Annotated in this window: 49 protein-coding genes and 1 tRNA gene (2 of these 50 cut by a window edge); 18 read left to right on the top strand and 32 right to left on the bottom strand. The window is 60.9% G+C overall.

What is annotated here, in order from left to right; genetic code table 11:
• Positions 1 to 182, bottom strand: the 5' portion of a protein-coding gene (locus H6866_05850) for a 30S ribosomal protein S12 (GenBank protein USO06962.1). 190 nt of this gene lie to the left of the window's left edge; only the first 182 of its 372 coding nucleotides appear in the window; it begins with the start codon at positions 180 to 182; its stop codon lies beyond the left edge, outside the window.
• Between the two features lie 394 nt (positions 183 to 576).
• On the opposite strand from H6866_05850, the gene H6866_05845 reads away from it, so the two are divergent.
• Positions 577 to 1,206 (top strand): hypothetical protein, encoded by a 630-nt coding sequence (locus H6866_05845; protein USO06961.1) that lies wholly within the window; start codon positions 577 to 579, stop codon positions 1,204 to 1,206.
• A 64-nt stretch (positions 1,207 to 1,270) separates the two neighbouring features.
• On the opposite strand, the gene rpoC is transcribed toward H6866_05845, so the two are convergent.
• The 11 genes from rpoC to tsaD form a co-directional block, all read right to left on the bottom strand.
• Positions 1,271 to 5,461 (bottom strand): DNA-directed RNA polymerase subunit beta', encoded by a 4,191-nt coding sequence (gene rpoC, locus H6866_05840; GenBank protein USO06960.1) that lies wholly within the window; start codon positions 5,459 to 5,461, stop codon positions 1,271 to 1,273.
• Between the two features lie 110 nt (positions 5,462 to 5,571).
• On the bottom strand, positions 5,572 to 9,804 hold the full coding sequence (gene rpoB / locus H6866_05835) for a DNA-directed RNA polymerase subunit beta (GenBank protein USO08612.1): 4,233 nt from the start codon (positions 9,802 to 9,804) through the stop codon (positions 5,572 to 5,574).
• Positions 9,805 to 10,191: 387 nt separating this feature from the next.
• Positions 10,192 to 10,566 (bottom strand): 50S ribosomal protein L7/L12, encoded by a 375-nt coding sequence (rplL, locus tag H6866_05830; protein USO06959.1) that lies wholly within the window; start codon positions 10,564 to 10,566, stop codon positions 10,192 to 10,194.
• 70 nt (positions 10,567 to 10,636) lie between these two features.
• On the bottom strand, positions 10,637 to 11,146 hold the full coding sequence (rplJ, locus tag H6866_05825) for a 50S ribosomal protein L10 (protein ID USO08611.1): 510 nt from the start codon (positions 11,144 to 11,146) through the stop codon (positions 10,637 to 10,639).
• Between the two features lie 346 nt (positions 11,147 to 11,492).
• A complete protein-coding gene (locus tag H6866_05820; protein ID USO06958.1) occupies positions 11,493 to 11,726 on the bottom strand; it encodes a hypothetical protein in 234 nt (77 codons plus the stop codon).
• Positions 11,727 to 11,845: 119 nt separating this feature from the next.
• Positions 11,846 to 12,586, bottom strand: a complete 741-nt coding sequence (gene rplA / locus H6866_05815; protein ID USO06957.1) for a 50S ribosomal protein L1 — start codon at positions 12,584 to 12,586, stop codon at positions 11,846 to 11,848.
• A gap of 1 nt (position 12,587) precedes the next feature.
• Positions 12,588 to 13,031 carry a 50S ribosomal protein L11 gene (gene rplK / locus H6866_05810; protein ID USO06956.1) on the bottom strand — a complete coding sequence of 148 codons (444 nt, stop codon included), beginning with the start codon at positions 13,029 to 13,031 and terminating at the stop codon, positions 12,588 to 12,590.
• 112 nt (positions 13,032 to 13,143) lie between these two features.
• Positions 13,144 to 13,722, bottom strand: coding sequence for a hypothetical protein (locus tag H6866_05805; GenBank protein ID USO06955.1), 579 nt, complete (start codon positions 13,720 to 13,722; stop codon positions 13,144 to 13,146).
• Positions 13,715 to 14,293 carry a hypothetical protein gene (locus H6866_05800; GenBank protein USO06954.1) on the bottom strand — a complete coding sequence of 193 codons (579 nt, stop codon included), beginning with the start codon at positions 14,291 to 14,293 and terminating at the stop codon, positions 13,715 to 13,717. Before H6866_05800 ends, H6866_05805 begins: the two co-directional genes overlap by 8 nt.
• Positions 14,294 to 14,295: 2 nt before the next feature.
• Entirely contained in the window at positions 14,296 to 15,288 is a 993-nt protein-coding gene (locus tag H6866_05795) for an NAD(P)-dependent glycerol-3-phosphate dehydrogenase (GenBank protein USO06953.1), read from the bottom strand.
• Entirely contained in the window at positions 15,285 to 16,337 is a 1,053-nt protein-coding gene (gene tsaD / locus H6866_05790) for a tRNA (adenosine(37)-N6)-threonylcarbamoyltransferase complex transferase subunit TsaD (protein ID USO08610.1), read from the bottom strand. Before tsaD ends, H6866_05795 begins: the two co-directional genes overlap by 4 nt.
• Before the next feature lie 241 nt (positions 16,338 to 16,578).
• Here tsaD and hemC point away from each other — a divergent pair, with 241 nt between their 5' ends.
• From hemC to H6866_05770, 4 genes are read left to right on the top strand one after another with little or no spacing between them, the layout of a single operon-like run.
• Positions 16,579 to 17,514: a hydroxymethylbilane synthase gene (gene hemC, locus H6866_05785; GenBank protein ID USO08609.1), complete on the top strand. Its 936-nt coding sequence runs from the start codon at positions 16,579 to 16,581 to the stop codon at positions 17,512 to 17,514.
• A 58-nt stretch (positions 17,515 to 17,572) separates the two neighbouring features.
• On the top strand, positions 17,573 to 18,325 hold the full coding sequence (locus H6866_05780) for a uroporphyrinogen-III synthase (protein ID USO06952.1): 753 nt from the start codon (positions 17,573 to 17,575) through the stop codon (positions 18,323 to 18,325).
• An 11-nt stretch (positions 18,326 to 18,336) separates the two neighbouring features.
• Positions 18,337 to 20,070, top strand: coding sequence for a hypothetical protein (locus H6866_05775; protein USO06951.1), 1,734 nt, complete (start codon positions 18,337 to 18,339; stop codon positions 20,068 to 20,070).
• A gap of 15 nt (positions 20,071 to 20,085) precedes the next feature.
• Positions 20,086 to 21,459: a heme biosynthesis protein HemY gene (locus H6866_05770; protein USO06950.1), complete on the top strand. Its 1,374-nt coding sequence runs from the start codon at positions 20,086 to 20,088 to the stop codon at positions 21,457 to 21,459.
• Positions 21,460 to 21,462: 3 nt separating this feature from the next.
• Here H6866_05770 and H6866_05765 read toward each other — a convergent pair whose 3' ends face one another.
• From H6866_05765 to guaA, 7 genes are all read right to left on the bottom strand, one after another.
• Positions 21,463 to 22,005 carry a hypothetical protein gene (locus tag H6866_05765; GenBank protein USO06949.1) on the bottom strand — a complete coding sequence of 181 codons (543 nt, stop codon included), beginning with the start codon at positions 22,003 to 22,005 and terminating at the stop codon, positions 21,463 to 21,465.
• A 151-nt stretch (positions 22,006 to 22,156) separates the two neighbouring features.
• Positions 22,157 to 22,921 carry an ATP-binding cassette domain-containing protein gene (locus H6866_05760; GenBank protein USO06948.1) on the bottom strand — a complete coding sequence of 255 codons (765 nt, stop codon included), beginning with the start codon at positions 22,919 to 22,921 and terminating at the stop codon, positions 22,157 to 22,159.
• Positions 22,918 to 23,742 carry an ABC transporter permease gene (locus tag H6866_05755; protein USO08608.1) on the bottom strand — a complete coding sequence of 275 codons (825 nt, stop codon included), beginning with the start codon at positions 23,740 to 23,742 and terminating at the stop codon, positions 22,918 to 22,920. Before H6866_05755 ends, H6866_05760 begins: the two co-directional genes overlap by 4 nt.
• 71 nt (positions 23,743 to 23,813) lie before the next feature.
• Positions 23,814 to 24,419, bottom strand: coding sequence for a YqgE/AlgH family protein (locus H6866_05750; GenBank protein ID USO06947.1), 606 nt, complete (start codon positions 24,417 to 24,419; stop codon positions 23,814 to 23,816).
• A gap of 32 nt (positions 24,420 to 24,451) precedes the next feature.
• A complete protein-coding gene (locus H6866_05745) occupies positions 24,452 to 25,840 on the bottom strand; it encodes a threonine synthase (GenBank protein ID USO08607.1) in 1,389 nt (462 codons plus the stop codon).
• Positions 25,841 to 26,035: 195 nt separating this feature from the next.
• Complete coding sequence (gene ahpC, locus H6866_05740) at positions 26,036 to 26,617, bottom strand: peroxiredoxin (GenBank protein USO08606.1); 582 nt, start codon at positions 26,615 to 26,617, stop codon at positions 26,036 to 26,038.
• Positions 26,618 to 26,718: 101 nt separating this feature from the next.
• Complete coding sequence (gene guaA, locus H6866_05735; protein USO08605.1) at positions 26,719 to 28,278, bottom strand: glutamine-hydrolyzing GMP synthase; 1,560 nt, start codon at positions 28,276 to 28,278, stop codon at positions 26,719 to 26,721.
• Positions 28,279 to 28,382: 104 nt separating this feature from the next.
• Here guaA and H6866_05730 point away from each other — a divergent pair, with 104 nt between their 5' ends.
• Positions 28,383 to 29,831 (top strand): hypothetical protein, encoded by a 1,449-nt coding sequence (locus tag H6866_05730; protein USO06946.1) that lies wholly within the window; start codon positions 28,383 to 28,385, stop codon positions 29,829 to 29,831.
• Here H6866_05730 and H6866_05725 read toward each other — a convergent pair.
• Positions 29,828 to 30,433: a TerD family protein gene (locus tag H6866_05725; protein USO06945.1), complete on the bottom strand. Its 606-nt coding sequence runs from the start codon at positions 30,431 to 30,433 to the stop codon at positions 29,828 to 29,830. The two genes, H6866_05730 and H6866_05725, sit on opposite strands and share 4 nt — an antisense overlap.
• A 93-nt stretch (positions 30,434 to 30,526) precedes the next feature.
• Between H6866_05725 and tldD the strand changes: the two genes are divergently transcribed.
• Both tldD and H6866_05715 read left to right on the top strand, forming a co-directional pair.
• On the top strand, positions 30,527 to 31,960 hold the full coding sequence (gene tldD, locus H6866_05720) for a metalloprotease TldD (protein ID USO06944.1): 1,434 nt from the start codon (positions 30,527 to 30,529) through the stop codon (positions 31,958 to 31,960).
• A gap of 56 nt (positions 31,961 to 32,016) precedes the next feature.
• Positions 32,017 to 32,409, top strand: coding sequence for an MAPEG family protein (locus H6866_05715; GenBank protein USO06943.1), 393 nt, complete (start codon positions 32,017 to 32,019; stop codon positions 32,407 to 32,409).
• Here the strand turns inward: H6866_05715 and H6866_05710 are convergent.
• Positions 32,390 to 33,100, bottom strand: a complete 711-nt coding sequence (locus H6866_05710; protein USO06942.1) for a 16S rRNA (uracil(1498)-N(3))-methyltransferase — start codon at positions 33,098 to 33,100, stop codon at positions 32,390 to 32,392. The genes H6866_05715 and H6866_05710 overlap by 20 nt on opposite strands.
• The gene (locus H6866_05705; GenBank protein ID USO06941.1) at positions 33,084 to 33,935 is read right to left on the bottom strand and encodes a 3'-kinase; all 852 of its coding nucleotides are present in this window, start codon (positions 33,933 to 33,935) and stop codon (positions 33,084 to 33,086) included. The genes H6866_05710 and H6866_05705 overlap by 17 nt, the downstream gene beginning before the upstream one ends.
• A 14-nt stretch (positions 33,936 to 33,949) precedes the next feature.
• Between H6866_05705 and H6866_05700 the strand changes: the two genes are divergently transcribed.
• Together H6866_05700 and H6866_05695 are read left to right on the top strand one after the other, a co-directional pair.
• The gene (locus H6866_05700) at positions 33,950 to 34,828 is read left to right on the top strand and encodes a 4-hydroxybenzoate octaprenyltransferase (GenBank protein ID USO06940.1); all 879 of its coding nucleotides are present in this window, start codon (positions 33,950 to 33,952) and stop codon (positions 34,826 to 34,828) included.
• Positions 34,829 to 34,903: 75 nt separating this feature from the next.
• Positions 34,904 to 35,650, top strand: a complete 747-nt coding sequence (locus H6866_05695) for a hypothetical protein (GenBank protein ID USO06939.1) — start codon at positions 34,904 to 34,906, stop codon at positions 35,648 to 35,650.
• Positions 35,651 to 35,683: 33 nt separating this feature from the next.
• Here H6866_05695 and H6866_05690 read toward each other — a convergent pair whose 3' ends face one another.
• Entirely contained in the window at positions 35,684 to 40,498 is a 4,815-nt protein-coding gene (locus tag H6866_05690) for an NAD-glutamate dehydrogenase (GenBank protein USO06938.1), read from the bottom strand.
• Positions 40,499 to 40,647: 149 nt separating this feature from the next.
• Between H6866_05690 and H6866_05685 the strand changes: the two genes are divergently transcribed.
• The 7 genes from H6866_05685 to H6866_05655 all read left to right on the top strand — a co-directional run bounded on the left by H6866_05685 (position 40,648) and on the right by H6866_05655 (position 49,618).
• On the top strand, positions 40,648 to 41,289 hold the full coding sequence (locus tag H6866_05685; protein ID USO06937.1) for an SOS response-associated peptidase: 642 nt from the start codon (positions 40,648 to 40,650) through the stop codon (positions 41,287 to 41,289).
• Positions 41,290 to 41,343: 54 nt separating this feature from the next.
• The gene (locus H6866_05680) at positions 41,344 to 42,069 is read left to right on the top strand and encodes a glycosyltransferase family 2 protein (protein ID USO06936.1); all 726 of its coding nucleotides are present in this window, start codon (positions 41,344 to 41,346) and stop codon (positions 42,067 to 42,069) included.
• 61 nt (positions 42,070 to 42,130) lie between these two features.
• Positions 42,131 to 42,421 carry a lipid-A-disaccharide synthase N-terminal domain-containing protein gene (locus H6866_05675; GenBank protein ID USO08604.1) on the top strand — a complete coding sequence of 97 codons (291 nt, stop codon included), beginning with the start codon at positions 42,131 to 42,133 and terminating at the stop codon, positions 42,419 to 42,421.
• Positions 42,418 to 44,007 (top strand): glycosyltransferase family 39 protein, encoded by a 1,590-nt coding sequence (locus tag H6866_05670; protein USO06935.1) that lies wholly within the window; start codon positions 42,418 to 42,420, stop codon positions 44,005 to 44,007. Before H6866_05675 ends, H6866_05670 begins: the two co-directional genes overlap by 4 nt.
• A gap of 374 nt (positions 44,008 to 44,381) precedes the next feature.
• Positions 44,382 to 46,313, top strand: a complete 1,932-nt coding sequence (locus H6866_05665) for a hypothetical protein (protein ID USO06934.1) — start codon at positions 44,382 to 44,384, stop codon at positions 46,311 to 46,313.
• A gap of 94 nt (positions 46,314 to 46,407) precedes the next feature.
• On the top strand, positions 46,408 to 48,753 hold the full coding sequence (locus tag H6866_05660) for an ATP-dependent Clp protease ATP-binding subunit (protein ID USO06933.1): 2,346 nt from the start codon (positions 46,408 to 46,410) through the stop codon (positions 48,751 to 48,753).
• A gap of 1 nt (position 48,754) precedes the next feature.
• The gene (locus tag H6866_05655) at positions 48,755 to 49,618 is read left to right on the top strand and encodes a hypothetical protein (GenBank protein ID USO06932.1); all 864 of its coding nucleotides are present in this window, start codon (positions 48,755 to 48,757) and stop codon (positions 49,616 to 49,618) included.
• Positions 49,619 to 49,650: 32 nt separating this feature from the next.
• Here the strand turns inward: H6866_05655 and H6866_05650 are convergent.
• Together H6866_05650 and mscL are read right to left on the bottom strand one after the other, a co-directional pair.
• Positions 49,651 to 49,726 (bottom strand) — tRNA-Ala (locus H6866_05650).
• 68 nt (positions 49,727 to 49,794) lie between these two features.
• On the bottom strand, positions 49,795 to 50,223 hold the full coding sequence (gene mscL / locus H6866_05645) for a large conductance mechanosensitive channel protein MscL (GenBank protein ID USO06931.1): 429 nt from the start codon (positions 50,221 to 50,223) through the stop codon (positions 49,795 to 49,797).
• Positions 50,224 to 50,289: 66 nt separating this feature from the next.
• On the opposite strand from mscL, the gene H6866_05640 reads away from it, so the two are divergent.
• Positions 50,290 to 50,928, top strand: coding sequence for a YggS family pyridoxal phosphate-dependent enzyme (locus tag H6866_05640; protein ID USO06930.1), 639 nt, complete (start codon positions 50,290 to 50,292; stop codon positions 50,926 to 50,928).
• On the opposite strand, the gene H6866_05635 is transcribed toward H6866_05640, so the two are convergent.
• The 7 genes from H6866_05635 to H6866_05605 all read right to left on the bottom strand — a co-directional run.
• On the bottom strand, positions 50,925 to 51,722 hold the full coding sequence (locus H6866_05635) for an FkbM family methyltransferase (GenBank protein ID USO06929.1): 798 nt from the start codon (positions 51,720 to 51,722) through the stop codon (positions 50,925 to 50,927). The two genes, H6866_05640 and H6866_05635, sit on opposite strands and share 4 nt — an antisense overlap.
• Before the next feature lie 36 nt (positions 51,723 to 51,758).
• Positions 51,759 to 52,805: an aldo/keto reductase gene (locus H6866_05630; GenBank protein USO06928.1), complete on the bottom strand. Its 1,047-nt coding sequence runs from the start codon at positions 52,803 to 52,805 to the stop codon at positions 51,759 to 51,761.
• 6 nt (positions 52,806 to 52,811) lie between these two features.
• Entirely contained in the window at positions 52,812 to 53,267 is a 456-nt protein-coding gene (locus H6866_05625; GenBank protein USO06927.1) for a hypothetical protein, read from the bottom strand.
• A gap of 10 nt (positions 53,268 to 53,277) precedes the next feature.
• Positions 53,278 to 56,268, bottom strand: a complete 2,991-nt coding sequence (locus H6866_05620) for a type IV secretion protein IcmB (protein USO06926.1) — start codon at positions 56,266 to 56,268, stop codon at positions 53,278 to 53,280.
• Between the two features lie 166 nt (positions 56,269 to 56,434).
• Positions 56,435 to 57,139: a type IV secretion protein DotN gene (locus H6866_05615; protein USO06925.1), complete on the bottom strand. Its 705-nt coding sequence runs from the start codon at positions 57,137 to 57,139 to the stop codon at positions 56,435 to 56,437.
• A gap of 5 nt (positions 57,140 to 57,144) precedes the next feature.
• A complete protein-coding gene (locus tag H6866_05610) occupies positions 57,145 to 57,609 on the bottom strand; it encodes a hypothetical protein (GenBank protein ID USO06924.1) in 465 nt (154 codons plus the stop codon).
• A gap of 33 nt (positions 57,610 to 57,642) precedes the next feature.
• Positions 57,643 to 57,671 carry the 3' portion of a hypothetical protein gene (locus H6866_05605; protein ID USO06923.1) on the bottom strand. The gene runs 1,297 nt beyond the window's last position, so the window shows 29 of its 1,326 coding nt (coding positions 1,298-1,326); its start codon lies off the right edge, out of view — the gene reads right to left on this strand; the stop codon is at positions 57,643 to 57,645.

The following is a 57,671-nucleotide window of genomic DNA, read 5'->3' as shown; positions in this document are numbered from 1 at the left end:
AAGCCCGTGGTCAGGCGCACCTTGGCGACCTTACGCAGGGCCGAGTTCGGCTTTTTCGGGGTGGTGGTGTACACGCGCGTGCACACGCCGCGTTTTTGCGGGTTGCTTTTAAGCGCGCGGTTTTTCTTGCGCCGGGTCACAAGCGTGCGGGGCTTGCGAATGAGTTGCGAAATTGTCGGCATGCCGTGCCTTTTCCTTCGGTTTAAAAATTTGTGGACGAAGCGATCGTGAAACCCGGTTTCCAGACAAACACAAAAAAGCCGCTACGGAGGACCGGGGCTTTTCGGCATATGGCCGGGTGAGTTTCTTGTCCTGCGTTTGGCGATTTCTGTTTCAAAAACAGCAACTTGTCGCCACGACCAGTCCATCCGAAATTCATATTTCGCGCGGACCATACAGGGAAATGGAAGTTTCCGTCAAGTGTTCGTTTAAAGATTTTTTAAGAAATTGAATCGGTTAGCCGAGAAGACACGCAATCCGCGCACATATTTTTCATATAAATGGCGGAAATTTGCGGGTTGCACGCCGTTCTGCTATGCAGGGTATAGGTAACAAAAAAGCAAGAAAGGCTTTATAATGTCTAAAGATCGTAATTCGGGCCCTGACCGCGAAAACCGCATCCTTGCCGCGATATTCCGGCGCAAGGTTCGTCGCGCGCAGCAACGCGCCGGGGATGCCGTGCAGGAAGGCGCCACATTGTTCGAGGCCGCGACCTGCAACCGCGACCATCCCCAGTTGCCGAAATCCGAGCCGCACCACATCAAGGGTCTGTTCGCGCTGGCCGCCGTAACCGGACTTGCCGGCATGGCGCTGGCCTATGCCACGGTCGGCCCGGTCACCATTATGGGCGATCTGCTGCTTTACGGTGCCAAGGCCACGATGATGCGCGCCGCGCGCGTGCGCTGGCCGTTCGATCCGAAAAACCCGGCGCGGTTCACCGACAACCCGCTGCGCGCGGCCGCCGATTTTCTGGAATCGACCAGCCAGAACATGCCGCACCCCCTGCTGCCATCGACCGGCGCGGTTGGCTACGCCAAGCTTCTGGGCGCGGTTTCGGCCATCGCCATCGGATTTGTCATCGACTATGGCACCACGGGTCCGCTGTCGGTGGTCGCGCTTGGCTTGCGCGCTGGCGGATTTTATTTCGGCTACAGATGGTTCCGGTCGAATATGCCGCACAAGCAGCCCGGATTGACCGCGTCTTGATTGAAACCTTGATATAAAAACCCCGCCTTAACGGCGGGGTTTTTCATCTTGTCTCGATGCCGGATTACGCGGCGGCGGCTTTGCTGGTGTCGCCGGACGGCAGGGCGGCCATTTCGCCTTCCTCGACCGCCGCAGCCGATTGCTGGGCCGCGAGCGCGACCTTGTCGCGTTCGGCCGCCACCTTGCGGATGCGGTTGACATAGGAGCCGGTGCCCGCCGGGATCAGGCGGCCGACGATCACGTTTTCCTTGAGGCCGTTGAGCGAGTCGACCTTGCCCTGGGTCGCTGCTTCGGTCAGCACGCGGGTCGTTTCCTGGAACGACGCCGCCGAGATGAACGAACGCGTCTGGAGCGAGGCCTTGGTGATGCCCATCAGGATCGGCTTCGCCTCTGGCGGACGCTTGCCTTCGTCGAGGTATTTCTGACGCTCGCGCGCGAAATCCTCGCGGTCGACCTGTTCGCCCATCAGGTAGGTGGTATCGCCGACTGCAGTGATCTCGACCTTCTGCATCATCTGACGCGAGATGGTTTCGATGTGCTTGTCGTTGATCTTCACACCCTGCAGGCGATAGACGTCCTGGATTTCGTTGACCAGATAATCGGCCAGCGCCTCGACGCCCATGACGTCAAGGATGTCGTGCGGCACCATCGCGCCGTCGAGCACCGAGTCGCCCTTGCGCACGAAGTCGCCTTCCTGCACCACGATGTGCTTGCCTTTCGGGATCAGGTATTCTTTCGATTCCTGTTTCTTGTCGACGGGGTTCACGATGATCCGGCGCTTGTTCTTGTAGTCCTTGCCGAATTCGATGTAGCCGTCGATTTCCGAGATGATCGCGAAATCCTTGGGACGGCGCGCCTCGAACAATTCGGCAACGCGGGGCAGACCGCCCGTAATGTCGCGCGTTTTCGAGGTTTCGCGCGGGATACGCGCGATGACGTCCCCGGCCTTCACGTCCTGTCCGTTTTCGACCGAGATGATCGCGCCCACCGACATGTAGTAATTGGCCGGCAGGTTGTTGGGCAGGGTGATGACCTGTTTTTTCTTGTCGAGCAGCGAAATGCGCGGCTTAAGATCGCCGGCCTTGGGCTGCGCGCGCCAGTCGATGACCGTCTTGGCGGCGATACCCGTCGCCTCGTCGACCTGATCGACCACCGACGCACCTTCGACCAGATCGAAATAGTGCGCGACACCGTCCTTTTCGGTGATGATCGGCATGGTGTAGGGATCCCATTCCGCGATCTTGCTGCCCGGTTTGACCTTGTCGCCGTTTTTCATCAGCAGCTTGGCGCCGTAGGGGATGCGGTAGGACGCCTTTTCCGCGCCGCGACCGTCCTTGATCACGACTTCGGTGTTGCGCGACATGACGATGTCGACGCCGTCCGAGTTCTTGACGGTGTTGGCGTTGCGGATGTCGAGCGTACCTTCCATGCCGGCTTCGACGTTCGACTGTTCGGCGCCTTTTTGCGCCGCACCGCCGATGTGGAAGGTCCGCATGGTCAACTGGGTGCCCGGTTCGCCGATCGACTGCGCGGCCATGACGCCCACGGCCTCGCCGATGTTCACGGTCGTCCCGCGCGCGAGGTCGCGGCCATAGCAATTGCCGCAGATGCCGATCTTGGTGGTGCAGGTGAGCACCGAACGCACCTTGACGGAATCAATGCCCGCCGTATCGATGGCGGCGGCGGCGCGTTCGTCGATCTCCTCGCCCGCCTTGACGATGGTCTTGCCATCGAGCGGGTTGAGGATCTCAACCGCCGCATGGCGGCCAAGCACGCGTTCGGACAACGGCACGATGACGTCGCCGCCGTCGATGACCGCGCGCAGGGTCAGGCCCTCGGTCGTGCCGCAGTCGCGTTCGGTGACGATCACGTCCTGCGCCACGTCGACCAGACGGCGGGTCAGGTAACCGGAGTTCGCGGTCTTGAGCGCCGTGTCGGCCAAACCTTTACGGGCGCCGTGGGTCGAGTTGAAGTATTCGAGAACCGTCAGTCCCTCTTTAAAGTTCGAGGTGATCGGCGTTTCGATGATCTCGCCCGACGGTTTGGCCATCAGGCCGCGCATGCCGGCAAGCTGGCGAATCTGGGCCGCGGAACCCCGCGCGCCCGAATGCGCCATCATGTAGACCGAGTTCAGGCCCACATCCTTGATGTTGGAGATTTTCTTCATCATCGCGCTCGCCACCTCGTCGGTGCAGTGCGACCAGATGTCGACCACCTTGTTGTATTTTTCGCCCTTGGTGATCAGGCCGTCGAGATATTGTTGCTCGAATTCCTTGACCTGATCCTTGGCTTTCGAGATCAGCTTGTGTTTTTCGTCCGGGATGATCAGATCGTCCTTGCCGAAGGAGATGCCCGCGATGCAAGCCTGACGGAAGCCGAGCTTCATCATCCGGTCGCAGAAGATCACCGTCTCCTTCTGGCCGCAGTGGCGGTAAACCACGTCGATCAGCGACTGGATTTCCTTTTTGGTCAGCGTCTGGTTGATGACGCCGTAAGGCACCTTGTGGTGCTTGGGCAGAAGTTCGCCCAGCATCATGCGGCCCGGCGTCGTTTCGACGATGGAGGTCACCGGCTCGCCCGCCTCGTTATACGAGGTCACGCGCGCCTTGATCTTGGCGTGCAGAGTCAGAACCTTGGCTTCCATCGCATGATGGATTTCGGCCATGGTGCCGAAGGCCATGCCTTCGCCCTTTTCGCCCTCGCCCATGATGGAGAGGTAGTAAAGGCCGAGCACGATATCCTGCGAAGGCACGATGATCGGCTTGCCGTTGGCGGGCGAGAGGATGTTGTTGGTCGACATCATCAGGACGCGGGCTTCGAGCTGCGCCTCGATGGACAGCGGCACGTGAACCGCCATCTGGTCGCCGTCGAAGTCGGCGTTGAAGGCGGTGCAGACCAGCGGGTGAAGCTGGATCGCCTTGCCTTCGATCAGGGTCGGTTCAAAGGCCTGGATGCCAAGGCGGTGCAGCGTCGGCGCGCGGTTGAGCAGCACCGGGTGTTCGCGGATCACTTCCTCAAGGATGTCCCAGACTTCCGGACGCTCTTTTTCGACCATGCGCTTGGCGGCCTTGACCGTGGTGGCAAGACCATAGAGTTCCAGCTTGTGGTAGATGAAGGGCTTGAACAGCTCGAGCGCCATTTTCTTGGGCAGGCCGCACTGGTGCAGTTTGAGTTCCGGACCGACCACGATGACCGAACGGCCCGAATAGTCGACGCGTTTGCCGAGCAGGTTCTGACGGAAGCGGCCCTGTTTGCCCTTGAGCATGTCGGAGAGCGATTTGAGCGGGCGCTTGTTGGTGCCGGTAATCACGCGGCCGCGGCGGCCGTTGTCGAACAGGGCATCGACCGATTCCTGCAACATGCGTTTTTCGTTGCGCACGATGATGTCGGGCGCGCGCAGTTCGATGAGGCGTTTCAGGCGGTTGTTGCGGTTGATGACGCGGCGGTAAAGATCGTTGAGATCGGAGGTCGCGAAGCGGCCGCCATCCAGCGGGACCAGCGGGCGCAGTTCCGGCGGCAAGACCGGGATGACGTCCATCACCATCCATTCCGGGCGGGTGCCGGATTCGATGAAATTGGCGGCAAGCTGCAATTGTTTGACGATTTTCTTGCGGCGGGCCTCGGAATTCGTTTCCTTGAGCTCCTCCTCCAGCTTCACCTTCATTTCGTCGAGATTGATCGCGGAAAGCATTTCCTTGATCGCCTCGGCGCCGATGCCGGCGCGGAAGTTTTCCTCGCCGTATTCGTCCTGCGCGGAATAGAACTCGTCTTCCGTGAGCAGCTGGAATTGTTTAAGCGGCGTCATGCCCGGTTCGATGACGACGTAGGATTCAAAATACAGGACCTTTTCAAGATCCTTCAGGGTCATGTCCATCATCAGACCGATGCGCGACGGCAGCGATTTGAGGAACCAGATATGCGCCACGGGCGAGGCCAGCTGGATGTGGCCCATGCGTTCGCGGCGGACCTTGGTCAACGTGACCTCGACCCCGCATTTTTCGCAGATGATGCCCTTGTACTTCATGCGCTTGTACTTGCCGCACAGGCATTCGTAATCCTTGATCGGACCGAAGATGCGGGCGCAGAACAGACCGTCGCGCTCCGGCTTGAAGGTGCGGTAGTTGATGGTTTCCGGCTTTTTCACCTCGCCGAAGGACCAGCTCGACACCTGTTCCGGGCTTGCGATCGCGATGCGGATCGCGTCGAAGCTTTGCGGGCCTTGCACGTTGCCAAAAAGGTTCATCAGTTCGTTCATTTTTCTCTCCACAATTCCCGCGTGAACGGGATCAAAATCTGTCTTTATCCGTGTGGCCGCTGCGCGTTTGCAAGTTCCTCGCGCGCAGCGGCTTATTCCGACTTATTCGATCAAGAACCCGTGTTTTTCAGGTCGACGTTAAGGCCCAGTGCCTTGAGTTCTTTCGTCAACACGTTGAACGATTCCGGCACGCCGATTTCAAACGTGTCTTCGCCGCGCACGATGCTTTCGTACACTTTGGAACGGCCGGCCACGTCGTCCGACTTGACGGTAAGCAGTTCCTGCAGCGTGTAGGCGGCGCCGTAGGCCTGAAGTGCCCAGACCTCCATCTCGCCGAACCTTTGGCCGCCGAACTGGGCCTTGCCGCCCAGCGGCTGCTGGGTGACCAGCGAGTACGGACCCGTGGAACGGGCGTGGATTTTATCGTCCACAAGGTGGTGCAGTTTGAGCATGTAGATATAGCCCACGGTGACGTCGCGGTGGAACTGTTCGCCGGTGCGACCGTCGCGCAGTTTCACCTGACCCGATTTCTGCAGGCCCGCCTGTTTGAGCAGGGCGTCGATATCGGGTTCGTGCGCGCCGTCGAACACGGGCGTCGCCATCGGCACGCCGCCGCGCAGGTTCTTGGCCATTTCGACCATGGTCTTGTCGTCGAGCTTGGTCACCTTGTCGGTGTACTCTTTCTCGCCGTAGACGTCCTTCAGCTTGCCTTTGAGCGCGTCGACCTCTTTCGAGGTTGCCGCGTTCGCGTCGGCAAAGGTGTCGATCATCTGGCCGATCTGCTTGCCCAGCGTGGCCGAAGCCCAGCCGAGGTGGGTTTCGAGGATCTGGCCCACGTTCATGCGCGAAGGCACGCCGAGCGGGTTGAGCACGATGTCGACCGGGGTGCCGTCTTCCAGATAGGGCATGTCCTCGGCCTTCATGATGCGGGAAACCACACCCTTGTTGCCGTGGCGGCCGGCCATCTTGTCGCCGGGCTGGATTTTGCGCTTCACGGCGATGAAGACCTTGACCATCTTCATCACGCCGGGAGGCAGTTCGTCGCCGCGTTGCAGTTTTTCGACCTTGTTCTCGAAACGCTGCTTCAGGTTGTCGATCGCCTCGTCAAAGGTTTTGCCCATCGATTCGATCTGGGTCGAAACCTTTTCGTTTTCGATCGCGATCTGGCGCCATTGGCCGCGTTTAAGACCGTCGAGCGCCTTGGCGGTGAGTTTTTCACCCTTCTTGACGTCGACGCCCTTGGGCGCGGAAGCCACGGTCTGGCCAACCAGCAGGTCGGACAGGTGCGCGTAGAAGCCGTTTTCGAGGATCGCGCGTTCGTCGTCGCGGTCCTTGGCCATTTGTTCGATCTGTTCGCGTTCGATCTGCATCGCGCGGGCGTCCTTGTCGACGCCGCGGCGGTTGAACACGCGCACTTCGACGATGGTGCCGGTCACGCCCGGCGGCACGCGCAGGGAGCTGTCCTTCACGTCCGACGCCTTTTCGCCGAAGATGGCGCGCAGAAGTTTTTCTTCCGGCGTCATCAGGGATTCACCCTTCGGCGTCACCTTGCCGACCAGAATGTCGCCGGGGTTTACCTCGGCGCCGATATAGACGATGCCCGCCTCGTCAAGGTGGCGCAGCGCCTCCTCACCGACGTTCGGAATGTCGCGGGTGATTTCTTCCTGACCCAGCTTGGTGTCGCGGGCCATGACCTCGAACTCCTCGATGTGGATCGAGGTGTAGACGTCGTCCTTGACGATGCGTTCGCTCAGCAGGATCGAGTCCTCGAAGTTATAGCCGTTCCACGGCATGAACGCGACCAGCACGTTGCGGCCGAGCGCGAGTTCGCCGTACTGGGTCGAGGGGCCGTCGGCGATGATGTCGCCGGCCTTGAGCACGTCGCCCACCTTCACCAGCGGCACCTGATTGATGCAGGTGGATTGGTTGGAGCGCTGGAATTTCGCAAGGCGGTAGATGTCGACCGAAGGTTCGTCGGCCTTCAGTTCCTCCGTCGTCTGAATGACGATACGGGTCGCGTCGACCAGCGTCACCTTGCCCGAACGGCGGGCGGTCACGGCGGCGCCGGAGTCGCGGGCGACGATGGCCTCCATGCCCGTACCGACCAGCGGCGCGTCGGAGCGCAGCAGCGGCACGGCCTGGCGTTGCATGTTCGAGCCCATCAGCGCGCGGTTGGCGTCGTCGTTTTCAAGGAACGGGATCAGCGCCGCAGCCACCGAAACGATCTGTTTCGGGGACACGTCGATCATCTCGATCGCGTCGCGCTGGGACATGATGTTTTCACCGCCCTTGCGGCAGGACACGAATTCGTTGGCGAACTTGCCGTCCTTGGTCATTTCCGAGTTGGCCTGCGCAATGGTATAGCGCGCCTCCTCCATCGCGGAGAGATAGACGACCTCGTCCGTCACCTTGCCGTCGACGACCTTGCGGTACGGGCTTTCGATGAAGCCGTACTGGTTGACGCGGGCGAAGGTGGAAAGCGAGTTGATCAGACCGATGTTCGGACCTTCCGGCGTTTCGATCGGGCAGATGCGGCCGTAATGGGTCGGGTGCACGTCGCGCACCTCGAAGCCCGCGCGTTCGCGGGAAAGACCGCCCGGCCCAAGCGCCGAAAGGCGGCGCTTGTGGGTGATTTCGGAAAGCGGGTTGGTCTGGTCCATGAACTGCGAAAGCTGCGACGAGCCGAAGAATTCGCGCACCGCGGCCTGAACCGGTTTCGAGTTGATCAGGTCGTGCGGCATGTAGGTGTCGATTTCGACCGAGGACATGCGTTCACGGATCGCGCGTTCCATGCGCAACAGGCCGACGCGGATCTGGTTTTCCATCAATTCGCCCACCGAGCGCACGCGGCGGTTGCCGAGGTTATCGATGTCGTCGACTTCGCCGCGGCCGTCTTTCAGGCCAACCACGTATTTAATGATCGCCAGAATGTCGGCCTTGCGCAGCACGCGCATCTGGTCCGACGCGTCGAGTTCGAGGCGCATGTTCATCTTGACGCGGCCGACGGCGGAAAGGTCGTAACGTTCGGCGTCGAAGAAAAGCGAGTTGAAAAGACCTTCCGCGGATTCGACCGTCGGCGGTTCGCCGGGGCGCATGACGCGGTACATGTCGATCAGCGCTTCCTCGCGCGTGGTGCATTTGTCCGCGACCAGCGTGTTGCGGATATACGGGCCAACATTGACATGATCGATGCCGAGCAACTGGATCGAGGTGACCTGACCTTTTTCAAAGGCCTTCATCGTGTCCTTGGTGATCTCCTCGCCGGCTTCGTTCAGCACTTCGCCTGTCTTGGCGTCGAACATGTCGAGGGCGAGATAGCCGCCGATGATTTCTTCGTCCGAAACCAGGATTTCCTTCAGGCCGTCTTCCTCAAGCTTGCGGAGCTGGCGGGCGACGAGCTTGTCGCCAGCATGGGCGACGGGTTTGCCGGTCTTGGCGTTGACCAGGTCGTGCGCGAGTTTGACGCCACGGAAACGCGCCGGCACGAAGGACGTACGCCAACCGTTCTTGTCTTTTTCGTAGTTCACGATGTCGTAGAAGGTGCCGAGGATTTCCTCGTTCGACATGCCCTGAACCATCAACGGGTCGATCGCGTCGCCTGCCTCCATCGCGCGGGCGCGATAATCTTCCGTATTCTTGGAATCGAGAGCGCGCAGGAAGGTGGTGACCGGCAGCTTGCGGCGGCGGTCGATGCGGACGTTGACGATGTCCTTGGCGTCGAATTCAAAATCGAGCCAGGAACCGCGATACGGAATGACGCGCGCGGCGAACAGGTATTTGCCCGAAGCATGGGTCTTGCCGCCGTCGTGGTCGAAGAAGACACCGGGCGAACGGTGCATCTGGCTTACGATCACGCGCTCGGTGCCGTTGATGCAGAACGTGCCGTTCGCAGTCATCAGCGGCATGTCGACCAGATAAACATCCTGTTCCTTGATGTCACGGATGGAGCGCAGGCCGGTGGTTTCATCGACGTCGAACACCGACAGGCGCAGGGTGACGCGCAGCGGCGCGGCGAAGGTCATGTCGCGCTGGATGCATTCCTCGACATCGTATTTCGGGGCTTCGAGTTCATATTTCACGAAGTCGATTTCGGCCTTGTCGGAAAAATCCTTGATCGGGAAGACGGTGGACAGCACTTCCTGAAGACCTTGCATCCGGCGCTCATCGGCCGGGGTGTCCATCTGCAGGAACTGTTCATAGGAATTGCGCTGGACCTCGATCAGGTTCGGCATCTCGCAGACTTCGCGGATCTTGCCGAAGGAGCGGCGCACGCGCTTTCTGCCGGTGAAGGACGTGACGTCCACCGTGCCGAGAATGCGCGAGGCGTTGGTCAGGCCCGCCATGCGGGTCGGCGTCTGGGCGCGGCCCTGAACCGGCGCCTCGGCAGCCAGGGTTCCGGTCTTGCGCGATTTCGTCGTGGCTTTTTTGGCTTTGGATGCGGTCGCCGCTTTTTTCGTCGTCATTATAAGTCCCTTTGGTCCCTTATGTTGGGCCGGCGTTGCCTGCCAACACCGCCCGCGTCCTGAATTTTGACCGGATTTGCCTGCAAAATTTGCCCGCCAAACCCCGCCCGCTTCAGGCGCCGTATTCAAAAAACGCCATTCGGCGGGAAGCGCATGGCCCCCGCCGGATGGTCAAAACTTAAAAACTGCAATCAAAAAAACTGGTCACGAAAACCCGTTGTTCAAAAAAGAGTCAGCGGAAAAAATCCGTAAAAGACCGAAACTCGATTACTTGAGTTCGACCTTGCCGCCGGCGGCCTCGATGGTCGCCTTGATTTTTTCGGCTTCGTCCTTTTTGACGCCCGTTTTCAAGGGCTTCGGCGCACCTTCAACCAGGTCTTTGGCTTCTTTCAGGCCCAGACCGGTGATCGCGCGGACTTCCTTGATGACGTTGATTTTGTTGTCGCCGCTGGCCGTCAGGACGACATCGAATTCGTCCTTGGCTTCGGCAGCGGGCGCGCCGGCAGCGCCGCCAACGGCGGCCACGGCCACCGGAGCGGCAGCGGTCACGCCCCATTTTTCCTCGAGCATTTTCGAGAGTTCGGCGGCTTCCAGAACGCTGAGTTCCGAGAGTTGGTCCACCAGTTTCGCAAGATCAGCCATTGTATACTCCTTATTCGTTCGTGTTCGTTAAAACCAATATGCTTTCGTCAATAAAACCGTACGCCGCAATCTAACCCTTGCGGCCTTGCGCCGCGGTAACGCCGATGAGCTGCTGGGCCGGAGCCTGCAGGATACGGGCGATTTTCGCGGCGGGCGCCTGAAGAACACCCACGATCTGGCCACGCAGCTGATCGAGCGAGGGGAGTTTCGCCAGCGCCTCGATCCCCGCGCGGTCGAGCACTTTCGCGCCCATCGCCCCGCCGACGATCGAGATTTTGTCGTTGCCCTTCGCGTAATCGAACGTGACTTTCGCGGCAGCAACCGGATCCTTGGAAACAATGATCGCGGTCGTGCCCTTGAACAGGGGTTCAAGCGCCTCGAAACGCGAGCCTTTAAGGGCGCGCGTCATCAGACGGTTTTTAGTGACTTTGGCCAACCCGCCCTGCGCCCGTGACTTCACGCGCAGATCCGTGAATTCGGCGACGGTCAATCCCTTGTGCTGGAAGACCACGACGGTTTCACTGGATGCGAGCATGTCGCTGAGGGCTTGGACAGTGTCGGCCTTTTGTGCACGGCTAATGGGCATTTTTACCTCTTTGCCTTATACGTTGTTGCACAAACCCATGGCCGTTTTCCGTCGCCGGACCCCGGCCGGGGGTCACCGTTACTGCTTTATGCAAGCCCTGCCCCGGATTGGTTTTAAGATTCGAAAATCCTAAGCCTTCATCCGTCTCTTACAGGAGATTAAGATACGACCCGAAAACGCGCCGCATCGCCTGTAGTCTTGGACAGGTACAAATGGTTAAAAACCATTCGCAAGCGGGCCCTTATAGGTGTGGATAACAGCTGAGTCAACCTTTTTTTAACCTTTACGGGAACCACCAGCGCGTCCGCCACACATCTTGGTTTATGAAAATAAAAACAGGTCAGCGTACGGCATGCCAGCCCAAAAGGGTAAAAAGGCCAAAACGCCGGGCCAGACCCATCAGCAGGACCAGCGCCAACAACGCCACGAAATACCATGGTTTTTTTCCGCGTCCGCCGCGATAGCGCGTCTGCCAGTCCGGGTCCTCGACAAAAGAATCCGGGTCATAGCCGCCAAGATGCGCGCGCCGGTCCTTGAGCGTGACCTGATTTTTTACGTTTCTGGCCGGTTTCATGCGCGCATAAATGGCCTATCACACATGGATTGTCAAAACCTGGTTCTGGCCAAAAAGACGTCCGTAAAAATAAAAAAGCCCGGCGGTGCGCCGGGCTTTTTCGTAGCGGATGAATTTTATCAGGCCACGGCAAGCAGCGCCACGAGGTCGAGCTTGACGCCCGGACCCATGGTCGAGGACACCGACGCCTTTTTCATGTAGGTGCCCTTGATGCCCGATGGTTTGGCCTTGTTCAGGGCGTCGATGAACGCCTTGATGTTTTCGGCCAGTTGCTGTTCCGAGAAGGAAGCGCGCCCCACCCCGGCCTGCACGATGCCCGCTTTTTCGACGCGGAATTCGATCGAGCCGGCCTTGGCCGATTCCACCGCTTTTTTCACGTCCATGGTCACGGTGCCGAGTTTCGGGTTCGGCATCAGGCCCTTGGGACCCAGCACCTTGCCCAGACGGCCGACCAGCGGCATCAGGTCCGGCGTCGCGATCACGCGGTCGTAATCGACGTTGCCGGCGTTCATGCTTTCAAGCAGGTCGTCGGCGCCGACCATATCGGCCCCGGCCTTTTTCGCCTCTTCCGCCTTGGGCCCTCTGGCGAAGACCGCGACGCGCAGCGATTTGCCCGTGCCGTGCGGCAGTTCCGTCATGCCGCGGACCTGCTGGTCGGCGTATTTCGGATCGGCGTTGAGGTTGACCGCGATGTCGATCGATTCATCGAACTTGGTGTTGGCGTTCGCCTTGACCAGTTTCACCGCGTCGGCCAGCGTATAAAGCTTTTCGCGCCCAACGGCGGAAAATTTCTGCTGGCGTTTGGTGCGTTTGTCGCCGGGCTGGCGTTTCGCGCCCTTGGTTTCTTTTTTGGCAGTCATCTTAACCCTCCGCCACTTCGATGCCGGCGGAACGCGCCGAACCTTCGACCATGCGCATCGCGCCTTCGATGTCCTTGGCGTTGAGGTCCTTCATCTTGAGCTCGGCGATTTCGCGGACCTGTTTTTTCGTGACCTTGCCCGCGATCTCGCGCGAGGGGGTCTTGGCGCCCTTCTGGATCTTCGCCGCTTTTTGCAGCAGGTAACCCGTGGGCGGGGTTTTGATCACAAAGGTGAAGGAACGGTCGGCGTAGACCGAAATCACGACCGGGCAGGGCATCCCTTTTTCAAGGTCCTTAGTCTGGTCGTTGAATCCTTTGCAGAAATCCATGATGTTAAGACCGCGTTGACCGAGCGCAGGGCCGATCGGCGGCGAGGGGTTGGCCGCACCAGCCGGAACTTCCAGCTTGATGAAGCCCACGGGCTGTTTGCCCTTGGGTGCTGCCATAGTTTTTCTCCTTTACAGCAGTGTTGAACGTTTTCGTGGTCCGGACCGGAGCGGCCCTCCCACGTAAAACGGGGGTTTTTAATCATTTCAGGAACAAAAAGGCAAGGATTTTCTACACCCGGGCGCGACGGCGCGATGTCAGCATCACGAACATCACCATATTCATGGCCAGCAGCATCGCCGGATAAAGGGTGGTTACAAGGGAATACTGCGCGATGGCGGCAATGGCCAGACAATGCCGGACCAGGTTGACCGCGTACATGGTGATGTTTTCCTGATCCGGTCTGCGCCATGATTTGCGAATCGTGGGGCCGAAGGCCAGCGCGTCGATGACCGTCACGATCACGACCGCCCAGAGCGGATCGCTGGTCAGCATCCAGACCGGCAGCGCCGCGGTGCCCGCCGCGAACATCAGCCAGTCGGCGCGGGTAATGTCCCGTTCGCCCTTTTTCACAGTGGCCGCCGTGATCGCCACGCACATGAAGGCCGTGACCACGGTCGACCACGCGCCGGGACCTGCGGCGCCCACGATCTGCGCCGACGCCGCGATCACGGTCAACAGCGTCCATATGATCCAGGTAAAAATATGCGGGCGGTTGGTGCCGCGCAGGATGGCGATGAAATAAGGAACATGCGCGAGAACCGCAAGCAGGGCCGCCAACGCGCCGAACCACGATTTAAGGTCACCCATCGGTGAAACGCCTCCGGATCAGAAGATACGGCACGAAAAGGCAGTTTATACACAAAAGACTGGCGGGCGAGAGAACGTTCACAAGGGTAAAACGCTCCATGGCCAGCAGCGAAAAGGCCTGCCATGTCCCTGCCGTCATATACATGAAGGCGACCTCGTCACGCGGCTTCGTCCATGATTTACGGATCGTGGGGCCATAGGCGACAAGGTCGACCAGAGAAACGATAACGACAGAAAGCAAAGGGTTTTTCGTGATCATCCATGCAGGAACGGCCGCAAGGCCGATTGAGAACATGACCCAGTCGGCGCGCGTGATGTTCTTTTCGCCAACCCAGAAACACAAGATAAAGACGGACGTACAGACAAGCGCCGCCGTCAGCATCGCCCAACTGCCGGCACCCGCATGGTCCCATGTTTGCGCCGCCATCACGATCCAGCTCGTGAATCCCCATAAAAACCAGGAAAACATGTGCGGCTTGGTATGGCCGCGCAACATGCCCGCTATGTAAGGAGCAATGCCGATCAACGTGACTGCAACGGAAACGAGGCCATAGACGCTTTTCGCATCCACGCTCAGGCCTCGTCACCAAAAGGCCGCGAGAGCAAGCCGTCGATCACGGTTTCGACATCGGCGTCGCCGTGCAGCAAGTCGTGAATCGCATCGAGAACCGGCAACGAGATGCCGCGCGCGTGGGTCAGGCGGCGGATGGCCACGGCGGTGTGCACCCCTTCGGTCACGGCCGAACGCTCGGCCATGATGTCGGCGAGTTTCCGTCCCTCGCCCAGCGCAAAGCCAAGCGAAAAATTACGCGACTGCATCGAGGTCGCGGTCAAAACCAGATCGCCCAGACCGCACATGCCCATCAAGGTTTCGCGCCGACCGCCCATAAGCGCGCCCAAGCGCATCATTTCCGACATGCCGCGCGTAAGCAGCGCCGCGCGTGCCGAGTCGCCGTATTTACGGCCCGCGACCACGCCGCAGGCGATGGCCAGCACGTTTTTGACCGCGCCGCCGATTTCGGCACCCGCCACGTCGTCGCTGGCATAAGGGCGGAAGGTGCGGGAACCCAGAAGCGCGGCAAGATCGCGCGCGCGTTCGATGGTCGGCGCGGCCAGCGTCACCGCCGCAGGCAGGTCCATCGCGATTTCGCGCGCGAAGGTGGGGCCGCTCATCACCGCGATTTCTGCGCCGGGCACGACCTCGCGCACGACGCGGGAAAGCAGTTCGCCGGTTTCGATTTCAATACCTTTGGCGCACAGGACCAGCGTCTTGCCCGCAAGACGGTCGGCACCGGCCTCGCGCAAGATCGCGCGCAGATATTGCGTGGGAACGACCAACAACAAAATATCCGCGTCGATCGCCGCGCCCAGATCCTCGGTCGCATGAATGTTGCGATGCAGCTCGACCCCGGGCAGGAAAGGCGTGTTTTCGCCCACGTTGTTGACGGCCGCCACCACCGCGTGCTCGCGCGCCCAAAGCGTGACGCCGCGCCCCGCGCGCGCCTGAACCTGCGCTAGCGCGGTACCCCAGGCGCCGCCGCCGATGATGTTGACACATTCGCTCATCCATTCACCGTTGCATGTTTTTGATCGAGTGGCCAGCGGGGGCGGGCGGGCAAATCAAGACCATCCACATCCCCGCGTTTCAGACGCTCGATCCCGGCCCAGGCAATCATTGCGCCGTTGTCGGTGCAAAAAGCGGCTGGCGGCGCAAGGAAGGGTAATCCCGCATCCTTCGCGACCGTCTGAAGCGCAGCACGTACGGCCCCGTTCGCCGCCACACCGCCGGCCGCGACCAGTGCAACGGGTTGCAACGTACAGGCGGCCAGCGCGCGGCGTACACGATCCGCCAGATGCTCCGCCACCGCCGTTTGCAGCGCGGCGGCCAGATCGGCGGCATCGGCCCGGGCGATTTCACCATCAACCGACAGGCGGTCGATGCTTTCGCGCATCGCGGTCTTGAGCCCGGAGAAGGACAGATCATTGCCCGGTTTTCCGCGCAGAGGGCGCGGCAGGGCAAAGCGGGCCGGATTTTGCGCCGTGTTCGCCAGCGCCTCCAGCGCCGGCCCGCCCGGCTGGGGCAGACCCAGAAGCTTGGCGGATTTGTCGAAGCATTCGCCCGCCGCGTCGTCGATGGTGGCACCAAGACGCGTGTATTTTCCAACGCCCTCGGCCAGCAGTATCTGGGTATGGCCGCCGGACACCAGCAAGAGCAGATAAGGGAATTCCACACCCGGGTCGAGCCGGGGGCTGAGCGCGTGCCCCTCCAGATGGTTGACACCGATAAACGGTTTACCGAGATAGGCGGCAAGCGCCTTGCCGGTCATCATGCCGACCATCACCCCGCCGATCAATCCGGGTCCGGCGGTCGCGGCCACGGCATCAAGGTCGGCGGGCGCGATACCCGCACTTGCGCCCGCCTTTGCAAAGGCCGCATCGATCACCCGGTTGAGCGCGTCAAGATGCGCGCGCGCAGCGATTTCCGGCACCACGCCGCCATAGGGCGCATGATCCGCGATCTGGGAATAAACCACGTTCGCCAGCACCGTACCGTCGTCGCGCACGATGGCGGCGGCGGTTTCATCGCAGCTGGTTTCGATTCCCAGAACGTGCAAGGGGCGCACGGACACCGAATTTTCCTTTCCCTTTGGGCAAAAGGACACTATAGCCTAAGCCACATAAATCGAATTGATTTATGTGGGCGCTCAAACGCCGCGTAGCTTCGCTCGCACAAGCTCGCGCGGCGGCGGTCGCCGCCGTACAGCGCGGTGCCTCTTGATCGTTTTTTATGTGCGTCACACTGTAATGCGGGCACGACACTAATACAGGCGCGATATGGATTTGAAGCCAAAAAAAATCAGGATCGGCACGCGCGGCAGCCGCCTTGCCCTGACCCAGACCGAAATGATCGGCGCCGCGTTGCGCGCCGCGCATCCGGGGATCGAGATTGAAACCATCGTCATCAAGACCGATGGCGACTGGCGCCCGCAACAAGGCGAGGTACGGCTTTCCGAAACCGCCGGGGGCAAGGGCCTGTATGTCCAGAACATCGAGGAATGCCTGCGCACGGGGCATGTCGATATCGGGGTGCACAGCCTGAAGGACGTGCCGACGCCGGTCACGCGCGGATTCGCGCTTGACCATTTCCTGCCGCGCGGCGATGCGCGCGACGCGTTTATTTCGCCAAAGGCCGAAACGCTTGACGCCCTGCCCGCCGGCGCGATCGTCGGCACCAGCAGCGTGCGGCGGCAATCGGTCATTCTGCACCGGCGTCCGGACCTTAAGGTCGTGACGTTCCGGGGCAATGTCGACACGCGTCTTGAGAAACTGCGCGCGGGTCAGGTGGACGCGATCATTCTGGCCGCGATCGGCCTCAAGCGGTTGGGGCATGAAAGCGCGATCACCTCTTACATCGAACCCGAAATCATGCTGCCCGCCGGCGGACAAGGCAGCGTGGTCGTGGAAACGCGGCAGGACGATGCGCAGATCCGCGCCCTGCTGGACCCGATCGGCCACCCGGAAACCCGGCTGATGACCGAGGCGGAGCGCGAATTGCTGGCCGTGCTGGAAGGGTCGTGCGCCACCCCGATCGGCAGTTATGCCGTGTTTTCGCAGCCCGGCACGATGCGTTTGCGCGGCTTTGTTGCGACACTCGACGGCACCGAGATGTATCATGTCGATGAACACGCATCCGTGGCCACCGTCGCGGAGGCACAGGCGCTGGGCCGCCATGCCGGACAGGCGTTGCGCGCGCTGGTGCCGGATGCGATATACCGGGCGCTGGTAGCGTAGCGCCGTATTGAAGGCCGGCGGTTTTACGTTTCCGCCGCGCCGGTTTATAACCAAACACATGAGCAAACCCGTCATCGTCATCACCCGTACACGGCCCGGCGCGGATGCGTTGGCGGTTCGCGTCGCGGCCATGGGGTATGAGCCGCTGGTCGAACCGATGCTGGCCGTGTATGCAACCGGCGACGTGCCACCGCCGGACGCCGCGCAATACGATGGGGTGGTCATCACGTCCGCGCATGCGCTTGCACATATGCCCGATGTCACACCCCTTCTGGACAAGCCGCTTTACGCGGTCGGGCGGCAGGCCGGGGCGGTAGCGCGACAAGCCGGGTGGAAGGACGTGCATGAAGGCGGCGGGGATGTGGCGCATCTGGCCACGTATCTGCGCCGCCGGAAGGACATCACGCGCACGACAAAATTGTTGCATGTATGCGGGCGCGAACTTGCCCGCGGCACGCGCGCGGCATTTGACCGCGTTCCAGCCATGGTCACGCCATTGGTGGTGTACGAAACACGGATGGCGACGGGATTTTCGCAGGCTTTGCGCACGGCACTGGCGGGCGGCCGAATCGCGGCCATAACCCTGCATTCCCCGCGCGGCGCCACGGCTTTTACCAGAAACGTACAAGCGTACGAAAACCTGTCGGCATGGGCTGGAATCAAACTCTTGTGTCTGGCGGAGAGCGTGCTAGAGTCCCTTGGATCGACGGGTGGATTTGAAGCGTACACCGCCGCAAGCCCTGACGAGGACGCGCTGCTTGCATTGCTGCGCGACGTGAATTCAGCCGGCCGCGTGCAAAGACCGGAGTGAGGGAGAGAAAAATGAGCGAAGCAATCCAACAGGACGACGTGATCCCGAACGGTGAAGCGATCGTCGAACGTTTTGGCGGCATCCGCCCGATGGCATCGAAGCTGAACGTGCCCGTAACCACGGTGCAGGGGTGGAAAAAGCGCGACGCCATTCCCGCGATACGACGCGACGAAATTCTTTCCGCCGCCGCGCAATTCCAGATCGACCTGAAGGGTCTGATGCCCGAAAGCGCGAACCAGAACCAGCGCGGCAACATTCCCGAAGACCCGGCGCTGCGCGCCGCGCCGCGCCCCGCAGCGGCGGACTCCGCTTCGACGCCGGCTTCTTCCGCTTCCCTTCCGCCGCGCACCGAGGCACAAGTCAAACCAACGACAGCAAAGCCATCCGCCAGCGCATCCGTTCATGCATCCGCTTCTGCCGGGTACGGGCCGGACGCGCTGCGCCAGATCCGGCGCACCGCGCGGCGCACCAGTTTTCTGACCACGCTTGGATTGATGATCGTGATCGGCGGCGCTGGATTCGTTTTGTTCGGCGGGCCGCGCCCAGCGCCCGATATGGGCGCGATCGAGGCGCGCATGGCGCAGATGGCGCAGCAAAGCAATCGGGCACCCGCCACACCTACCCAAAATTCCGGCCTTGTCCAACAGGTCGACAATCTGACCACCGTGATCGGTACAACGGCGCAAGGTCTTGCCGAAATGGCGCGCGGGGTCACCGACGGCAACAGCCCGATCCTGCAACGTCTGGCAGTGATTGAACAACGTCTGACGCAAAGCGGCAGCGCCCTGCCCCCGCAATTGTCAACGATGGCAGGCCAGATGGAATCGATGGCGCATTCGGCGCAAAATTCCGGCGACTGGCAAAATGCGATTACGGAGTTGCGCAATCTGGTCACTACGATGCAGGGCCAGACCCAGAACCTGAGCGCCGCGCTGGAGCAGGCAAAGAGTGAAAACGGCGCATTGGGTCGCCAGTTGCAAGACGTGTCGGCGCAAGACCTTGGCGCGGCAGCGATGCTTCTGGTGCTGAGCGAGCTGCGTGAATCGATCAATCGTGAAACGCCCTTCGCCGAGGACCTGAATCTGCTGCGGCAGGTGGCACAGGGCACGGACCCGGAACTGACCGCGTCGATCGACAAGCTTGCGCCCTATGCCGAAAGCGGGGTTCTGTCGTCCGCCGGGCTTAAACGCGCGCTGATGGATTCGGCGAACGACATCGTCACCGCCAAGCTGAAGGGCGAGGACGTGTCGATGAAGGAAAAAATCATGGGACGGATCGAGGGCCTGTTCACGATCCAGAAAAACGGCGAGGCGGTGGCCGGCGGTTCGGCCGAGCACGCAATCATCCAGCGCGCGAGCGCGCAGCTTGACGCCGGCGACGTCGCGGGTGCGATGGCGACCCTGCAGACGCTGGACGGCGCGGCCCGCACCGCCGCGCAGCCTTGGGAAACCAAGGCCGCCGCAACGCTGGCGGCGCAATCGCTGGACACGCAACTGGTGCAGGCGATCACCAACCGCATCCGCACAGGGCTTTCGCAACTTTCAGGCAGCGGCGCGGGGCCGATCGATTTGAACCGTAACACGATCACGCCGACAACGATGCCTGAAAGCGCAACGCAGGTTGCGCCGGAGATTGCACCATCGGTTACGCCGCCGGTTACGCCATTGGCAGCACCCGATACGGTAGAACCGCAGGCGGGCGACGCCAGTTCCGCGCCGGCACCCACCATTACCATCCAGCAATAGGAAAGGACGGCCGCAATGTTCAGGACAATTTGGACATTGGGGTGGATCGCCGCGTTAGGCGCGGGGGGCATCTGGCTTGCGTTGCAACCCGGTCGCACTTCGTTGCAATGGATGGGATACGACATCGAGATCCAGACCGGGCTTCTGATCTTCGGCGTTGTTTTGTTCGCGATCGTATTTGCGTGGATCTATCGCCTGTGGCTCGCGCTCAAGGCCACGCCGGGCATTATTTCCCGCAAGCTGGAGGCACGTTCGCAGGATCAGGCGCTGCAGGCCGTCAGCTACGGGCTTTCGGCAATCGCAGCCGGTGATGCCGCGCAGGCCGAAAAACAGGCTGGGCGCGCGCGCAAACTGATACGCAACGATCACGGCCTAGTGCCACTTCTGGCAGGCATGACCGCGCGGCTGAAAGGCGATCCGGTCGCGGCAGAAACCGCATTTCGCGAACTTTTAAATACCAGAGAAACCGCATTCATCGGCGTGCGCGGATTGCTACAGATCGCGCTCGACCGGCATCAGCCGGATCAGGCGCTGGTGCTGGCACGGCAGGCGGTGCGGATGCATCCGCGGCAGGGCTGGATCCTGCGCACGCTGTATACGCTGGAGCTGCGGCAGCGCAACTGGAACGAGGCGCAGGACATTCTGGCGCGCATGGGCAAGGTCAAGGCGGTCGACGCCGCGCAGGGTCGTGCCGACCGCGCCGCGATGATTCTGGCGCGCGCGATGGAGGCGCAGACGCGCGGACAGGCGGACCAATCCTATCTGCTGGCGCGCGAGGCATACGACGTCGCGCCGAATTTCCTGCCTGCCGCGCTGTTCTACATTCCGTTCCTGATCCGCCGCAACGAACGTAAAGGGGCCTTGCGCGTCATCGAAAAAAGCTGGAAGGCGCAGCCGCACCCCGATCTTAAAGCGGCGTGGGTCAAACTTGCACCGGAGGGTAGCGCCACGCCGGACAAAGCTTATCAGTGGCTTGAAAAACTCGCCGCTGCCAGCCCGGCGCATGAAGATTCACACCTGATGCTGGCGGAATCGGCGCTGGCGCAAAGCCTGACCGGCGAGGCGCGCAGCCATATCGACGCCGCGCAACTGGTCCGCCGTAGTGCGAAATCCTGCCGCCTGATGGCGCAACTTGAGGAAAAGACAGGCCATGCACACGCCGCCGCGCTGTGCCTGGAACAATCAACCTCCGCTGCTCCGGACCGGGTGTGGGTATGCCGTGAAACGGGCCGCATCTATCCCGCATGGATGCCGTTTGCGCCGCCGCAAAATTCGTTCAACTCCATCGTCTGGGACGACCCGGCGCAGGTGCGGCGCATGCCCACGGCGCTTTCCGCTTTGCCGGATTCGGGCGACGCACTGCAATTGATCGAAAGCCACGCAGCGTAAAATTCAGGCCGTAAAGTTTGAGGCCATGACCGGAACGCGACTTGCCATGCCAGCCATGCGGCCGGATACCTGTCGGCGTTCATAGCGCTGCGCCAATCGCTCCATTCGCGTGAACACGTCTCCGAAGGCACCCATATTGTCGCTGGTCGTCAGGTAATGGGCCAGCGAGGCCGTGGCCGTATCGATATCGGTATAATCGATTTCGGGCTGGTAATAGAAACCGTTGTCATATGCCTCGGTCCCCTTCTCGCCGTAATAGATTTTAATATTACGGCTATGGGGTGAAAACATCAGGATCAGGATGCGGTCATGCAGGCTTTTTTCGCCGCCAAAATCATTAAGCACCAGGCAATCCCATACGACCCCGCGATGATCCTTTTCCGTAGCGGTATAAAAAGAGATTTCAGCGCTGTCCGGTCCTGCCAAAGCAGGGCGCAAGATGCGTTCGCCGTTATGCAGCGGGTAGGGAGAGGGTTGAGAAAAGGCTTCGATCAGCGCGAGCATGCGCGGGCGGATATCTCGCGCAGAAATCGCGCCGGCATCCATGTCCCCGTTCCTAGACACGCCGTCACAGGATGCGGCGCGGCGAAAAAGAGCGGCAAATCTGGATACATCCCCCGGATCCGGGGGGACGGACATGGATGTCATGGAAAAAGGGTACGGGCGCGGGCGGCACGCGACAACTTTATTTTGTATTTTATGCTGCGCTGCGGCCAATCGGGCCGCTGGCGCGCCCGTGGATAAACTGATCGACGTAAGGATTGCCGGAATTGTCCAGATCGGCGACCGGCCCGGTCCAGATGATGCGGCCGTCATAAATCATTGCGACATGGTCCGCGATCTTGCGCGCCGAAGCCATGTCATGGGTGATGGTCAGCGCCGTCGCGCCCAGATCGCGTACGCACTGGACGATCAGTTCGTTGATGACGTCGGCCATGATCGGGTCGAGGCCGGTGGTCGGTTCGTCGAAAAAGATGATCTCGGGATTGGCCGCGATAGCGCGGGCGAGGCTCACGCGTTTTTGCATCCCGCCCGAAAGCTCGGCCGGGAAAAGATCGGCGACCTTGTCACCCAACCCCACGCTTTTGAGCTTTTCAAGCGCGATCGGGCGTGCCTGTTCGCGCGGCATCTTTTTCCCGTAGATCAGGCCGAAGGCCACGTTTTCCCATACAGGCAGGGAATCGAACAGCGCGCCGCCCTGAAACAGCATTCCGAATTTGCGCATGAACGCGTCGCGCTTGCGTCCGCGTGCGCGGTCGATGCGATCGCCGTCGATCAGAATTTCGCCGCCATCCGGGTGAATCAACCCCAGCACGCATTTAAGCATCACCGACTTACCAGTGCCGGAGCCGCCGATGATCACCATCGATGAGCCCTTGGGCACGTTCAGATCGATGCCTCTGAGCACCTGTTTGGGCCCGAAAGCCTTGCGGACATCGCGCAGGACGAGCTTGTCGGTCATGAGAAGAACACCTGCGTAAGCAGATAGTTGAAGATCAAAATCAGGATCGAGGCCGAAACGACCGCGTTGGTGGTCGCCGCGCCCACACCCTGCGCCCCGCGATCCGAATTATAGCCGTTGTAGCAGCCCATCAGGGTGACGATGAAACCGAAGACCGCCGCCTTGACCAGGCCGGAGCCGACGTCGATGGGTTCAAGAAACTGCGCGGTCTGGTCGATATAATGATAGGCGTTGAAGCCAAGGCGGAACACCGCGACCACGAAGCCGCCGAAAATACCGATGACATCGCCGATCAACACCAGAACCGGCATGATCAGCGTACCCGCAAGGATACGCGGCGCGACCAGATATTTGAACGGGTTGACCGAAAGCGTGGTCAGGGCGTCGATCTGTTCGGTCACGCGCATCGTGCCGATCTCGGCCGCGATCGAGGCGCCGATACGGCCCGCGACCATCAGCCCGGCCAACACCGGGGCCAGTTCGCGGGTGATGGACAGGGCGACAACGTTGGCGATCGCACCCTCGGCATTAAAACGCGCGAAGCCGGTATAGGATTGCAGCGCCAGCACCATGCCTGAAAACAACGTGGTCAACCCAACCACGGCCAGCGAGTAATAACCGATATCGACGAACTGACGGCCGATCTGGCGGCCGAACCACGGCGGCAGCAGCATGTGCAGGAATGCCTGAAGCGCAAATTCCGTCAGCCGTCCTACGGACGCAAAGAAATGCATCACCGAATGGCCCACGGTTTCGCATAAATCGAGTACCGGGCGACCAAGGCCGGAAAGGATGACGAGGTCCGTCTTGCGCAGTTCCATGGCGCGCATTACGCACGTTTAATGCAATGATGTAAAGGGGTTGGGATGGTCAGGGTCCGCGCGCCGGCGGATCAGGCGTGACCGGCGGCGCCAGACAGCAGGCCAGGGTCGATGCCCAGCTTGCGCAGCGCCTTTTCCCATTTCCGGGCGGCAGGCGTGCGGAACACCAGTTCCGGGTCGGCGTCCACCACCAGCCATGCATTGGCGGCGATTTCCTGTTCGAGCTGGCCCGCGCTCCAGCCCGCGTAGCCAAGCGCGAATAATTTGTCGGACGGACCGGCGCCGGAAACAATTTCGCGCAGCGCCTCAATCGTGCCGGTGACGGCAAAATCGCGGTCGATACGGATCGATTCACTTTTCATCACGTCAGAGGAATGGAGCAAAAGCCCCCGCGCGGTTTCCACCGGGCCGCCCTGAAGAACCGGAAAATCCTCGAACGCCTCGCCCGTGGGCAGGGAAAGCTGGGCCAGCAGCAGGGAAAGCGGGACATGCGACATTTCGTTGTTGATCACGATGCCCATCGCCCCGGCCGCGTCGTGCGCGCATACAAAAATCACCGCCCGTTCAAAGCGCGGATCGCCCATCGCGGGCATGGCCAGAAGCAGTTTTCCGGCCAGAAACGTCCGCGCCGGTTTGGCATCGGCGGGTGTGCCGGAAGACGGGAGGATGGGTTGCATCTTTCCAGTGTCGCACGTCCGCAAGACGCGATTCAAGCAAAGCCGGTGTTTTTTTCGATAAAGCCACGCACCGCGTCAGAATCTGCGGGCAGGACCGTGAATCGCTCGCGCCGGTCCAGCAAATCCGCCATTGCGTGCGGCAAAGCGGGGCGGATTCCCGTCGCGCGTTCGACCGCATCCGGAAATTTGGCCGGATGGGCGCAGGCCAGCGCGACGCACGGTCCTTCCAGTTCGTTTTTCAGCCCATTCCATGCATGAAAGGCGGTGGCGGTGTGCGGGTCGATCAGATAGTCATAATCGCGTTTCGCCGCGGTAATGGCGGCCAAGGTTTGCGCATCGTCGCAACGCATACCGGCAAAGTTTTCGCGCAGAATTTCGCAAGCGTGATCGGGCAATGCCAGCACGCCTGCGCGCGTAAAATCGCCCATCGCCAGCGCACTCGCCGCCGGGTCACGGTCGAGAAGGTCGAATATCAGGCGTTCGAAATTGCTGGAAATCTGGATGTCCATGCTGGGTGAAAGCGAGGGTTCGACCGGGCGGCGCTCCATCCGGCCCGTTTCGATCACGCGCGGCAGGATGTCGTTGCGGTTGGAGGCGACGACCAGCCGGGCAATCGGCGCGCCCATTTTTTTGGCGGCGTACGCGGCATAGATATTACCGAAATTTCCGGTCGGGACGATGACGTTGACCGGCCGGGCATGGGCGTACGCGGCATGTACGTAATAAACGATCTGGGCCGCGATGCGCGCCCAGTTGATCGAATTGACCGCCGAAAGATTCCGCCGCGCGCGAAATCCCGCATCGGCGAACAGCGTCTTGACGATGGCCTGGCAATCGTCGAAATCGCCTTCAATCGCGATCGCATGGACGTTGGGCGCGTCGACGGTCGTCATCTGTCGGCGCTGAACCTCGGAAGGGCGATTATGGGGATAGAGAATGAAAATCTCGGCGCCCGCCGCGTGGCGGCAACCTTCGATCGCGGCGGAACCGGTATCGCCGGACGTTGCACCCAGAATCGTGATTTTTTTGCCCGTGGTCGCAAGGTTGTGACCGAACAGGCGGCCAAGAAGCTGCAACGCCACGTCCTTGAAAGCGAGGGTCGGACCGTGAAAGAGTTCAAGCACCGAAAGCCGGTCGTCAAGGCGGCGCAGCGGCGCGACCAAGGGTGTCGAAAACCCGTCTGTACGTGGCGTGTATGTATCTTCCAGCAAGGTCAGAAGGGTGGGCTGGTTCAAATCGGGCGCGCAAAAAGGCGCAAGGACGCTGAAGGCGGTTTCGATGTATCCGGCGCCTTGCGCGGGCCGTGTCAGCGCGGGCCAGGTTTCCGGTACGTACAGGCCGCCATCCGGCGCGAGGCCGCGCATCAGGACATCGGAAAAGCCAATCGGCGCCGCGTCGGAGCGGGTGGAACAATAGCGCATGCCGCCCAGAATAGGACATTCGCGGCCCATGTCCATGGAAATGCCGCGCTCCGCGCCCTGATGACTCGCCATTACGCGGCGGGCCAAAGCCCAACGCGGCAATCCATGTTGAAGGAGGTATTAACCACGAAGATCACGAAGCGCATTACGGCATCGCCCGGTTTGACCGGGCGATGGATATTCGATTATGCGCGATCAGATCTTGCCGACCATCTTGAGGCTGGGTTTCAGGGTGTCGCCACCCGGCTGCCAGCTGGCGGGGCAGACCTCGCCGCCATGCTCGGCCACGAATTGCGCGGCCTGAACCTTGCGGATCAGTTCTGCGGCCGAACGGCCGATGCCAAGATCGTGCACCTCGGCGGTCTTGATCACGCCTTCGGGGTTGATCACGAAGGTGCCGCGCAGGGCAAGGCCCTCTTCCTCGATCATCACGCCGAAATTGCGGCAGATCGTACCCGTCGGGTCGCCGACCATAGGAAAGTCGATCTTCTTGATGGTGTCCGAGGTGTCGTGCCAGGCCTTGTGGCAGAAATGCGTGTCGGTGGACACGGAATAGACCTCGACCCCCAGTTGTTTGAAGGTGTCGTAATGCGCGGCGACGTCGCCCAGTTCGGTCGGGCAGACAAAGGTGAAATCGGCGGGGTAGAACATCACCACCGACCATTTGCCGCGCAGATCGGCGTCGGTCACCGTCTTGAATTCGCCGTTATGATAGGCGGTGGCCTTGAACGGCTTCACGCTCGTGTTGACGATGCTGATCGGGGCGGGCTGGGGCATATTGGCGTTTGCGGCTTGCATGGCGCGGCTTCCTTTGTTTTTCGTTGGGTTTCGGGGTCAAACTAACGGATGCCGTGGTGCGGCGCAATAGAAACGGCACCTCACTCCCACTCGATCGTGCCGGGGGGTTTGGAGGTGACGTCGTAGACGACGCGGTTGATGCCGCGGACCTCGTTGATGATGCGGGTGGCGGCGCGGGTCAGGAAATCGTGGGTGAAGGGGTAGGATTCCGCCGTCATACCGTCGGTGCTTGTCACCGCGCGCAGAGCGCAGACGTAATCATACGAGCGTTCGTCGCCCATCACGCCCACGGTCCTGACCGGCAGAAGCACCGCAAAGGCCTGCCAGATTTCGTCGTACAGGCCCGCCTTGCGGATTTCGTCAAGGTACACCACATCGGCCTTGCGCAGGATTTCCAGTTTTTCGCCCGTGATTTCACCCGGAATACGAATGGCAAGCCCGGGGCCGGGGAACGGGTGGCGGCCCACGAAATCCGGGTGCAGGCCAAGTTCGACGCCGAGCGCGCGGACCTCGTCCTTGAACAATTCGCGCAACGGTTCGACCAGTTTCAAATCCATGCGTTCGGGCAGACCGCCCACGTTGTGGTGCGACTTGATGGTTACCGACGGACCGCCGGTGAAGGACACGGATTCGATGACGTCGGGATAAAGTGTGCCTTGCGCCAAAAATTTTGCGCCGCCGACGCGTTTCGCGCAATCGTCGAACACGTCGATGAACAGTTTGCCGATGGTCTTGCGTTTGACTTCGGGATCGCTGACGCCGTCGAGGTGTCTCAAAAACAGGGCGCGCGCATCCTCGTGAATCAGGGGGATGTTGTAATGGTCGCGGAAGAGTTTCACCACCTGTTCGGATTCGCCCGCGCGCATCAGGCCGGTATCGACGTAGATGCAGGTCAGATTGTCGCCAATCGCTTCATGGATCAACACCGCCGCCACGGAAGAATCGACCCCGCCGGAAAGCCCGCATATGACTTTCGCGTCGCCCACCTGCGCGCGGATGCGGGCCACTTCCTCGGCCCTAAAGGACGCCATCGTCCAGTCGCCCGCGCAGCCGCAGATTTTATGGGTGAAATTGGAAAGGAGCTTCGCGCCGTCCGGGGTGTGCACCACTTCGGGGTGGAACTGGACCGCGTAGATTTTGCGCGATTCATTCGCGATGGCGGCGCAGGGCGCGTTTGCCGAGGTCGCGACCACACCGAACCCGTCGGGCAGCGCGGTCACCCGGTCGCCATGCGACATCCAGACCTGATATTCCCGGCCCTGTTCCCAGACCCCGTCATACAGCGCGCATTGTTTGTCGATACGCAGCATCGCCTTGCCGAATTCGCGGTGGTGGCCGGATTCGACCTTGCCGCCCAATTGTTCGCACATGGTCTGCTGGCCATAGCAGATGCCCAGCACCGGCACGCCCAGATCGAAGACGGTTTGCGGCGCGCGCGGCGACCCTTCATCCCGCACCGAGCAAGGCGAGCCGGAAAGCACCACGCCGCGCGGGGCAAAGGCGCGGATGCGCGCGTCGTCTGCATGGTTGAAGGGCCAGATTTCGCAATAAACCCCGGATTCGCGGATGCGCCTTGCGATCAGTTGGGTGACCTGAGAGCCGAAATCGAGAATAAGGATATGATCGTGGGAAGCCATGATCAGGACTTAAAGCGTTACAAGAGGGCTGTAAAGCACGCGGCTTTGGGCAAAATTGACACGGGCGCGCAGCCCGGTTATTTTTTCATAAAATAGACAGGGGTATTATGCACAGCGATCTGGAATGGCTTAAGACTTTTTGCGTCGATGTATTCGTGCGCGGCGATGTCGCGCGCCTGAGCGAGGATGCGCGCGCGGAATTCGACCAAAGACTGGCGCGGATCGTGGGCAGCCCCGTTTCGGGTTGGCAACGCCGGGTCGTGTTCGAGCTGCCGCTGCGGCCCAAAAGGCGCATGCAGAACTTAAAGCGTTTCGTGGCCAGCCAGAGCAGCGCGCAAAAAAGCCTGACCCAGCATATGCGCATACAAATCAAACTGGCGCGCGCCGCGTTGATGCGGTCCTCGGATGACACAACGCGTCTGCGCAAGCGGCTGTATGGACGTCTGCAGGTGATGCGGATGCACGGCAAGAATATGTCGGCCACGGTTTTTTCCGACACCGCGGACGCCATGCATGGCGATTTCGCAGCGTTGCGCAGGCTGTCGCCCTATGCGGCGTTTCGGCTTGTCCGCGCCGGTCTTTTTACGAACTATTTTTCCTTATCCCGGTCCGAGCGTGAAGCCTTGCAGGCCGAAAGCCTTGCGGATCCCGCAATGGACCTTCACCAGCGCGCCGGGTTGCGATTGTCCCTCCTCAAGGATGGCAGCGTACGAGAGGCGGAAATGCAAGGATTTTTGGACGCATTCGTTGACGATGTGCATGTGCTGGCTGCCGATAAATCGCCCGATCAAAAAACGCAGGATTTCTTTGTTTCTTTTTTCAAATACACGCTTATGGGCGGCGTCCAGACCCGCGAACTGGCCTCGGTATTGCTGCCGGTCACACTGACGATCTGGGACAAACTTGATCCCAACGCCGCGGAGAACGCCGTCGCACACATGACCGACCGGAGCGCCTTTCAGGTGACGGCGGCGCTCCCGGTTCTCGACAGGCTGATCGGCATGATCGCGCCCGATGCACGGGCCCACCATATCGCAAGCCAGACCATTTCGCGACTGATATCGCCCAAGAGCGCATTTCGTCCGGGTGAAGCTTCGTCGCTCTCGGATACAGCCAACAAAGCCGCCAGCCCATATGACGGCCTTTTGCAAAAATGCGTCGATCTGTTTGCCGCCAGCGTCGCGGTATTGTCGAAAGACCCGGAACGGGCCGAAGTTTTTCTGTGTGCCATCGGCGACCCCGCGTGCTGGGTACAGGAATACCCGCCGATCAAGGCGATGCTGCCGGTTGGCGATCTGGCCGCTCTTCTGGATGAGGATTTCATCAAGCGCACCGCATCCACGGTCACGGACGATTACAGCGCCATCAAGGGGATTGCCGAAATTTACGGGATCGATTTGTACGCTCAAAACCCCGGGGAACCGGATTTATATGACGGCAAAAATGCCGAACCCGTAATTCGGGCCGTAACCGGAAAGATCAGGGCACAACTGGCCGATTTGCCGACCGAACCGGACCAACCCTTAGGCGTGGGCATGCATCCGGTTTTCCGTTAGGTCGTCGAGGAAATCTGAAGCCCGTAGGCGCGGGCGATTTCGGCAAGGCCGCCAAGCGCAGGCTCACAAAGCGGGTGGATGTGCCATTGCACGCCCTCACGGTAAAGTTCGGCGATTTTGACCGCCGTCGCATCGGGCACGCGCGTGCCGGGAATGACGATGCGGTGCAGTTCCGCCCCGGAATCTGCGTTTTCGACGCGTGCGGTCAGGGCCTTGATCTGGCTGAAACTTTGGTCGCGGTCATTGCCCTGATAGATCGCGGCGACGAAGACGATGCGCCAGACGTCGAAGGACAGGTTGGTCAGGTCGACCATCACCGCCTCGTTATCCCCGCCGCCATCCACCGGCCCCTCGATGTCGGGCCGGTTGTCGCCCAAATGCTTCACCGCCAGCTCCGCGCCTTGCATGTTGTTGTAGAAGATAAAATCCTCGTCCTCGCGGGTGATGCCGTCGCGGCCAAGCAGAAAGCAGCATAGATCGACATCCGGCTTTTCGGTGTCGATGGCCGGAAATTCCCAGCCGCAGCCGAAAATCAGCTTTTTAAGACCGGCATCCATGGCCGAGAGGTTGATATCGTCGAGGTTGTCTTTTCTGTCGGTCATTATCGTCTTGTCTTCCCGCCGCGAGGGCTTAGAATCAGGTCGTTTTCACGACTTTAGCACAGGGATTCGGGGCACAACAATGAGCGATATGGCATGAGCGACCTTAGCCTTTCCGACACGTTGTTCTTTACCCGCACCGGCCTTGATCCGGAGTTGGCCGCACGCACGGTGCGCAGTGCTCTTGAAGGGTGCGAGGACGGCGAGCTTTTTTTGGAATACGACGCCTCGGAATTCCTGAGCCGGGACGACGGCGTTTTGAAATCCGCGTCGTTCGACGTACATGCGGGGTTTGGTTTGCGCGCGGTCGTGGGCGAGCTGACCGCGTACGCCCATGCGGGCGAGATCAGCGAAGGCGCGCTTAAACGCGCGGCGGAAACCGTGCGCGCGGTCGCGGGCGGCCATGCGGGGACCATGGCGCTGGCTCCGGCATCGACCAACCGGCATTTGTACGCCGATGCAAACCCGCTTGAATCCCTGCCATTCGAGCGCAAGGTCGCGCTGCTTTCCGAGGTCGAGGATTACGCGCGTCGGGCCGACCCGCGCGTCAAGCAGGTGAGCGTCACGTTATCGGGGCAGTGGCAGGTGGTGCAGATTTTGCGCGCGGACGGTACGCGCATCGCCGACACCCGTCCGCTGGTGCGCATGGATGTCAGTGTCACGCTGGATGACGGCGGGCGGATCGAAAGCGGGCACGAAGGATGGGGCGGGCGCGCGGATTACGCGCTGTTCACCGACCCGAAACGCTGGCAAGGCGCTGTGGACGAGGCGGTGCGGCTGGCGCGCGTAGCGCTGGAGGCGCGGCCCGCGCCCGCCGGTGAAATGGACGTGGTGCTGGGGCCAGGATGGCCGGGGATCATGCTGCACGAGGCGGTGGGCCACGGGCTGGAAGGCGATTTCCACCGCAAGGGCACTTCGGTGTTCGGCGGCATGATCGGCCAGCGCGTCGCCAGCGAACACGTCACCGTGGTTGACGACGGCACCATCGAGGGGCGGCGCGGATCGATCACCATCGACGACGAAGGCACGCCCAGCCAGCGCAACGTATTGATCGAAAACGGCGTGCTGACAGGCCTGATGCAGGACCGGCTGAACGCGCGGCTGACGGGCATGAAACCCACCGGCAACGGACGGCGGGAATCATACGCGCACAAACCGATGCCGCGCATGACCAACACGTTCATGTTGGCCGGACCGCACGACCCACAGGCAATTATCGCCTCGGTCAAGCGCGGCATATACGCACCGCATTTCGGCGGCGGACAGGTGGACATCACTTCGGGGCAGTTCGTGTTCGCGGCCAGCGAGGCGTATCTGATCGAGGACGGGCGAATTACCGCGCCTGTCAAGGGCGCGACGCTGATCGGCAAGGGGGCGGACGCGCTCAAGCGCGTGCGGATGGTGGGCAACGACATGGCGCTCGACCATGGCATCGGTACCTGCGGCAAGGACGGTCAGGGCGTGCCGGTCGGCGTAGGCCAGCCAACGGTCTTGATGGACGGGCTTACGGTGGGCGGCACCGACGCGTGATCTCACAGTCATCCAGGCCGGAATGAAACAAGGATAGACAAAAAAGGGGAGAAAAAATGGTTACAGGTTTGTATGCGGGGATACTGGCGCTGGTTTACGCGGTGTTGAGCTTTCAGGTGGTGCGGGCGCGCATCCGTCTGGGCGTGTCATTCGGCGATAATGGCGACACGGCATTGATACGTACGGTACGTACGCATGGGAATTTCGCGGAATACGCGCCGTTTACCCTGTTGCTGATGGGGTTATATGAATTACAGGCGGGCAGCCTGTATGTGCTGCATGGCGTCGGGGTCATCCTGCTGGCCGGACGGTTTTTGCACATACTCGGCCTCAAGCGCGACATCATGCCCGCGCGCGCCATCGGCACTGTATTGACGCTGGGGCTGATGGCGGGTCTGGGTATCGCGTTGATCCTTGATGGCACGACATTCATGACGCCAGCCGGGTAAGCATCGCCGCGACCGCCGTTTCCGCGCGCAGCACGTTGGGGCCGAGCGTGACCGGCACGATGCCCGGGCGTTCCAGCAACATCGCGCGTTCGCCCTGCGTCCAGCCGCCGACCGGCCCCACCAGCGCGGCCGCGTCCCCTGCGGGCACCAGCATGTCGCGCAGGGGTTTGAGGTCGCAACGCTCCACCCCGGCAAAAAGCGGGCAGTCAAGCCCCGCCAACGCGCGGTCCAGCGGGGCAAGCGCGTGCAGCACCGGCAGGTCCATGCGCTCGCATTGCTGGGCAGCGTCACGGATATGGGCGGCTAGTTTGTCGGATTTCAGTTCCCGCACTTCGGTCCGTTCGGTCAGCACGGGGTGAAGATCGGTGGCGTCGAGCTGCACCGCGCAATCGATCAATGCGTCCATACGGTCCTTTTTCAACGGCGCGAAAAACAGGCGCAGGCGGCGGGTGCGCGGTACGAAGGACCGCAAGCCGGTTTCGATGCGCGCGACCACGTCGCGTTTGCCGGCGCAGACAAGCGCGGCCAGAAATTCGCCATTCCGTCCGTTGAACAGGCGAATGCGGTCGCCGTCACCCCGGCGCAGCACCACGCGCAGGTGGTGCGCATGATCGGCATCGAGCGTCAGATCCGCACCTGCCGCCAGCGGCGCATCCACATAAACGCGCGGGTATTTATAAAGATCGTCCATAGTTTCTGCCTGCCTTGTGCGCCGCGGGCGCATCGATCAAACCGAAAAGAACCCGACCCAAGGCAAAGTCATGCGCCGGGTCCAACCCATCCATCAAATTCCATGCCGCAGAAAGCGCGGATTGCGCCGCCGCAAACGCCAGAATCCGGCCTGAATCCAGCCCCAGCGCCTGCGCGCATTGTGCCACCATTGCACACGCCCGCGCAGGATCATCGGTCAGATGCGGCATACCGTGCGGATTGCCGAACAGGGCTGCCAGTTCGTAATGCGGGTCGCCCAGAATCCCCTTTGGGTCGATCGCGCACCAACCGCGCGGACCATGCAGGATATTGAGGTGATGCAAGTCGCCGTGCAGCGAACGTATTTCGGACTGAGAATTCAAAAGCGTTTCCGCAAGCTGTGCGCCACGGCTGAAAAACGATGTGTCGTCACGACGATCAAACAGGGCGCGAAAGCGTTCGCGCAGGGTTGGAAGACCCACAGGCACGGATTTGTTTTTCGGTCCGTGCAGTTTTTTCACGACATCGACGACAATGGCGGTGGCCCCCGCATCGTCACCCGCCGCAACCATCGGCACCAGCGTGGCGCCGCCGAGATATTCCAGCAGATGCGCGCCGTCATCATGGGCCAGAAGATTCACAGCCCCATCGCCATCAATGTAATCGAGCCACGGGGCGCCCGCCGCCTCGTCCGCGCGGCCCAGTTCGGTCAGAATCTTGAGGACCGCCGCGCCGCCGTCCGCGCGGCGCACGCGGTACAGCGCGCTGGTCGGCGTTTCGGCCAGTTGCACCGGATTGGTCAAGGACCAGCGCGATTGGTAAGCCTCCAGTTCCATGCTAGGGGTATAGCATGGGGCATACGGACATCACCAATCCGAAATGGTTCGCGCCGCTGTCGGCAAGGCTACGGGTTTATGCGCATTTGATGCGGCTGGATCGGCCGATCGGGACGTGGCTTCTGCTTTTGCCCGGATGGTGGGCGATCGCGCTGGCCCATCCGCGGCGCTGGGATCTGTTTTTTTTATTCGGTGCGGGCGCTGTCATCATGCGCGGGGCGGGGTGCGTCATCAACGATCTGTGGGACCGGGACCTCGATGCCAGCGTCGAGCGTACGCGCGGGCGGCCGCTGGTCACCGGCGCGGCCAGCCGGCGGGAGGCGTTCGCTCTGGTCGGCGTATTGTTCGCGCTGGGCGCGGCGATTCTTTTGAGTCTGAGCACGCAGGCGATCGCGCTGGGTATACTTTCACTCGCCTTCGTCGTCACCTATCCGCTGATGAAGCGGTTTACGTGGTGGCCGCAGCTTTTTCTTGGGTTTACGTTCAATTTCGGCGCACTGATCGGATGGGCGGCGGCGGCCGGGCGGCTGGAGGCTCCGGCGCTGTGGCTGTATGCCGGCGGAATCTTCTGGACGCTGGGATACGATACGATTTACGCGCATCAGGACCGCGAGGACGATGCGCTGGCCGGGATCAAATCGACCGCGCGGCTGTTCGGGAATCGCAGCAAAATATGGGTGGCGGGGTTTTACGCGGCGGCGATCGCGCTGTGGTCCATGGCCATGCCAACCCCTGTTTTCGCGCCGCTTCTGACCTTGCCCGCGCTGCATTTCGCGTGGCAGGTCTGGCGCTGGGACATGGACGACCCGGCCAGTTCCCTGCGCTTTTTCAAATCCAACCGCGATGCGGGGCTGATCTTGCTGGCAGTGTTTTGGTTGCAGGTTTTTTCTTGACAGAAAAAGCTCTTTTTTGGCTTGCTTGAGACTTAACAATAAAACAATAACAAGCAACAGGGAGTCTCACCGGAAATGAATCCGATACGCAAAATCGGCGGGCCACGCGCCATGATAGGCACAGGTGCGCAAAGTGCCGCAACCAGCGCCTTCAACCTGAAGGGTGCCAATGCACAAGAAAACAAAGCTGTGACTCTGGACATCGTGTATTTCACCCCCGCACCGGACGTGGACAGACCGCTGAAGCTGAGCGATATCTTTGCCAGCCACGGCAAACTCTTTGACCAGATGGCGGAAATCATAGAGGCCGGAGGTACGCGGATTGATGCGTCGACACTAGAGCAGGAAATGCTCAGCGTGCTGGGGGCCGTAACGCGCGAGCAGAGTGGCTGGATGACGGGGGTGCAGCGCTTTATTTTCAATACGGACGATATCGCGGAAGTACCCGACACGGAAGTAGACGACGCCAATACAAGACTCAAGAGCATGGAAAATGAATTTCTTTCCACCGAGCGGACTGGACGGCGTACAAATCTTTACGCGCACATGCTCAATCGGGTCGTACGCTTGGCCTATGGCGTACCACGGCGCGATCCAGGCATGCTGCAGGTCAATTTTATCGCAGCCCAGGCACTGGAGCGCGACCCGATGCAAATGATTAAAGTGCTGCCATTTCCGGGAACGCGGCTGTTTTTAATGAACTGGTTTCTTGAAAACCACGGCCCCATGGCGACCGCACGTGTATACCACGCGCCGAAGCTCTTCGACGAAGGGTATGCTCCTCAAAAGCGCGGTGGCTCCACTAGTTTTACGATGCAATAAGAAGCGCTTAATCCAAATCGACCTTACGCCGGTTTATCCCGCGATCTGGCGCAGGCGCTGTTCGGCCAGCGTGAGCATGGCAAGATCGAGCTGTGAAAGGCGACGCATATCGGCCAGAATGGCGTCGAAGCCGTGGAGCGCCTCGACATTCTTTTCCTTCCATGCGCGCAACCGGGAAAGCGGATCTTTTTTCGCGTCGGTTTCGGCCAGCACGCGGCGGGATATCGCGGCCTGGGTCGCGTAAAGCTGGCCCAGAACACCGTCGATCGCCTCGGCCTGCCAGAAGGAGGCGCCGGAAAGCGCCCTTCCCTGTTCGCGCAGCCAATCGAAATGCAGATCCTCGCCCAGATGGTAAAACACCGTCGCGGCGGTCGGTATCTGTTTTTTGTCGCAACCGGCGATGCGGCAGACGTCGAGGCTGGAGCGCAACGGCCCCAGATGCGCCATCATGCGCGCGAGTTCGGCGGGCAGGCCGGCCTCCTGCCATGCCAGAACCTGATCCTCGATCCGGCGGCGGCGCTTGGGCGGCAGCGCCCCCGCCAGCGCGTCTACGATCGTATCGATACACGCGCCAAGCTTGCGCGAGGAATCCGCCAGCGTGCCGCTTCGCAAAGCAGCGACATCAAAGCGCAGGAACCACAAGGTCAGAGATTCCACCAGTTTCGCGATCTGCTTCATCGCCTTGAGCTGCGAACGCGCGGGCGCCAGACCGTCCAGCGCCTCGATCGCATACCACAAAGGCCGCAGTTTCAGGGATTCGCGCACCAAAAACGCGGCGCGGGCGATGTCCTCGATCTCGGCGCCGGTCTTGTCCATCACCGTCATCATGAAGGTGGGACCAAGGCGGTTGACGATCGACGCGGTCATCTGGGCCGCGATGATTTCGCGACGCAGGCGGTGGCGGCGAATGGCCGGGACATATTTCGCACGAATGGGATCGGGGAAATAATGCATCAGCCAGTCTTCGGCCAGCGGATCGTCAGGCAGCGCGGTCGCCAGCAGATCCTTGGTCACACGGATCTTGGCAAGGCAGATCACCGTCGCGAGTTCGGAGCGGGTCAGGCCCTTGTGCGCGGCGGCACGGTTTTCGATTTCGGTTGCGGCGGGAAGATTTTCGACCGAGCGTTTGACCTTGTGTTTTTGTTCAAGCACGTCGATGAAACGGGCATGGGTCGACAGTTGCTCCGGCGCATCCAGTTCGGCCATCGAAATGGCCTGCGACTGGTGATAGTTGTCGCGCAGGACCAGCGCCGCGACCTCGCCAGTCATGGCTTCGAGCAGCGTGTTGCGCTGTTTCATCGTCATCACGGGCTTTGCGCCGGATGTCAGATCCTGAAGCAGAATCTTGATGTTGACCTCGTGGTCCGAGCAATCAACACCGCCCGAATTGTCGATGAAATCGGCGTTGAGCTTGATGCCTTTCAGCCCCATTTCGACGCGGGCCTTGCGGGTGACGGCCAGATTCGCGCCCTCGCCCACCACACGGGCGTTGATTTCCGCCCCATCGACGCGCAGGGTATCGTTGGCACGGTCGCCGACGTCGATGTTGGTTTGTCCAGCCGCCTTGATGTAAGTGCCAATTCCGCCGAAATAAAGCAGGTCGCATTTGGCGCGCAGCATGGCGTGGATCAGTTCGGGCGGGCTGAGTTTTTCAGCCGATATGCCGAAACGTTCACGGATTTCCTTGGTCAGGGTCAGCGATTTTTCGGAACGCGAGAAGATGCGCCCGCCTTTGGAAAGAAGCTTCTGATCGTAATCGCCCCAGGCCTTGATCCCATGGAACAGGCGTTCCCGCTCCTTCCACGTCCGGTCGGGATCCGGGTTCGGATCGCAGAAAATATGCTGGTGGTTAAAGGCGCCGACCAGTCGGATTTTCTTGGACAGCAGCATGCCGTTGCCGAAGACGTCGCCCGCCATGTCGCCGACGCCGACGACGTCGAACGGTTCTTCCTGAATGTCGGTACCAAGTTCGCGGAAATGGCGCTTGATGCATTCCCACGCGCCGCGCGCGGTGATGCCGATTTCCTTGTGGTCGTAGCCCGCCGAACCGCCGGAGGCGAAGGCGTCGCCCAGCCAGAAGCCGTATTCACCCGAAAGCGCATTGGCGATGTCGGAAAACGTGGCCGTGCCCTTGTCGGCGGCGACAACCAGATAGGGGTCGTCCCCGTCGTGGCGAACCGTATCGACGGGCGGGATGACCTGATCGCCCGTCAGGTTGTCGGTGACATCCAGCATCCCGCGCACCAAAAGGCGGTAACATTCGATACCTTCGTTCATCACGACTTCGCGCGGACTGCCTTCGGGCAGGCGTTTGAGGATGAAGCCGCCCTTGGCGCCTTCAGGCACGATCACCGCGTTCTTGACCATCTGCGCCTGCATCAGGCCCAGAATCTCGGTGCGGAAATCTTCGGCCCGGTCGGACCAGCGTATGCCGCCGCGCGCAATGCGCCCGCCGCGCAGGTGGATGCCTTCCATGCGCGGGGAATAGACCCAGATTTCACGCCACGGGCGCGGTTCTGGCAGATAGGCGACGACGCTGCTGTCGAGTTTCATGGACAGGCAGGGTTTGTGTCCGCCTTCGGAATCGCGCTGGTAGAAATTGGTGCGCAAAGTCGCATCAACCAGCGTCTTGATATAACGCACGATGCGGTCCTGATCGAGCAGGGCAACCGATTCCAGACCGTCGGATATGGCCTTTTCCCAATCCGCGACCTTGCGGCGCGAGGCTGGCAACGCAGGGTCGTTGCGCGCATGGAACAGCCCGACCAGCGCCGCCGAAAGCATCGGATGGTCGACCAGCGCCTTCATGATATAGGCCGGGGTGTATGACACGCGGGCCTGCTGCATGTATTTGGTATAGGCGCGCAGGATGACGACGTCGCGCCAGTCCAGCCCCGCCGAAAGCACCAGCGCGTTGAGCGGATCGGATTCGGCCTGGCCGTACCAAACGGCCATCAACGCATCCTCGGCCGTCGCGCGCATCGATTCCAGATCGACGGCGGACAGGTTCGCGCAATGCAGACTAAGGTAAAATTCGTGCATCCAAATCGCGTGTACGCCTTCGTACGGACGCAGTTCAAAGGGGTACTCCGCTTCGACCCGGAAGCCCATATTCTCCAGAATCGGCAATACGTCGGAAAGCACGGCCGCGCGGCCCGGGTGGTAAAGCTTCAAGCGCATATGCCCCGGTTCGCCCGATTGTACCGCGTGCAGGTCCAGCGCGATGCGGTGATGGGCGTAGGCCTCCTCGATCTTGTCGATATCGGCGACCGCAGTGGCCGGCGGGTAATGGTCGCGGTAGGAGAGCGGAAATGCGGTGTCGTACCCTATCGCCAGTTCAATCGCGCGATGTTCGTCGGGAATTCTTTCCATCAAGGTATGGCGCAGACGCTCGGTCCATGTCCGTGAGGCATCGACCAGCTTGTGTTCGATCGCGTCGAAATCGTATTTCCGGCGCGATTGCTGGTCGGTCGCGATGATGTACATCACGCGCGCAAGCGGCGAGTCGTCGAGCGTGGTATAAAAATTCTCGCACACGCCTTCCAGTTCCTGCTCCAGAATCGTCTGGATCGCCACGCGCAGGTTGGTTTCATACCGGTCGCGCGGGACATAGACAAGGCAGGATACATAGCGGCGAAAATCGTCGACACGTGTATAAAGCGCGACGCGCGGCCGATCCTGAAGACGCAGGATACCGATCGCATGTTCGCGGATTTGTTCGACCGGCATCTGGAAAAGTTCGTCGCGGGGATATTTTTCAAGAATATGCGAAAGCGCACGAAAATCGTGACTGTCGGTCGCGAAATGTACGTCGTCGAAAACCTGACGCAGTTTGCGGCGGATCAGCGGCAGGTCGGCAATGGAACGAGAATAGGTGACCGAAGTGAACAGGCCCACGAACAGTTTTTCACCCACGATCCGACCCTTGTCGTCGAGCATCTTGACGGTAATCGCGTCAAGCGGCACCGGGCGGTGAACGGTGGAACGGCGATTGACCTTGTAAACCGAAACCAGCGGCGCGTTCGCGCGCAGTTGTTGAAGATCCTGCGGCAGGGGAATCGAGGATTTGTTGATATAGACCGGCGCACGTTCATCGGAAAGCAGCGCGAGCGAGCGGCCGGGCACGATGGCGGAAACGATTTGATCGCCTTTTTGCTGAAATTTGTATTCGCGAAATCCCAGCAGGGTGAAGTTGTTGTCATGCAGGTACTCGAGAAAAGCGACATATTCATCGAGGGTACCCGGATCCTTACGATTGAGCGGGCCTTTGTATTTACGCAAGGTAGTGATGGCATCACACAACTCGGCGCGCATTCCCTGCCAGTCGCGGGTGGCAAGCATCACATCGCCCATCACGCGCTGGATGTCCTGTTCGAGCTGGCGGCGCGCATCGGCCGACATCGCACCCTGAACCTCGATCACCAACCAAGATTCGTTCGTGCCATCCTTGCCGTCGCGCGGGCCCGCGGCCGTGATCACACCCTTGTTGTCGCGTACAAACGAAAGCACCGGGTGCAGCAAAGTACGGATAACCAGATTGCGACGGTTGAGTTCAGCCGTGACGGAATCGATGATGAAAGCGCGATCGGGGCTAACAACGTACAGACGCGTACGTTCGTGCAGCCAGCCCTTGTGACGGCCCGCCACCACTGCGGTTGCGGTCAGGGTTTCGTTTTCGGCGCGGCGGCGGCCGATAGACCAAACCCCCTCCACCATGCTGGCCAGCGCGGCGTCCGGATGGTCGGTGAAATCCTCGTCCTGCAGGGCGTCGACATAGGTCTTTGCAAAAGACGAGAACAGATCGCCACGGGATTTCGGAAGAGATTTGAGAACGGATTGACGGGACATGGGTGGCAGCGAGCGTTTTTTGATAATCGTTGAATAATCCTTGGGCCGGGCATTGACGCGCAGCATCGAATGCGGGCCAATCCATAGCGGCAACGAGAATAGGCTACAAGGGACATCGCAGCAATGGCAGCTATGCAAAATACAAGCGTGTGGGTCGTCTGATGTGCGGGCGCTATGCGATACGCCAGACATTGGCCGAAATCTGCGCCACCTTCGGCACGAGTACGGCGCTTGCGGATTTTCCGCCCTCCTACAACGCCGCACCTGAGAGCGCGCGGGTTTTGATCGCGCGCGAGCGCGCGGGGACGGGTATCTGGGGCTGGCCGGTTGCGGCTGGCCTGTCGCCGGTAATCAATATCCGTTGCGAAAGCGCGGCAGACAAGCCGATGTTCGCTGCAAGCTGGCGGGCCGGGCGACGCTGTATCGCGCCTGCGTCCGGATTTTATGAATGGGATGCCGATGGGCAGCCATTTTACGTGAATTCGCCCGATGTCCCGCTGATGGGGCTTTGCGGGCTGTGGACACGCGACCCGGACCATTCGGTGCGTTTTGCCGTGTTGACGCAGGCGGCTATTCCGACGCTGGCCGCGATTCATCCGCGCATGCCGGTGATCGCGACACCGGGGGCGGCGCGCGCCTGGCTGGCGGAGGGTGCTTTACCGCCCTTGCCGGCATTGCGTTTCCACCCTGTTTCGCGGGCGGTCAATGACGCGAGGGCCGATTCCCCGGATCTGGTCATGGAATGCGCCGCGCCGCAGGGTTCGCTTTTCGCGGCGCAAAAGGCGGGCTGACCCCCATTATCCGGCCCCTTGCCGCGCGGAGGCGGTTCGGATAGGTTTCACGCCATGTTAAGCGTGGTCGTACCCGTATATAACGAGGCGGAAAACATCGCCCCACTGATCGCCGAGATCGCGGCCCTGAAAGGCCGGGTGCCGCTGGCCGAGATCGTGTATGTCAACGACGGCAGCACGGACGGCACGCTGGCCGAGCTTCTGCGCCTCAAGGCCCAGTATCCGATGCTGCGCGTGATCACCCAGTCGCCGCGCGCGGGCCAATCCTGCGCCACATGGTCGGGCGTGCTTGCCGCGACACAGCCGGTCTGCGTGACACTGGACGGCGATGGGCAGAACGATCCCGAGGGGATCGTCGGCATGTTCGCGACCTTCATGACGGCAAGCCAGGCCGGCACACGCGTCATGGTCGCGGGTCAGCGCCAGAAACGCGAGGACAATCTGGTCCGCATCCTGTCGTCACGCATCGCCAACAATGTCCGTTCGGCGCTGCTTAAAGACGGGGTAAGGGACACGGGCTGCGCGCTTAAGATGTTCCGGCGGGAGGATTACCTGTCCTTGCCCTATTTCAACCATATGCACCGGTTTCTGGCCGCGCTGATGATCCGCGAGGGCGTGAACGTCGCCCTTTCGCCGGTCAGGCACCGCCCGCGCACGCGCGGCGTTTCAAAATATGGGGTGATGAACCGGCTGTTCGTTGGCATCGTCGATCTGTTCGGCGTGCGCTGGCTGCAGGCTCGGGCGCGACCCGCCAAACTGACCCTGACGGAAGGTCAATAAGATGAACGGCGCGGGCGCACAGCATATGTCGGACAGCCTGTTCAGCGGTTCGTTCGGCGCGATGGAGTGGTGGCTGGTCATCGGCTTTCTGGGGCAGGCGTTGTTTTTCATGCGCTTCGTCGTGCAGTGGATCGTTTCGGAAAAATCGGGACGCAGCGTGGTGCCGGAAGTGTTCTGGTATTTTTCGCTGGGCGGCGGGCTGATCCTGTTCGTCTATGCCGTTCACCGCCACGACCCGGTGTTCATGCTGGGTCAGGGCGTTGGGCTGTTTGTCTATATCCGCAACATCATGCTGGTGCACAGGCACAAGCAAACACGGGCCGCCAGCCCCACGGACATCGAGCCGGAATGACCGCCCAGACAAAGACCGTCACGGTCCTTGCCGCCGGATGGGTCGCGCTGTTCGCCGCGATCGCGTTCACGCGGCCGTTGATGCCGGTCGACGAAACTCGTTATTTGACTGTGGCATGGGAAATGCTGGTACGGCACGACTGGGTGCTGCCGACCCTGAATTTCGCGCCGTATTCGCACAAGCCGCCGATGCTGTTCTGGCTGGTGCGCATCGCATGGTCCGTGTTCGGCGTCGGGTTGTGGCAGGCGCGCCTGGTGCCGCTTGCGCTGGGCGCGGCGCTGGCGTTCATAAGCGCGCGGCTGGCCCGCCGACTGTTCGATTCGCGCGCCGCCGTTTACGCCGCGCTGGCGCTGGGCATGATGCCGATGCTGCTGATTTATGCCAGCACCATCATGTTCGACGTGATGATGGCGGTATGGGTCGTGGCGGCGATGCTGACGCTGTGGCGCATCGCGACGGAAGGACGGACGAAACTGTGGTTCGCGTGGGGCGCGATCCTGGGCGGCGCGGCACTGGCAAAGGGGCCGGTCGCTCTGGTGTATATCCTGCCTGCCGCCTTGCTTGCGCCGTTTTGGGCCCCGCCGCAAAAATGGGCACGGTGGTATGGCTGCGTGCTGGGCGGGGTTTTGATGGGCACCGCGATCGGGCTTGCCTGGGCCGTACCCGCGGCGTTGAGCGGCGGGGGCGCCTATGCCGAAAAAATCTTCGTCACGCAATCGGCGGGGCGCATGGTCAACGCCTTCGCGCATCGGCGGCCGTTCTGGTTCTATATACCCGTCGTGCTGGCGCTGTTGGCGCCATTGCTGGCGTGGCCGACGATGTGGGCGGCGGCGCGGCGTTTCATGCGCGCGCCAGATGCGCGCGCGCCGATCCGCTTCATCGCCTGCTGGGTCGTGCCCGCCTTCGTGTTCTTTTCCGCGATTTCCAGCAAGCAGTTCCATTACATGCTGCCGCTGATGCCCGGCGTCGCAATTCTGGCCGGCGCCGCGCTGGCGCGCGCGGATGAAGGCGGCGCGTGGCCGCGCCCGCGGTCGGCGGTCTGGCCGATTTTGCTGATGCTTGTGCCGACGCTGGGCGTCATGGGGGCCGAGGCGCTGCACTTGCCGCTGATGGGCGTGCGGCTGGACAGGGGGGCGGAAATTTTCGGGTTGGGGCCGGTCATGCTGGCGGCAGGGCTGATCTGGTGGCTTGGCCGCGATCCAGCCCATGCAAGCGGGCGCGCACCGGTGACGATCGTTCTGGCCGCGTTCAGCCTTGCGATATTCATGCATTTGCAGACCGGCGCGCGATTCCTGCCGCGATACGACATGCGCCCGATCGCATCGGCGGCGCAGGATTTCATGACCCGGCCCATGGCCGTTGCGCCGAAATATGATGGCGAATATGGGTTTTTGTTCCGGATGCGGGCACCTTTCGATTCGATCGGACGGGAGGACGTCGAATCCTGGCTGAAGGCGCATCCGGACGGCGTGGTGGTCGCGCGCTACGACCATGGACAAATGCCGGGCGATTTTCGGGTATTGTTCACCCAGACCTACCGGAATAACGAGGATCTGGTGCTGCTGACTATGCCAAAAGCGGAGTGATTCGGTAATTACAAAGAAATCGTGAAGATTTTATAAAATAAGGGGGCCGAGGCCCCCTTATTATTTTACGGAATAAGTAAGAATTCATTTTCGAGCATAGTTATAGCAGATTGCAAAAAATCGCCGCCACAAAATCCGATAACTATTTTCATATTGTTATAAGAAAAAATTAATCTTCTTGTTTAGTTGCTTTTTTAGTCGGATTTAGTTGCGCTTTTGGCAAGTTCTTTCTAAACGTGGATACATAACGCTGTGCGTGAACCGGCTTGAGATAGACCCGTTCTTATTCGCAATCACGCAGCGAGACCGGGTCAAAGTCCTTCTCAAGCCAACAGCGTTGGGACGCTCACTTTTTAACATAAAGGAGCCTACCCATGTCATTGCTTGCCAAACTTCAGGCCGAGGCCGCAGCCAACAAAACTGCGCCCGAAGCCCGTGTCGAAACCGCCGTTCAGGAAACTGTCGACACGACCCGGTTTGAAATCACCGAAGCCGCGATCAAACAAAACCCGGCCTACGCGATTGTGACCGATACCAGCAAATCCGAGGAAACCCGGATCAGCGAGCTGGTCGCCCTGAAAACCTATAACCCCGCGCTGACGCCGGAAGCAAACGCCGCCAATCTGACCGCGTTCAACGACTTCCTGCTTTACGCGGAGAACCAGGTTCTGGACGTCACCCAGAAATCAGTCGCGTTCACGAACGACGAGGCCTTCTCGCTGTTCGACCAGACGGTCCAGACGCTGCAAACGAATCTGGGCATCTTCAAGGGCAATCTTGAGCCGCTGGTCAAGGCTTTCGGCGTCATGCAAAAAGCCCGCAATGCTGGCATCCCGCCGCATAAGCTGCTGGCCGAGGTGCAGGAGCTGCGCGATGGCAAGAAAAAGCTCGACGACGAGCGCAACGGCAAGGCCAAGGAGCTGGAGCGCGCGAAACGCGATCTGAAGCCGCTGGAGCGTGATGCGCAAGACCTGTCCGAAAGGCTTGATGACCGCAGACAAGCGGTCGGCGATGCCCAGGGCGCACAGGCCAAGGCCGAGGGTGTCCAACAAGCGGAAGAGGCCAAATTCTTCCTGACCCGTGACAAGCAGAAACTGGCCAAAGCCACGGAAACCATTGCCCAGAAGAAAAGCGCCATCGCCGCCTATCAAGACGATATCGCCCAACTGACCCGACGGGCCACCGGCACGGCCTCACAACTTGAGGCGCAGAACGCCTTGATCGGCAGGCTGGAAAGCGAGGTCGGCGCCCTGGAAACCCAGATCGGCGGCATCGACGCCAAGCTTGGCCAGGACGAGGACACGCAGGCGCTTTCCAAACTTCTGGAAATCACCGGTCCCGAATTCAAAGACAAGCGCCAGGAGCTGGTCGGCAGCGTCCAGACAATGGTCAGTACCAGCGTCAAGGACTTCGAGCGCGCCATGGCCCGCTTCGATGCCGGCGGCAAGGAAGTCGGCACGATGCGCGACACCGTCACCAATGTCGGCGGCATGGTCGAAATGGTGGCCAAAGCCGACGCCAAGGTGCGGGTCAACGATGCCGCGTTCATCGAGGGGCAGGAGGCCATCGTCAAAAAGATCCGCGACGAAAAAGGCGACGACGCCATCTATGACCCGGCGTACGAGGTCGCAAAAACTCAGTACGAAAACGCAACCCGGCATTCCCGCGAAGGATTGACCATCGCAGGCCGCACCGGCGAGCTTTCGGAAAAGCTGACCCGGCAGGAAGGCGTGTATACCGGCCTTACCGACGCGTTCCGTCAGAAGTTCATCGACGCCCAGCGTCTGCGGACCAATGCCGCGGTCGACGTGTCGTCGAAGCTGCTGACCACGACCAAGGCGCTGGAAATGGCGATTGCCAGCGAGAAAACGGGCGCGGTCGATGACATCCTGGCCGAATTGTCGGCATCGTCGACGCAGGCGACCGCCGACATCTTCAACATGGTGTCGCAAGGCAAGAGCGCGGAAAACGACCGTCTGACCGAAGCCCTGAAGCAGGCGATCGAAACCGCCAAGTCGATCGACGCGGTGACCAAGGATCTGCGCGAGCAGACCCGCAAGGGCATCGCATCCCGCGAGGCCCTCCGTCAGGTGCGCGCGGACATGGAGACGCTCAACGAAGGGCTGGTCGGCATCGGCCCCTCGGCCGAGCGCGAGATGCAGCGCGATGGCCTGCAGCAAGCGGGCGAGGCGGAAGCCCTGCGCGTGGCCGCGGCCAACGACAGCGGCACGAAAAGCGGTAAGGCGACGCCCGTCGGCGGCGCGCCAGTGGCTCCGAAAGGCGCGGTACGCCTGATGATCGCCTAAGACCGCGGAAGGGGCCGTCCCATCGCCGCAATGCCGGGCGGCCCCTTCTTTTTCTTTTCCACGACAAGACACGACAAGAACCGAGTGAGGAGCCATGTCATCTTATTTCGAACTGGGAATGGATAAAAAACTGATCGTTCCCGCCGCCGATTACCTGAACGCGATGGAGCCGGACTTTGAATATGTCGGCGACAAATTAGAGCTTCTGGACGTCGTCAAAAGCCTGAACCTGCCTTCGGCCAACAGCGTCAAGATCGTCAGCGCGCGCGGCGCGGGGGCATCGACCCTGCTGGACGCGCTGGTGCACCACCAACACGACGGCAGCATGCCCGACGATTTCATGATCCGGCCGCTGTACCGTTTCAACGGCAACAATCTGTACAACACATCCGACCCCAAGGCGATCGAGGCGCGATTCAAGGCCGCGCTGGACGAATTGCGCGCGGTCGCCCGCGAACGGATGGTCAAGCCGGTGCTTTTGATCGACGACGGATGCAGCTTCATCTGCAACGCTCCGCAATCGATCATCAACAATTTCATCGAGGCCACGGTCACGGCGGATTATCTGGATACGGTCATCTGCGTCGACCGCAAGCAGGAGGCCGAATTCAACGCCAAGCACCCGGAATTTTCCAACAGCTTCACGACCAAGGAGCTGAAGGAGCCGGGCGAAGAACAGATCTTCACGATCCTGAAATCGCACGCAAAGCTGCACGCGGCCAAGGGCGTGCTGGTGGAGGACGACACGCTGCGCTATCTGATCGGCATCACCCAGCGATTCAAGGGGATGTACGAAGGCACGGCGCAACCGAACCGTTCAATTCGCCTGCTGGACAGCGCAGCCACGGCCTTCCACATGGACATCCACGCCAAAGCGCCGGGCGCGTATGAAAAGGAATCGCTGCTGCGCGGCATCGAGGCGCAACTGAACGCCAACGGCCTGGATGCCGAGAAGAAGGACAGCCTGCACTCGCAGGCGGAAACGCTCAGGATCGAGCTTGAAGAATCCGGCAAGGCGTGGAGCGCGCAACGCGAAACGATCAAAAGCAAGCAGGGCGACATTCGCCAGTTCGAGCAATTGATCGCGACGGCACGGCGGACCATCGAGAAATTCGACGACGACACGCGCAAGACCAATGCCGAGATGCTGCGCAAGCATGTCGATGGGCTTCCCGACGGGCATCCGGACCTAAAGGGTCGGCAACGCGCGGATGTCCTCAAGCTCGATCAGGATTCCTTGTTGAAATTCGGTGAATTCGATCTGGCGGTTTCGCGCAATCCGCAGGTCCTGCCCTATGAACAGCAGATCGCCAAATACAATACGGCGATCCAGAAGCTGCACACCGACCTTAACCAGTTGGGCGGCGTCAAGCGCGACCCTGTGGTTTTGCCCGCATCGGAAATCGAAAAGGCCGCATCGGCCGAGACACGCCAGCCGGTGGGCGGCATTTCCGGCCGGCTTAAGGACAATCTGCGCAACGGCATGGCGCTGATGAAGGAAAGCGTCTTCGGCCAGGACGACGTCCTGGCGCCGATCGTCGCTTCGTTGCAACGCGCGGCCACGGGCCTGAACGACCCGAACCGGCCTTTGGGCACGTTCATGATCGCGGGCCCGCCGGGCGTCGGCAAAAGCTGGATCGGCAAGCAGATCGCGCTCAAGCTGTTCGGTTCCGAGGAGTTCTTCGAGGTCGTGGACATGGAGAATTACAAGGAAAAGCACACCGTGTCCGCGCTTTTGGGCGCGCCCCCGGGATACGAGGGGTATGGCAAGCTGGGCAAGCTGATCGAGATCGGCCAGAAAAAACCGTTCTGCGTCCTGCTGCTGGATGAGATCGAAAAAGCGCATTACGACGTGCGTCAGGCGCTTTTGAAGATGAAGGGTTCGGGCCGGCTGGTCGGATTCGACGGCGAGGAAGCGGATTTCCGCAACATCGTCATCGTCGAAACCACCAATTACGGTCAGGACATCTGGGTCAGCCATGATTTCAAGACGGCGGAAAGTCTGTTTCAGGACCGAATCCGGCACGACACTACCGTGTTTTCGCCGGAATATCTGGACCGCAACGACGCGGTCTTGTGCGCCAAGCCGCTGGACGAACAGGCGCTGACCCAAATCGTCGGGCGCGAGGTCGGCAAGCTGCAAAAGGCCGCCGCACGCAAAAATCCGGACCTGAAGATCGACTACCGTCCGGAGGAGCTGAACCTGTTCGTGCGCGACCACTGCCTGAATGTCAGCGGGCGGCGCGCGGAAATGATGATTAACAAAATATTTGGTGACCGGGTCGCGGGGCTGCTGCTAGAAAGCGGCGATGCGCCCCTTTCGGGCACGCTGAGCGCGCGGCGCGATCCCGCGACGAAAGAATTCGTCTTCAACTTCGCGGCGGGGGACAGCGCCCCGGCGCCTCAGGCAGCGGCGGTATTCGGCCGACTGGCGGTGTGACATGGAACGGAACGAAAAAACAGAACCCCTTTCATTAAGCGATCAACTGCGGGCCGCGGCGGCGCAGGCGCAGGATGCGGCAAAGGGTCCCGAAGCGGACCCGGATACGATCCGCCAGAATGCCTTCGACGATGCGATGCGCGGCACGTTCACGCAAGATGTGCGCGACACGGTCGAGGCGGCGGGCAAGGTCGCCCGCACCGTTTCCGCCGCGTTCAACATGGCGGCGCAGGCGTGGCAGACCATTCGCCCGATCCTCGGTCCGCTGCCGCGCTGGGGCAAGGCGTTTTACAACCGCGCCGCGTACCGCAAAAACGCGGACGGGACGCGAACTTTTTCACCCAAACGTTCGGCCGTCGCGGCGGCATTTATCGCCGCGGGCGTATGGTATGGCGCCCCTCTGGCGTGGCATACGGCGATAGGCGTTACAACCGGCGTTGTTGAATTTGCCAAGGACGCCGTCGTCTATCATATGACCGCCGCCGACGAAGACGGGTATTTCCAAACTCCCACTTTGGTGGACCCGAAAGACCCGGATAACCGCGCGCATCGCGTTAGCGTATGCGAATCAAAAGACAAATGCGGACCCGAGGATATCCAGACGTATCTGATCCGCGACAGCTATTATTTCGATTTTCTTGAAATTGCCAAAAGCGCCGGGAAAATGCTGACCGGAAATTTTTCGGACCTTCAATTCAACTATTATCCAGATTATGTTTCCGGATCGGTAACCGCCCCGGGAATTCATTGCAAGTTTACTTCCTGGGGACCGCCGCGGATCAAAGCCCTGCGCAAGAATCTGGCAGAGCCCAAGATTCACCTCATAAGCTGCGACAAGGCCAGCTATTCCTTGGCGCCAAAATAAAAGAAACCCGCCGTGGCGGCGGGTTAAAAAGATGGTGGAGATGAACGGGATCGAACCGTCGACCTCCTGCATGCCATGCAGGCGCTCTCCCAGCTGAGCTACATCCCCATCAGGTACGGGTCCTGCTTTTAAGGCAGGACCCGCCAGACTTCAAGCGTTTTTCGTCCGCCGAAACCTTACTTTTTAAGCAGGTCGCGGATTTCACGCAGCAGCACCACGTCTTCCGGCGGGGCCGGCGGAGCGGCCGGCGCGGCTTCCGGCTTCTTCATGAAGCGGTTGACGTTTTTGACCATCACGAACACAGCGAAGGCAATGATCAGGAATTTGATCACCGCGTTGATGAACATGCCGTAATTCAGCGTGGCCACACCCGCGGCCTTGGCATCGGCCACGGTCTTGAAGGTGTTGTTCATCGGGTCGGACAGGTTGATGAACAGGTTGGAAAAATCGATCCCGCGCAGCAGCAGGCCGATCACCGGCATCAGGACGTCATCAACGACGCTGGAAACGATGGCGGTGAACGCCGCGCCGATGATGATACCCACCGCCATGTCGAGCACGTTGCCGCGGGTAATGAATTCCTTGAATTCCTTAACAAAAGCCATGAGGCCCCCCTTGATTGTTGGTGGGGATTCATTGTCACAAATGACGCGGGGTGTCAAACTGCGGGCATGGATGTCGCCGCAAACCTTACCCATATCAAGGCCCGGATTCCGCCCGGCGTGACGCTGGTCGCGGTCAGCAAGACGCAGACGGCGGCCGCTATTCAGGCCGCGCTGGTGGCCGGGCAGCGCGTATTCGGTGAAAACCGGGTGCAGGAGGCGCACGCGCATTGGGCCGTGTTGCGCCCGCTTTATCCCGATCTGCGCCTGCACCTGATCGGCCACCTGCAAACCAACAAGGTACGGGCGGCGGTAAGCCTGTTCGATGTGATCGAAACCGTGGACAGTACGCGGCTGGCCGATGCACTGGCGCGGGAAATGCGCGCGCAGGGCCGTGCCCTGCCCTGTTTCATTCAGGTGAATATCGGTGAAGAACCGCAAAAAGACGGCGTCGCGCCCGATGCCGCGCCGGTCCTTCTGGCGCATTGCCGGGATGCGGGGCTGGCGGTCGCGGGGTTGATGTGCATTCCCCCGGCGGGTGCCGATCCCGCGCCTTATTTTCGCAGGCTTGCGGACATGGCACGGGCGATGGGGCTTGCGCAGTTGAGCATGGGGATGAGCGCGGATTACGAGGAAGCCATCAAGGCCGGCGCCACGCATGTGCGTGTGGGCAGCGCCCTGTTCGGCGCGCGGATATCGAAAATTTAAAACGCGCCGGGGCGGGCAAACACCCATGTATTGCCCGCACGCGCGCGTTCGCGGAAGCCCAGTGTTCGGATGAAGGCGGCCAGTTCTTCGGGTTTTTGATCGGGGCGTTTCGTGAGTTCCGGCCCGTGTATTTCAATCGCCATCTGGCGGATTTTAGCCAAGGATTCAGGATCTTGCCGAAAAAGGTCATATTCGCTGCCCTCAATATCCATCACCAGCGAAGCGCCATCGGGTGCCAGCCGTTCGACGACTTTCTTAAGGCTGATTACCTTTACCCGTTCCTCACGGCTTTTGAGCTCCGGGCTGACCACGCCCTTAAGCGCCGAACTTAAATTCCGCCGAACGTCAAAGCTGGCCCAACCATGGCGCGCTACAGCCGGTGGCGCCACAGCCACCGCAAACAGGTTGAAGGTGCATGAAGGCCGACGGTTGCGAATATTGTTCATGTTCGCGCGCAGAGTCGGAAACGATTCGGGGTTCGGCTCGAAACCCGAGAGCACGCCACCATCCAGTAGTTTTTCAAGAAAGGCATAACTTGTAACAACACCGATATTGGAGCCCAGTTCCAGAATGCTTGAATCGGGGTGAAAATATTCCCGCATCATTTTAATTTCAGGCGCTTCATAACGTCCGGCCCAAAGGTCATAACAATCACGGACGTTCATTTTTGGAGCCAAGGCAAAACGATGGCCATCGGGCGTCGTCGCCCTGCCGAATACGTCGCGCAGAACCGTGCCAGCTACGACACGACCAAATTTGTGTATCAGCGATTCATGACCGGCTAACGTTGCCATGCAGTCAAAATATTAACTTATGTCAAATAAGTCAAGTTAGTACGGCATCGGGAAGGAATGATAGACCGCGTCGATGTCTTTAAGGACTTCCGGGCCAAGCTCGATCTCGCCCGCGCCGATATTGGTTTCAAGCTGCTGCATCGTGGTCGCGCCGATGATCGTCGAGGTCACGAAATTCTGGGCGCGGCAGAAGGCGATGCCCATCTGGCATAAATCCAGCCCGTGTTTTTCGGCGACCGCGCCATAAGCCGCGATCGCAAGATGGGTGTCCGGCGTGTCGCGGTGCGGCGGGCGCGGATCGACGGTCCAGCGTGCGCCCGCGGGCCGCGCGCCGCCCGCGTATTTGCCCGAAAGCGCGCCGCCGCCCAAAGGCGACCACGGCAGATAGGCGACGTTTTCGCGCACGCAAACCTCGGCCAGATGCGGGTCGTCGACGCGGCAAAGCAGGCCGAATTCGCACTGGATCGACACCATGCGCGGCAGGCCGTGTTTTTCGGCAAGCCAGAGGTATTTCATCACACCCCAGGCGCTGTCATTGGACAGGGCCATATGACGGATTTTTCCGGCTTTTACCGCTTCGGCCAGCGCGCGCAGGATTTCGAGAAGATTGTCTTCCTCCCGCGCGGTCGTGGTCGCGGTAAAGTCGATTTTCCCTGCACCATGATTGACGAAATGCGGAAAGGGCCTGTTCGGCCAGTGCAACTGATAGACGTCGATATAATCGGTCTGAAGGCGTTTGAGCGAGCCTTCGATCGCCAGCGGCACGGTCGCGGCGCTGATCGGCGCGGCGTCCCTGACCCAGCGGAAGCCGGGGCCGACCATCTTGCTGGCAAGAATGATTTTATCGCGGTTTTTGCGGGCGGCGAACCACGCGCCGATAATGGCTTCCGTCTTGCCGTAGGTTTCGGCCGAGGGCGGCACCGCGTACATTTCGGCGGTGTCGAAGAAATTGATGCCGCGATCCAGCGCGTAATCCATCTGGCGATGGCCTTCGTCCTGCGTATTCTGGTTGCCCCAGGTCATGGTGCCGAGGCAGATGTCGGTGACTTCCAGCCCGCTGGAGCCCAAAATCTTCTTTTTCATGTGCGATCAATCCTTCAAGTCTTCCAAATCGTTCGGAAGTTCTTTAGGTAGCGCGGTATTCAGCTCAAGGCCAGCGAGAACAGGCAGCATCTGCGCATATTTCTGGATCAACGCCGCCGGCAGCGCGCGGCGGTCGATGGTGATGCGCGAAAGCGTGACGTTGCCATCGTTTCCGCGGGTGAAATAACATTCCCACATGCGCACCTGCTCCGAGCCGAAGGGATTGACGTCGGCGAAGATCAGCATCGCGCCGGTCGAAGTCTCGCCCCCCTCGTCAATCCGTATGGTTTCGGGAAAGCGCAGATAGAGTTCAAGATAGGCGCGGCAGACGCCATAACGCCAGCCCGCGTGCTGAGGCCTTGTCAGCACGAACCCCAGCGCGCCGCCCGCGATAAAAAGCGCCAGCGTAAGCCAGAGCCAAAGCGGGAGTTTCAGAAATTTGCGGGTCAGGATCTTGCCCATCGCGGCCCGCCTATGCGCCCGATCCGTCGCCGATTTCCGGGTTCTGGTGGGCCATGTCCACCAGCTCCTCGACGATTTCCTCGATCACGCCGGATATGGCGGCGGTCTGGGTTTCGCCCGCCTCGGCGCGGGCAAAGACGCGGCGCTTGATTTCCGAACGCGCCGACCCGCCGGGAAAGTTGGAAGCCAGCATCTGGCGCGCACGGCGCGCGCCCAGCCGCGTGTAAAGCCGGTTGCGGATGCCCACGTCCTCGGCCGAGGTCGAAAGCGCCCATAGTTCGACCGGCCCCAGCGTGTTGATCAGATGCTGTTCGTACCGGCCCTCGTTGGTGCCAAGCACCAGCAAGGCGGGCGCGCCACCGGCGCGCGGGCCGGTCAAACGGTGACGAATCACATGGCGCGCGGTGTTGGAAAGGCCAAAGCGCGTTTGCACGTTTTCGACCGCGCGTTCGGAAACGGCGGTCCCCAGAACCCAGACACCGGTCGCAAGATCGATCATGTCGTCGTCAAAGTCGTCGAGCAGTTGCGACGCCAACACGATCTGGACCCCGCGTTTACGTCCTTCGCGCACGTCGCGGATCACCTGACCGCGCACCGATTGCGATTTCGATGTGCGGTGGAATTCGTCATAGCATAGACGCTTGGGCGTTTCGCCCATGTCGATCAGGCGGGATTCGTGATATTTGCGGTATTTTTCCGGGATCGCGCGCAGCGTGTCTTGCGACATCCACCAACTGCGGACCAGCGCGTGGCGGGCGAGCATGTACATGATCGAGGTCTGGCGATCCGCGGCCTCGTCCCCCTGGGGCGCGACGTCCATCAAGTCCAGCGCGCAGACGCGCGCGTCGGTGATTTCAAAGCGCGTGACCGAGGACAGGATCGGGTATTCACGGATCGCCGAGGTCACCATCCGTTCAAAGGCGTTGATCACGCTTTCCGACGAACTGCCGATCTGGGTTTCGTCCAGCAACGCACGAATTTGCGGACGACGGGCGGCGGTAATCGCATCGCCCAGCACCGGCACCGCATGGCGCTGGGCCAGATTGGCGAGATGCCACAATTCGCGGTCGAAGAACTGGTCGACCACGTCCCACCAATACGGGTCCTGCGGCAGGTGGACGTTGTATTTCTTGATCGCTTCGTCGATGTCGTGGTCGACACGGGGCAGATAGGGGCGCGCTTCGGCATTGGCCATGGAATCGTCGCGCCAACGGTACATTTCATCGACTACCAGACCCGCGAGCTGCTGGATGCCGTCATATGGGCGTTCGGCCCCCGGCGGGGTGCACAGCAAGGTCAGCAGCTCGACCAGATACGAGCGTTCGTCGATCAGCGGCTGGCGGCAGCCAAGCTGGGTGTCGAAGGGGTTGATCGCGTATTGCGGCGACATCTGGAGGCGGTAATAGGCCGCCTCATGCCGGCGTTCCTGCGGCAGGGATTCCTTGATCAGCGAAATCAGCCCCGACGAGGACGGGCCGATATCGATGACCGCCACGAAAGGCAGACGCGAAAGGCCGGGCGAAAGGCAGGTGCCGAGATTGAGCGAGTTCATCAGCACGGATTTCCCCGCCCCCGGCTGCGCGAAAATCAGGTCGAACCACGTGGTCGTCAAATTGGTGCCGGTCTGATAGGGCCAGACCTTGCCGTCCGGGGTGCGCAGCAAAAGCGCGCCCTTGTCGAACGGGCTGGACGGGCGCTGCCACGGCAGAAGGCGCATCACCTCGGTCATCGGGGCGATGGCGGTGGGCGCGGTCGAAGCCGCGGATATGCCCATCACCGAGGACATCACGCATTCAAGCGGGTCGCCGACGACGTTTGAAACCTGACAATACCCCCAGGATTCCACGGCCTGCATCAGCACCGAAACACGATCTTCCAGCAAGTCGATCTTGTCCGCCGGCGCCCAGGTCGCCAGCGATATGCGCAATTTGACCACCGGCTGCGAACGCGCGAGCGCCTTGAGCGAGTCGATGGAATTCTTGATAGTGCGGTTGATCGGGTTGGTAATGGTCAGGAAGGTGGCGATGCGGTGCTTGGCGTTGACGCCCTCGACCCCGCCGCTTTCAACCATGAACGAGATGCGGAACGGCACCTTGGTGTCGAACAGCCGGTTGAGCAGCATCGGAAAGGGCGACGGGTCCATCGGCGCGAGCACGACGTCGCACCCGCCCCAAAGCATGCCGCCGATGCGTACCGCGTGGTCGTTGAGGATCGCCGCCGAGGACGCGGTAATCTGTTTTTTGAGCGAAGGCCAAAGGATTTCCGAATAATCCGCCGGGTCGGTGGATGCACGCACGGGGATTGGGTCCCCCGGCAGGCAGGGGCGCCATTTATCGTTGACGTGATCGGGGAACATGTTGTTGCGCACGGCCCTGAGCGCATCATGCGATTCAAGCAGATCGGCACGGATGCCGAGTTCGTCAAGCGCGGACATAATACCCGCGCTGTAGGATTTATGCCGCGCGCGCAGAATGTCGAGCGCGGCCAGCGGAAACTGCGCATTCGGCGCCTGAACCCATTTCTTGTTCTTGGCATCCTTGGCGGCGCGCGCGTAATCGGCCTTGGTCAGGATGGAGGGGCGGGTCCAAAGGACGAAAAAGCATTCCTCCCAAACCATGTAATGCGAAAGATGACGGATGCGTTCGCGAAACAGATCGTCGAGGTCGAGGCCGATATTTCTGGCCGCGTTATGCGAGGGGCGGACCAGTTCCTCCAACGCGCCGCGCGCACGCGCCGGATCGCGCACGAAGTAAATCTGCATCCCGTGGCCGGGCCGGTCAAAACGCGCGCCCAATTTCACGGTCGCGGATTCGACCAGATGCGCGTATTCCTCCTCGCCGATGATCTGGCGCGATCCGTCCACGCGCAGATAGCTGATCAACGACCCGTCGGCGGCAACCAGCGTGGTTTCGTCATCCATGGTTTCGATACGGATGAACGATTCCACCGGCTGGCGAAAGCCGTTGACGAAGGGGGTAAAGAATTTGTCGATAAAGCTCATTGAATCACGGGGTTATATATCGGCGCGATTATAGCGTGAAATTCAGGGCGTCCGCCACCCCTGGCTTGTTTGTTTTAGGGCCTCGCGGGGCCGCGGTCGCGGATGCAGACTTGGCGCCTTATATGCTTGTTTGTCCTTCAGACGCCGGGAGCGTACCGGACGGAGGTTATGCCGCCTTGAGCTGTTTGAATTCTTCCAGCCATTGCGCGGGCTGCCACGCGCCGAAAGGGCCGTCCTTGGAGCGCCAGTAGGCCAGGATCTGCGGGAACTGGTTGAATTCGAGGTCGCCTTCGGAAATGATCCGGCGATCAAGGGGGAAAAGGCGGATCCCCTCCAGCTTCGCGCCACGATTTTTATAGGCGCGCGGATCGATATACTCGCGCAAGACCATGGCCAGCACCGCCGGATCGTCGGTCTTGATGCGGTTTTTCGCCTCGTCACGGCGGGCGGTGATCGCCTCCAACGTGCGGCGGGCGGCATCGGCCACCGCGCCCTGACTGATGCGCGCGACATAGATCGCGCGGGCGACGTGATGCAGCATCGCCTGATCGAGTTCCGGCATCCAGATCAGCACGCCGGATTTCATGGTCGCGACACGGTCAAGCGCGAAAACCTGATCGCAGAAGATGCACGCGGTCGCCAGATGGTCGGGGTTGTTCACGTTGCCCCGTTCGCCGCGCAGGCGCACCAATTGGTATTTGCGGGCGGTAAACCCGCAATACCGGCAGGCATGGCCGTCGCGTTCAAGGACCGAGGCGCGGATTTCGTCCGGCACCTCGACACCCAAAGCAGAAGGGCCGGCGGTCGATCCGCCGGCCTTGGCCGAAGCCCCGGCCCCAGAGAGGCCGGGTATGATCGGTAGAAAAGGCAATTTAACTACCCACCGACCGTCGGTTTACTGCCCCAGTTTTTTATCGCTGCGGCACCAGCGTTCTCACCACCCGTCGTGCCCTGCATCACTGCGGTAAAGTAAGGCAGCGCCAGCAGCATGCCGCCGAAGCCCAGCTTGGCAATGCCGTTTTTCATCGGTTTCTGGCTTGGGTCCTCGACGTGTTTTTTCAGGTCCATGATCCCGAGGCCCGAGAGAATCGCGCCGCCGATATAGGCGATATAGGTCAGGATATCGACCGTCACGTTGGTCTTGCCCGAGGCATCCTTCGCGTAGGACGACAGATTGGCCGAGCTTGCCAGCGCGTCGGTGGTGTTGAGCGCGACCAGCGCGCCCACGCCCACGGCCACGCCAAAGACCCGGATACGCGCCGCCGAACGGGTACGGGCGTAGAGCACCGAGTCGATCAGCGCCGAGGTCTGGTGACCGAGATTAGAGATGGAAATTTTCATGCGTTTATTCCTCCTGCCTGAATGAAAGTAAAATTAGTTGAATGTTACGGGAAAACTGGTGA

It is taken from the genome of Rhodospirillales bacterium (assembly GCA_023898805.1).
In the GTDB taxonomy this organism is placed as follows: Bacteria; Pseudomonadota; Alphaproteobacteria; order Micavibrionales; family UBA1664; genus UBA6145.
This window is presented reverse-complemented; position numbering and strand designations above follow the sequence as displayed.

Coding starts and splice junctions, on each gene's coding strand:
- H6866_05770 (USO06950.1), top strand. CDS start 20,086: ATGTTCAGGACAATTTGGACATTGGGGTGGATCGCCGCGTTAGGCGCG.
- H6866_05775 (USO06951.1), top strand. CDS start 18,337: ATGAGCGAAGCAATCCAACAGGACGACGTGATCCCGAACGGTGAAGCG.
- H6866_05795 (USO06953.1), bottom strand. CDS start 15,288: ATGAGCGAATGTGTCAACATCATCGGCGGCGGCGCCTGGGGTACCGCG.
- H6866_05680 (USO06936.1), top strand. CDS start 41,344: ATGTTAAGCGTGGTCGTACCCGTATATAACGAGGCGGAAAACATCGCC.
- H6866_05760 (USO06948.1), bottom strand. CDS start 22,921: ATGACCGACAAGCTCGTCCTGCGCGATGTCCGCAAGGCTTTCGGGCCC.
- rplL (USO06959.1), bottom strand. CDS start 10,566: ATGGCTGATCTTGCGAAACTGGTGGACCAACTCTCGGAACTCAGCGTT.
- H6866_05670 (USO06935.1), top strand. CDS start 42,418: ATGACCGCCCAGACAAAGACCGTCACGGTCCTTGCCGCCGGATGGGTC.
- H6866_05765 (USO06949.1), bottom strand. CDS start 22,005: ATGGATGCCGGCGCGATTTCTGCGCGAGATATCCGCCCGCGCATGCTC.
- mscL (USO06931.1), bottom strand. CDS start 50,223: ATGGCTTTTGTTAAGGAATTCAAGGAATTCATTACCCGCGGCAACGTG.
- H6866_05665 (USO06934.1), top strand. CDS start 44,382: ATGTCATTGCTTGCCAAACTTCAGGCCGAGGCCGCAGCCAACAAAACT.
- H6866_05780 (USO06952.1), top strand. CDS start 17,573: ATGAGCAAACCCGTCATCGTCATCACCCGTACACGGCCCGGCGCGGAT.
- H6866_05610 (USO06924.1), bottom strand. CDS start 57,609: ATGAAAATTTCCATCTCTAATCTCGGTCACCAGACCTCGGCGCTGATC.
- H6866_05820 (USO06958.1), bottom strand. CDS start 11,726: ATGAAACCGGCCAGAAACGTAAAAAATCAGGTCACGCTCAAGGACCGG.
- H6866_05695 (USO06939.1), top strand. CDS start 34,904: ATGAATCCGATACGCAAAATCGGCGGGCCACGCGCCATGATAGGCACA.
- H6866_05755 (USO08608.1), bottom strand. CDS start 23,742: ATGGAACTGCGCAAGACGGACCTCGTCATCCTTTCCGGCCTTGGTCGC.
- H6866_05690 (USO06938.1), bottom strand. CDS start 40,498: ATGTCCCGTCAATCCGTTCTCAAATCTCTTCCGAAATCCCGTGGCGAT.
- H6866_05710 (USO06942.1), bottom strand. CDS start 33,100: ATGGACGATCTTTATAAATACCCGCGCGTTTATGTGGATGCGCCGCTG.
- H6866_05705 (USO06941.1), bottom strand. CDS start 33,935: ATGGAACTGGAGGCTTACCAATCGCGCTGGTCCTTGACCAATCCGGTG.
- H6866_05635 (USO06929.1), bottom strand. CDS start 51,722: ATGGCAACGTTAGCCGGTCATGAATCGCTGATACACAAATTTGGTCGT.
- H6866_05700 (USO06940.1), top strand. CDS start 33,950: ATGGGGCATACGGACATCACCAATCCGAAATGGTTCGCGCCGCTGTCG.
- H6866_05640 (USO06930.1), top strand. CDS start 50,290: ATGGATGTCGCCGCAAACCTTACCCATATCAAGGCCCGGATTCCGCCC.
- H6866_05630 (USO06928.1), bottom strand. CDS start 52,805: ATGAAAAAGAAGATTTTGGGCTCCAGCGGGCTGGAAGTCACCGACATC.
- H6866_05660 (USO06933.1), top strand. CDS start 46,408: ATGTCATCTTATTTCGAACTGGGAATGGATAAAAAACTGATCGTTCCC.
- H6866_05715 (USO06943.1), top strand. CDS start 32,017: ATGGTTACAGGTTTGTATGCGGGGATACTGGCGCTGGTTTACGCGGTG.
- H6866_05655 (USO06932.1), top strand. CDS start 48,755: ATGGAACGGAACGAAAAAACAGAACCCCTTTCATTAAGCGATCAACTG.
- H6866_05675 (USO08604.1), top strand. CDS start 42,131: ATGGAGTGGTGGCTGGTCATCGGCTTTCTGGGGCAGGCGTTGTTTTTC.
- H6866_05730 (USO06946.1), top strand. CDS start 28,383: ATGCACAGCGATCTGGAATGGCTTAAGACTTTTTGCGTCGATGTATTC.
- ahpC (USO08606.1), bottom strand. CDS start 26,617: ATGCCCCAGCCCGCCCCGATCAGCATCGTCAACACGAGCGTGAAGCCG.
- rpoC (USO06960.1), bottom strand. CDS start 5,461: ATGAACGAACTGATGAACCTTTTTGGCAACGTGCAAGGCCCGCAAAGC.
- rplK (USO06956.1), bottom strand. CDS start 13,031: ATGGCAGCACCCAAGGGCAAACAGCCCGTGGGCTTCATCAAGCTGGAA.
- H6866_05620 (USO06926.1), bottom strand. CDS start 56,268: ATGAGCTTTATCGACAAATTCTTTACCCCCTTCGTCAACGGCTTTCGC.
- H6866_05725 (USO06945.1), bottom strand. CDS start 30,433: ATGACCGACAGAAAAGACAACCTCGACGATATCAACCTCTCGGCCATG.
- H6866_05845 (USO06961.1), top strand. CDS start 577: ATGTCTAAAGATCGTAATTCGGGCCCTGACCGCGAAAACCGCATCCTT.
- H6866_05805 (USO06955.1), bottom strand. CDS start 13,722: ATGGGTGACCTTAAATCGTGGTTCGGCGCGTTGGCGGCCCTGCTTGCG.
- rpoB (USO08612.1), bottom strand. CDS start 9,804: ATGGCGGGCCTGACCAACGCCTCGCGCATTCTCGGCACGGTGGACGTC.
- H6866_05750 (USO06947.1), bottom strand. CDS start 24,419: ATGCAACCCATCCTCCCGTCTTCCGGCACACCCGCCGATGCCAAACCG.
- H6866_05625 (USO06927.1), bottom strand. CDS start 53,267: ATGGGCAAGATCCTGACCCGCAAATTTCTGAAACTCCCGCTTTGGCTC.
- H6866_05745 (USO08607.1), bottom strand. CDS start 25,840: ATGCGCTATTGTTCCACCCGCTCCGACGCGGCGCCGATTGGCTTTTCC.
- tldD (USO06944.1), top strand. CDS start 30,527: ATGAGCGACCTTAGCCTTTCCGACACGTTGTTCTTTACCCGCACCGGC.
- rplA (USO06957.1), bottom strand. CDS start 12,586: ATGACTGCCAAAAAAGAAACCAAGGGCGCGAAACGCCAGCCCGGCGAC.